Below are 57,671 nucleotides of genomic sequence, written 5' to 3'. Positions count from 1 at the left end.
ACAAAAAGACTCCTATATTCATAGGAGTCTTTTTGTACTTCTACGTTGCTTTTTAAATGGAAGCATTCTTCCCTGCTTCAATTTCTAATGACTCTTCATGCCACCAAAGTGTTTCTTCAGGGTCTTCTTTAGCGATTTGGTGTGCTTCTTTTTTCGTTTCTACTGTAGGATATGAACCTTTTAGCGCACGCCCTGAAGTTGTAACGAATAGTACACTAAATACAACTAATCCAATAATACTTACACCTGCTAAATAAAATGCCGGTGCGAGCGGGTTACCAGTTGCATGAACTAAGTATGAACATACAAGCGGTGTTGTTCCACCGAATATCGATACAGAAATATTAAATGAGATCGAAAGTGCTCGATAACGTACATCAGTGAAAAAGAGTGATGGTAATAATGAAGGTAATGTTCCTTCATATACACTTAAGAAGAAACCTAGTACGAAAATACCTGCAAATATAGCTGCAATATGTCCGTTACCTATTAGTAAAAATGCTGGAATTGCAAATACAGTTAAACCAAGTAAACCAATTTGCACAACGCGTTTATTACCAATTTTATCACTTAATTTACCGAAATATAGTGCTAGTGGAATCATAAGTGCCATCGTAATAGAAATAATTAATAAGCCTGTTGTTTCTTCGACTTTAAGTACTTGAGTTAGATAAGAAGGAATATACGAAAGAATCATATAATTTGTAATATTAAAGAAGGCGACAATTACTGTGCTTAATAAGAAGTCTTTTTTGTGATATTTAATAATATCCATGAATGAAAATTGTTCATTGTCTTCAGATTCCTCTTGTGCTTTTTCCATCTCTTCAAAGATTGGAGATTCATCTAGATGACGGCGTAAGTATAAACCGACCAAACCAATTGGTGCAGCTATTAAGAACGGAATACGCCATCCCCAGCTGAGCATTTGCTCATCTGTTAACAATAACGTCAAAATGGTAACAATTACCGATGCAGCAATGTAACCTGAGAGTGTTCCAATTTCAAGACCACTACCGAGTATACCACGCTTTTTATCTGGAGAAGATTCTGCGATATAAACCATTGCTCCTGAATATTCGCCGCCTGTAGAGAAGCCTTGAATCATTCGGGCAACTAAAAGTAGTATTGGTGCCCATACACCAATTTGTTCATAGGTTGGTAGTAATGCGATGAATAATGTAGAAAGTGCCATTAAAATAATAGTAGTACTTAACACGATTTTTCGGCCGTACTTATCTCCTATTCTACCAAAGAATACACCTCCGATTGGTCGAACGAGAAAGGCTGCTGCAAATGTACCGAATGTAAGTACAAGTTGCAATCCACTATTATCAACACCAGAGAAGAATAATTGACTTAAAATTACCGCTAAATACGCGTATAATCCGAAGTCAAACCACTCCATTGCGTTCCCTATACCAGTAGCAATTACTGCTTTCCTGGCTTGTTTAGGATTAACAATATTAACGTCTTGAGGTTCAAAATTTAAATCATTATTTTGTTGCATATAATAAAACAGCTCCTTATTTAATTTAACTTCTTTAAGCACACCTTCTCTTATTGAATAAAATTAATTCGAAGCACTTAAGGAAAAGCAACGTCTCCTTATCTGTTATTATTATTTCACATAATTAATTATTTGTCCAATTAAATGCTCTTTTTATATAAAATTAAACCCTGTTTAACTTGTTATAGAATGACGTTCAGCTTATATAACACATACCTTTACACTACAAATGAAATTTTAATTTATTTATATTTATAACGTTTCTGTAATTGCTTCCTTTAACCTAGAAATTAGTAACTTTTACTAAAGATTTGCATATATTTAAAAAGTGAACTCATTAGCTCGAATTTTGTCTTATTACATTCAACTATAGTATTATTATAGATTTAAAGGAGGCTATTTTATGTTGGAAATAATACTTTTACTTGCTACTGTTTCTTTTCTCTTCATTATTTCTGGATTTTTCATTACCTTAAAACAATATAAAGAAATAAAAAATATAAAGACTATATTAACTACAAAAAAAGAAAATGAGAAAACTACATCCAAAAACTCAATCCCTATGCAATTAGACCTGAGCGTTCTCAATAATTTACTCGCGTCTGGAATAAATAAAGGTTCCAATTCAAGTAATGAAAATTCTAAGTCTGATAAAACTAAATAGTCGTTACGTATATAATAAAATATATATCTCCTATTTTATCTAACCTTATTAATAACTACCTCTGATTCAAAAGGAGACTACTTATGTGTAAAAATCCGATTTCTATTATTATTCGTATACAGCATAACATAAAAGTTTTACCTGAAATTTTGAAAGCCTGTGAACAACTACAGCCTTTAGAAATTATCCTTACTATTAACGGATGTATCGATGATTCCATTGATATTGCACAATCTTACAATTGTAAAATTATCACACTAGAAGAACCGACAGAATCAAATAATTGTTATGTAATTGGTGCAAAAAAAGCAAAGGGTAAGTACCTCTTATTTTTAGATGCAAATTACATTATCCAATCTTCCTTACTTACACAATTTCTTCAACCATTACTAGACGAATCAGCTGACATAGTATTAAACAATTTAAATGACTTTTTTTATCAAAAGCAAAAGCCAACTATAGAAATGATTTGGCAGCAAGTTACGAATCATTTTTTTCATCGTCCAGATTTACATGTTAACTCACTATTATTTCCTCCCTATGCAATAACAAAAGAGATTCTTGATGCAATTACTCCAGAAAGTTTATTAAATCCGATATTGGCACAAATGAAAATTATTAAAAATAAATTTCGCATTAGCAATCATTTTAAAATTTCTATACCGCAAATTCCCTCCTTCCCCTCAAAACAACTCATTCGTTATCACCTAGAAGCAATTGAAAATTGGGTAAATATATTACAAAATTCAAGAGGAAACTATACTGATAATAATCGAAGGCGAGATATTATTTTAGAACTTCAAAACGGCGAACAAAGAGCTATACCCAAAATAATTACAGGTAAAAAGTTTTATTCAAATACTTATGGAAATAAACAATTATCCATCATTATCCCTGTTCAAAATGAAGAAAAAACGATAGAATCTATCATTTTTGAGGTGCAGAAATTAAAACCTTTAGAAATCATCATTATTGTTAATGGATCAACAGATAAAACAGAGGAATTGGCGAAGAATTGCGGTGCAACAGTTATTACTTACAAAGAAGCACTCGGCATTGATACCGGACGTGCCGTTGGTGCATATTTTGCAAAAGGTGATATATTATTATTTATTGATGGTGATTTCTTAATTCCTAGTTCTGATTTATTACCATTTGTACAATCTGTTCAAAATGGAACCGATTTAGCTTTAAATAAATTAGAGCACTACTACATGTATCGTGTTCCTTATACTATCGTAACTGCATGTAAGCATGTTGTTAATTTAGCATGTAATCGAAAAGATTTAGGTATGGGCTCCACAACTGCTGTCCCTCATGCTTTTAGTCGAAAATGCATTGATACAATTGGGTTTGATTCTCTTCTTTCACCAACCTTAAGTCAAGTTAAAACAATTTTAGCAGGATTGCATGTACAAAATGTTCATTCTATCGACGTTGACAAGATAAATCGAATTCGACCAGAAAAACACTTCTCGCAGGAAGGCTACCTTTCATTAGCAACGCAACAAATCATTGGTGATCATATAGAAGCAATTTCTTACCTCATTGAACAAAAAAGAAACACTGAATACTTTTAATTGTATATTCTTACCACCAAATAATATATGAATTCATTTTAAATATATAGCAAAATAAAAAAGATGGTTGTAACCATCTTTTTTATTTTTACATTAGATCAAAAGAAAAGTAGCAGGCAGGCTTTTCATTTCTGTATCTTTCTTAAGAAGTTTGAAAATAGAGGCTTGTTAATGAAGAGTCAACACTTAAATCATCTTTTAGTGCAATTGAGAAACATGCAACTAATGGTAAAGTAATAACAATTGATCCACTAGGACTAATTACAATAGTAGGACTTGTCCCACATGTGCCTCCACAATCGACTACTGCATCAATTCCACTACCAGGGGTAATTGTAATTTTAAGACACACATCTAAACAAACATTATTCGTAGTACATGCCATAACTCTCCCTCCTTTCTTTTAACAATATATGCAGTTAATTAAATTCGGACACAACTCTCTTACTAAGTCTTATAAATTAGATGTTATTTTATTATTAACTGCATAGAAAATTAACGTTTTATTAAACTATCTAAATCAACTAAAAAACTCAAATCATCCTTTACTGAAATAGAAACACATGCAATAAACGGTATTACATTAAAATTAGATAAACATTCATCATTGCACCTTACGAATATTTCTGCCCCACCATTTGGATTGACTTTAGTTTCTAAAGAAATATGAAAACAACTTTTATTGATGCAAGACAAGATATTCCCTCCTTTCTTATATCTAATATCAATTTATCCCAAAATAAAAATACCGTTACAACTTTATTTACTCTTTACCTTCCATACTTAAAATAAAAAAGATAAAAGCTTCTTCATATATATAAAGAAGCCTTTACCTTTTAGTTACTTGTTCATTTACTATCAGTCAGTGAAACATGCTCTTCACTTGTACCTGAGCTAAAAATAATAAAAATTTTTGATTTTAGTTTCATTGCAATACTAAATATCGTCAAGTTGCATAAATGAAATGTTTAAGTTACTCATTCAATAGACAAATTTACCTTTTAAAATAAATCTTTAAAATCCTTATTCTTCAATAAATATGAAAGTCCTTCTAAATGATCCCCAGTAATTCTCAATACAGCTGGTGGATGTCCTATCGTCGCAAAATGCTCTTGTGGCCGAATACGATTTGGTTTCATTACATCTACAAAATGGAGACATTCGACTTTATACCCTTCTAATATTGCCTTTACTTGTGCAACACACGCTGTGTGAAGAGTGTCCCAGCCAATTCCCTCTAAACATTTTCTACTAATAGCATGGGGAACAGCAATTGTAGATCCTACCCCTAAATCTTTACGGTTACAAGCAATATTCAACATATATTTATATAAACTTACAATATATAGAGGAAATCTAAGATTTAAATTTAAATCATTTAAAACCATATCAACACCATCCGCAACAGCTTGCGTTAACGGATGAAGATCTTTTGCTGGAATAGCAAAATCAGCATCAATAAAGAGAAGTATATCTCCTGTCGCTTCTTGTGCACCAATTGCCCGTCCTACATCATGCCCTAATCTTTCTTCATAAACAATTACTGTTGCCCCTGATTGCTTAGCAATTGCTTCTGTTTGATCTGTTGACCCATTAATGACAACAATTATTTCTTTTGGTTCAATTTTTCTTGCCTCAAGAATAACTTCTTTAATCGTTGATTCTTCATTTTGTGCTGGTATAATAATTGATAACTGTTTTCCATTATAAATAGAGGAATTCATTCCCCATCCTTTATGGAAACGTGAATAATTCTTTTGTTTTTTTAACTGCTCTATAATGTCTCTTTTTCTTCCTCCATCTGTATAATTACCTCTATCATCTTTTCGTTGTAACCAACTCTCCAAAGCTTTTATATTTTCTTTAATCTCATATACTTCTAATTTAGTTAATCCATTTTTATAGAAAGAGGTTTTGTTTGCAGGCATATTATTCAAGGAGGTGTTAGTGATGGCTGACGAGGATTGTAGTCGCCACCCTTTCTCAATAAGAGTTACTTGGGACAGAATAGGGTTCTGCAAGATATCATATCCAATGTCTTCAATTGCTTTTTTAGTAATAGCATATGGCATAGATATCATCGAATCATATTTTAAATCCATACGCCCCAATACATCGTTTACTATTTTTCTATACACCATAGCAATGCTTGGCCATTCTACTCTCATCTTTTCAAAACAAACCGAGTCTATATTATTTAAAATTACATCCTGTTCCTTTTTTAGTAGCGGTTCTATAAATCGTTCTAATTCTACCGAAAAAATAACATCTTCTCCATTTAAAAATAAGACTACATCACCATTGGCGACTTTTGCCCCATGAACTGGTGCTTTCCATTTACTTTTCTCCTCAATCACAACAACGTTACTTTCAACAAATGTTGGTATAGATTGTATCGCACTCATTCTATCATCAGCTACAATAATAATTTCTAGTGGTTTTATATGCTGCACTTTATTTAAAATTTGATTCAATTTTGATTTTTCTTCTCCTAAAACTATAACAACTGATAGGTCCACTTCTTTTTGTTCTTCTTTTACAGTCTGATTAGGTTTTACTTTTTTTATATATTCAATTGTTTCACTCTTCCCTACAGCTGCATGCCCTGCTTTTTTATCAAAATATAAGTCAATTATAATTTGATTTACTTCCGTGTCTTTATCAAGTTGCTCTAATTCGGAAATAAATGGTAGCAAATGATTTTGCACATCAAATTCACACGCGAAATTTTGCAAAAAATAAATATTCGGTACATATTTAATGTGATTAAAAAATTTCACAACATTAATTCTTTCACCAAATTTCTCTTCAACTTCTTCTCTTGATAAATTTGGATAAGACAAATCGAAAACTAGATTTATTGGTACAGGTATCCATTTTAATAAATTTGTTTGAGGATTATTAATGAAAGCTGTGGAGCCCTTAACGAATCCAGCTAAAATTAAAGACATAAATCCTCCCCCAGAACTGCCATAAAACAACACATTTTTCGAATCAACTTTTAACTTTACAAATACTATTTCTAAAATATTTGCTATATCTTGTAAATAAAATCTATTTAACTCTCCCTGTCCCCAACCTAAAGATAATTTTCCAAGATATAACGTAGGGTCATTATAATATATAACAGTATCTTCAAATTCATCCATCCAAGAATGTCGATGAAAAATAGGTGGACCAATTGGCTGTTCTTGAAACCCACCTGCTCCGGATCCAAAAACAATAGTGTTAGAAGCATCGGGCTTAATACGAATTAAAAATTCATACGTTACTTTATCCCAATCAACCTTGAGTATAAATGGTTCTGTAATTTGAAAATCCATTTGCCATAATTGTTCATATGAAATGTTAATTATTTTATACTGGTCTAACAGTTTAATCACCCTTTCCATCCATTTCAAGTTGTTCTATCAAGTAAGAGAGAGCTTCAACGTGATCACCAATGATTCTTAATACTGCCGGAGGATGCCCATTGTGACTTACATTCTCCATTAAACGAATTCTATTCGGTTTTACAACATCAACGTAATGTACACATTCTACTCTATACCCTTGTAATATTGCTTTTACTTGTGCAAGACTAGGGCATAGTAAGCTTTCCCAGCCTATTGCATCTAAACATGATCTACTCATAGCATGTGGAATTGCTACTAATGAGCCATTGCTTAATTCTGGACGATTATATGCTAAATTAAGCATATATTTTACGACGTCTACAACATAAAACGGAGGGTGTAACATCGGATTCAAATCATTTAATGCTATGTCTACACCAGCTGAAACTGCTTTTGTAAAATGATGCAAATTACTTCCTGAAACACTAAAATCACCATCAATAAATAAAAGAATATCTCCTGTAGCTTCAAGCGCTCCAATAGCACGTCCAACATTATGACCAAGTCGTTCGTTATATTCAATAATAGTAACACCAAGTCTTTTAGCAATATTAGCCGTTTGATCTGTCGAACCATTTACAACGACGATGATTTCTAGTGGTTCTATTTTTCTCGCCTCAAGTATTACTTGTTCTATAGTCTCTTCTTCATTTTGTACTGGTATAATGACAGAAAGTTGCTTCCCATCATAAATTGAAGAATGCATTCCCCACCCTTGATGATAGGAAGGGTATCGCTTACATTCACCTAGTTTTTGAACAATATCTCTTCTTTTTCCTGCATCAGTAAACCCTACTCTTCTTCCTTTTTTCTCTATCCATTTAGCTATACCGCGTAAATATCTTTCTACTTTCTCTTTTTCATTTTTGGATAACTCTTTTTTTATTAAATATCCTCCTTCCTCTATAGTCTCATCTTTAGATAACGTATTGATTGCATATTGATCGTTAATCCGCCACCCTTGATTCACAATCTTCATATGAGATAGAACGATATCTTCCATATAATTAAAGCCGATATTTTCCACTACTTCCTTCGTAAGCGCATATGGTAACGAAAGTATTGAATTGCTTTTTAAATCTGGTCGACTTAAAATTTCATTTAACATTTTTCTCCATACAATATCCATATTTGGACATTTACCTATTTCTATCAATTTATCTATTTTATTTAAAACTACATCGGCTTGATTTGTAACAATTGGCTCAATAAATCTCTGCATTTCATTTGTAGATAATAAAAAATTACTATCTACAAATAACAATACATCTCCTTTTGCTGCCTTTACAGAAGCTTCATCCCCATCATAATACGTACTATATTTATCCATCAAAACAATATGGCATTTATGTTTCTTTGCTATTTCATACAAATTACTTCTATCGTTAGGAACTAAAATTATAATTTCAAGAGGATTTAGCTTCCATATAGATTGAATTGACTCTTCTAATATTTGCTCTCTTTCACTGTACAAAATAATAACCGTTAACGATTTCATTACACGCCCCCTTTACACATCATGTGACATAAAATATTAAGTATTACCATTTCCTATGAATTTGCTACTTTATTAACATATTCAAAAGTGAATTATACTGTGTGAAAACAAACGTCTATTTTTAAAAATATAATTCTGCACTTACCTCCTTTCTCTTATCATTGTTTGTTACAACTCTCACCATAAAAAACAAAAAAAGTCCTAATTTCTTTAGGACTTTTTTAAATAAATTTATCAATATTATTAATTTTATATACTACCTTTTTCCATGTTATACCGCGATCTTTTGTAGTAAATATTTCTTTTTTATTACACGCCCAACCTTTACGCCGATTAAAAAAATGCAAACAAAATACATTTTTTAACAATGGATTACTTGATACTTTAATCCATTTTGCTCCTTTTTTTATTATTTGATACACACTTCCATTTTCACTATTTATAACCCAGCCATAATAGGAACTAAAAAACGAAACAGCCACTTTACTAGTATTTATTGTTTTATTTGAAATATGCCACGAATTCCCCTTATCAAATGAGTAATTCATTAAAAATACATCATCATTCTTTTTAGTTGGTATTACTAATAAGTTATTTTTATAGATTGCTTTATAAGCCATAGCAGTCCCATTATTAATTCCTTCAAGACTTGGAATATCTTTTATAGGATGCCAACTTTCCCCACCATTTATTGTTTTAAATACCGTTGATGTTTCATAATGTTTTTGTAATGAAATAAACCCAATTAGATCGTTTATAAATGTTATCCCTGAAATACTATCACTAATACTTATATTTTTTATTACTTTCCAAACTTTCCCTTTCGTTTTCAAATAGTATAAATTATGTTCAAATTTATTTGATGCGAGCTTTCTAGATAATACAATCCATATACTATCCATATTCGTAGCATGCAATTGTACTTGAACATCAGTCGATTTCTCCCAATCTTCTTCAACCGGTAAAATAAACTCACTCCACCTTTCTCCTCTATTAACTGTATAAAATATAGCTGGCAATAAATCGTCATTCTTTTTTGTTAAACCATATGCCCAAGAGCTTCGAGCGTTTATTGGATACCCAAATAATACAATTGAATTAAGAGGATTGACAACATCCCATTCTACTCCTCTATTTTGAGTATATAAGATAGCCTGCTTTTTATTTGTATATTGAATACTAGCCCAACCATATTTATCCGTTCTCATTTGTAAAGAAGTAAATTGAATATCATTATTTTCCAATATATCACCTCATTCTTATTATTTATATATTCGTATGCTATTATTTTCAAAACGTTCTATCATTAGTTATTTAAACCACCTGCTTTATCTACTATCTTTATACTTACTTTCCCTTTTCTTCACCACTCAAATATAACGAAATTCCTTCTATTTTTCCGTTATCATATACAAACGACTGTATTTTACAAAATTCAACTATAAAAAATGCACCCCAATTGTAAACTATCCCCAACAATTAGAGTGCACTTTATATAAAATATAGCTTTAATTTTTAAGCACTTACTACAGCAGCAACTTTATCTAAACAAATAATAAACTGATTCATAAATGCGTCAATTTCCTCTTTCGTAATAATATACGGCGGAAGTAATCGAATAATATTCCCTTGTGTTACATCGACTAACATTCCTTTATTCATTAGCTCAACCTGTAATTTCTTCACATTTTCATTCGTATCATTCAGACTAATTCCAAACATCATGCCAGCATGACGCACTTCCTGTATATAATAAGAATTTTCTTTCTGAATGTCTTGCAGTTTGTCATTCAAATATAGTGACGTTTCATAAGCTTCTTGCATTAACCCATCATCAAGTAATGTATTTAATACCGTTAAACCTAAAGCTGTTCCCATTGATGAATGAGCAAACGTTGTCCCGTGATCTCCTGGTGAAAATACATCACATAACTTTTTGCCTACAATAATTCCTCCTAGCGGTATCCCGCCTCCTGCTCCTTTACCAATTTGAATAATATCTGGTGTAATATTAAAATTTTGATAAGCAAATAGTTTTCCCGTTCTACCCATACCACTTTGAACTTCATCAACGACAAGAAGTACATTATATTTTTCACATAAATATTGAACACCATGTAAATATTCACTTGATAAAGGATAAATTCCTCCACTTCCTAAAACAGGCTCTAGCATAATCGCAATTGGTTTTTCTTTAATAATAGTCTCCTCTAATTGGTCTATATTTTCGCGCTCTACTTCATATACAGGAATCAATGTTTTAGGGAAATTTTGATATACACTTTCTTGTCTCGTAAAATGAAGTGCCCCTAACGTACGCCCATGGAAACTATTCTTCAGCACTACAATTCCTTCACGTTCTTCATTCGTATTAGCTCTATATTTATCAATTAATTTCAAAGTTGTTTCTGTCGCTTCCGTACCAGAGTTTGTAAAAAAGACCTTTCCGTTTTTTAATGAGCAATCCACTAATTTCTTTGCATATTCAATCGCAACTGGATTTAAAAAATGAAACGGCAGATGCAACGATTTTGTAACTTGCTCCATTGTCGTTTGTACAATTTTCGGATGATTATACCCTAATACGTTCACTCCGACTCCAGAAAATAAGTCTACATACTCTTTACCATCTACATCATAAAGCTTGCACCCTTCTCCTCTTTCTATCGCAACCTTCGTACGACAATACGTAGACATCATATATTCTTTATCTAATTGAAACCAATCCGACATGTTAAATTCCTCCTATTTATTTTCCCTGTTTATTTCTGTTCATTCTCTATAAACTCATGTATAAATTCATTTTTCAGATTAAAATTTTAATAGTAATTTTCTTCACGATATTCATTTTTCCATAATTTCTTCTATTTCAACAGGTCCACTACATATGTGTTTTTTTCATCTAGCGGTATGTTACTGCTTTGAACTTTGTATGTCATACATAATCGAGACTATAAAATCATATTTAGTAACAATCGACGAAAAAATTTGGAGGCTATATCGATGAATGAAAAATATGATAAACATAGGAAAGAATTATTAGAAGAAGACTTTAATAAACATCGAGAACTTACTGAACCAGCTAAATTTCACTCTCAAACAGTTGGTTCACGTGGACCCGTACTAGAGCAAGATAGTGTACTGCATGAGTCATTACAACAATTTATTCATGAAAAAATTTTAGAAAGACCTGTTCATGTAAAAGGATTTGGTGCGTTCGGTTATTTTCAAACGATATATTCGATGTCTGAACATACTAAATTAAGTTTTTTACAAAATTCTAATGAAAAAGTTCCTGTTATGGTGCGATTTTCGTTAGCTGTTAGTACGAAAGGAACACCGGATACTGCTAGAAATGTACGCGGTTTTTCTACAAAATTTTATACAAAAGAAGGCATTTTTGACCTTTTATGTAATCACATTCCTGTTTTTTCTGTTCGCGATCCGATGCGTTTCCCTGAAACGATTCAAGCATTATTGCCTTCACCTAAAAATAATTTAATAGACCCTAATAGATTTTGGAGTTTTGTCGCTAAAGCACCTGAATCTATTCATTTTGTTGTCCGTTTATACTCTAATAATGGTACGGCCAAAAGTCTTCGCCACATTCCAGGACATAGTGTTAATACATATGTATGGAGAAATGCGGAAGGTAATCGAAAGTATGTAAAGTATCATTGGTACCCGTTTGAAGGTGTACAGTACATTACTAGTAAAGAAGCAATTAAACTAGCTGCCGAAAATCCTGATTATAGCGGGAAAGATTTATATGATGCTATTGAAAATGGTAAACCAGTGGAGTATGGTTTATACGTCCAGCTCATGGATACGAAAGATGAAGCGCATCTTTCTTATGATCCTTTAGATGACACAAAAGTATGGGATGAACAGACGTATCCTCTCATACCAGTCGGGAAAATGGTATTAAATAAAAATCCTGAAAATTTTATGGAACAAGTAGAAAAAGTCGCCTTCTCTCCTTCTAATTTGCTAGAAGGCGCTGAGTTATCAGATGATAAAATGCTGCAAGGGCGCGCTAACATTTACAGTGATTCACAAAGAAGAAGAATTGGTCCCGAATTTCGCAAATTAACGATTAACCAGCAGCAAGATTGGACACCTGCTAATCAAATTACAACCGGTGAAGGAAGGTACGTTGAAGGTAAACTTGAAAGAACTTCTATAACGAAACAGGATGACTTTACGCAGGCTGGTGAATTTTATACGAAGTTACAGCCGATAGAAAAAGAACATCTCGCTGAAAACTTAGCTAGTGATTTGAAAGTTATATCCGATGATATTAGGAAGATCGTTTTGGGGTATTTCAATCGAGTATCCACTGATTTGAAAACAAAAATCGAGACAAAAATGAAAGAGCATTAAGAAGATTAAAACATGCTTTACGAATGAGAATTCAACTCTATATTAATTATTTTCTTGTCAAAATCCAATGAGGTTATTTAATTTGAAAATATAAAGCCAACATATCCCTGTTCTATAATTAGAACAGGGATATGTTGAATTAGTTTAATGTTTAACATTAAATACTTTATTTCGCTAAAAAATGCGATAAGTAGCCTTTCAAAACAAACTATAGTAAACTATTTTACTTGTACCGTATAATTCCCTGTTCCACCACCATACTTATATACACTTAAGTAATATTTCCCTGGCTTTGCATTATAATTTCCAAGCAATTTGTTTCCATCACGTTTTGTTGCATAAGCTACATAATTATTTAAATCTGATTCAGAATATAATACCCAGTTCAGTCCAAGATTTTGTTCGTTCGTAACAGAAATTTGTAAATCTTTTTGATCCTTTACATCAATAACAAATTTATCCCCCTGATCTTGATCGCTCAAGGTTCCTCTTAACAAAATATTCAAAGATAGTGGGTTTGCTGTTTCAAATGAATTATTTGGTTCTTTTTCTACAGCCGTACCTTCTTCCGTATTCACTCCGCTAAACACAACATCATATTCAAATTGCCCAGCATTATTTACACGGTAATTTACAAAATAAGCAGTCAATGTTTTATATCCTGTCCACTCTTTTCCTGAAAGACGTTTCAACATATCATTTGTTGCTTCATTCATCACTTTCCAGTCCTCAACTTCTCCTTTAGCCGCACTTCCTGTATATGTCCCCTGTAGTGTAAATGTATTAAAGAATTGTGATGTATTCTTTGTTACTTTCACATCTTTTAATTTCGCTTCATTCGTAATATCTGAAGTAACGTCCGAAAGCGATTTTGGATCATGCTGAGTTAAATACTCATCTGATACTTGTGGAATTGTATACTTATCGCGATTATCAATAAGCATTTGCATATAAGATTGATATTCTTCATTTAACTTATTATCTTTGCTTAATGTAGCACGGTATGCATCGTAACTTGAAACATCATTTGCGCGAATTAAATCATGTACTTTATCGAACATTTCTGGGCGCTTATTATACATATATGATTGCAGTGCAAACGAATAATTATAAAAATCCCACGTTCCATATTTCGCATTTAATGTTTGTGATGCTGTATAACGTTTTGCAGGATCATTAGATAACCCACCAATTATACTTTTTCGCGGTACTACACTATCTAATCGCGTTGCACCTGCAAAGAACTCTGCATTCCCTTCTTCAAACCATGTTAAACGTTCATTTTGATACATTTCCCCTTGGCCCCATAATCCCTGAACTTCGTACCTTCCCTGTAAGTAGTGCGTAAATTCATGGCGGAACAATTCTTCCAGACTATAAATACTTTGCTCTGGTGTACGTTCATATGTAAAGAAAGTCCCTGTCCCTTCAATATAAATCCCACCATTATTCGTTTCATATCCGTACAGTTGACGATTAAATTGATACTCATCTGGGCTATTATAAATAACCATCGTTAACACATCATCAGCATGTCCACTTTCAAGTGGTTTATCGCTACCAACTGTACGATAAAATTGAGAACGCACCTCTTTTGCCGCCCAGTATAGACGTTTAATTTTCTCTTCGCTAACTTTATCCCCAGCTTTAAAGACAATTGCTCCATCATCAAACGTATACGTTTTCGGTAAATATTTCTTTTTACCTTCTTCCCGAATTTGATCTAAATTTACAGTTTTTCCATTCGCATCTATTCCTCCATAATTTGTAGTAATTTGTTCTGCCGCAACAAAGTATTGCTCTCCTAAATATGGATAAATTCGCATTGCATCTGTAACAACTTGTTGTCCTTTTGTCGGCGTGCTATGAAGCTTGCCCAATCGGCCAGCATAATAAATTCCATTATTAATTAACCATCCATTTTTATTTGTTACTGTACCAAGTAGTGCAAAACGATTTACTTCATTAATAAAGTTATCGATATTCCGAAACCACATCGTATCTTTTGGCTCTTTTCCAGTCGTGTACATATCCGTCTGAATATCAAAGTCAATTCCCTTCATCAACTCATATATAGCGTCTCCTTTTGTTCGGTCTTCAATGAAAGTTGCAAGATTATCGTTATATTGTTTAAAAATTTCACCTGCATATAAAACCGTTTCAACATCTGCTGATGCATTTCCAATTAATTTTCCATATGATGCAATTACTTTATTTTGTTCTGATGTACCAAGTTTGAAATTTGGATTTTTTGCAATTGTTTTTAAAGCTGGTAAACATTTATCATGGTAGCTACGCTCATTTAGTTTGCTTAATTCATCATGGTAAAAACCTAAATAAAACGCTGCACGTAGAGCTTCTACTAATGTTTCAATCCCTTTTGAATCATCTTGCGTATAAGCTTGTCCTTGTTCTGCTAGTTTATTAATAATCGCTTGCATTCGGCTATCATCTTGATAGAATTTAAGACTATCACTATTAAACTGAAATAATTCCGGAATTTGATACCATTTAATTGTCACAAGAAGATCAGTTAATTGTTTATTATTTAATTGATTTAACTCAGCCATCGAATACTTTTTTTCTTCAGCTAACGGCTTAATATTATCGGTTGGTGCTAGTGGACGCTGCGATAAATCCGCTAATTTTAACCGTTTTGTAAAAGATTCATTTTCTTGTACTTTTGAAGGGTGCGCCAATTCATCAACAGATTTCTGTATTCCTACCGGCTCCATTTGTAATACGTTCTTCACATTTTTCTCTTTTGTCTCTGCTTGAATTTGCAAACCATTACACGTTATTGTCACTAGTCCAACACCAAGAATCCACTTAGAAATTTTCGAATATTTAACCATACCATTGCCCCCTAGTTATTTAAATGAAAATTCAGAATTTTAAAATCAAAAAAACCACTTATTTGTATGTATTTACAGTTCCCCTATAAATACAACTATGATTAATAATGCAATAGTAGCTTGTTTTATACTATTACGAGTACAGATTCCTTACATACAATCTCCCTTCCTTACATGTAATACAAGCAAAAACCGTGCCAATCATATTTCTTATGAATAGCCAACATTCTTTTATAAATACTGTAGAATAAAATATACATAGGTGTTTCGGCAATGTATAAATCATTTGACACAAAATCTAATGTTTATGAAGAACAAATTCATTGAATGTTATAAATTCATTAGGCAGTAAATAATCCCCAATTATTAAATCTCTCAAAAAAAGGTAAACAAACATATTCCATAAAGCTAATATGTTCGTTTACCTTTTTCTATTTCAAATCAACAGCAAAATATCGTTGAATAAAAACAGCATGAATAAGTATTTTGTTATTCATTTCTCTTTTTCATATAATCTTTTTCACATTGCAACGGCTTAAATTTCACTTTTTTCCCTTTCTTCTTTTTCGTTTTTATAACGAGCCATTCCCCTTTTTCAACGTCTAGTTTTAGGCGTTTCATTACATTGATATTATCTTTTTCTTTATAAAGTAAAAATGCTTCTTGTGCCCTCACAAATAAGCTGGGCTGTTCGCTAAATCCACCACTATCATAAATTTTAGTTAGCGAATTATAATAAGAATCATTTTCCTTTCCACCATACATCAAATGAGCAGCCTCCAGATCTCTTTTACTTACTTCCCAAAAACTATGTTCATCAATATTTAAATTAAATGTGGATTTAATGTCCTGTATTATATTCTTCACATGCTTTTCATCTCTAACTTTTCTTTCTTCGAGACAATCCGAAGATAATTCTGGTGCATCTGATTGGGAATGTACAACGTGTTGTATCGATACACACAGAATAAATACGCTTAAAATGTAAAATATTTTTTTCATATTTACATATCACCTCAAATGATTTAGATACTATATCATTTGAGGCTTACAATATTCTTATGCTAATAATAAGAAAGATCCTATAAAATAAAATTTTTATAGGATCTTTCCTTTTAATATTGCTTTATCAAATTCACGGGCGGGGCAACTACCTTACTACTTTTCACATCATATAATCCTATAGGTGTTACTCGTATAAAAGGCAAGTGCGTCGCAGAAAAGAATAAAATTGTAAATGCTGGATCATCATGCGCGTAGCCACGCTCTTGTAGTAATTTCACCATCTGTTTCTCTTCCTGTATTAATTCTCTCATTTTTAAATTAGACATAATCCCGAGCAATGGTAATGCTATTTCGTGTAATACTTCATTCTTTTCAGCTATTACCATTCCCCCGCCAAGCTCTTTTACTCTACGAAAAGCTGTAAGCATATCTTCTTTTCTTTTTCCGATAAGAATGATGTCACCTGTACCAGAATAAGAGCTAGCAAGCCCACCTAGTTCTTTCGCAAAACCTTTCACAGCTATATTCACTTGCCAACTGCCATCACGAGCAATCATCATAAAGAAACATTCATCATGATCTGTGGACAATTCATCACAGTCTATATTGATTTCACTAGTGTATGGTTTTGTAATAACGTTATTTAATAAGTGTATCCCCGTTTTATTAGAGAAAATCATATCCTCTTTTTCTATGGACCAATCTAATGATAATGGAGTTACTTTATGTTTACTCCAGTCTATATGTAATGCTTCATGTGTATTTACACCGTCACGCTTCACCCATTTCCCCTTTGCAAGGACACTGATTGGTACTGGGTTTTCTTTACTTTCTAAAATATTGATATTAGCAATTCTACCTGTCGCAATCGAACCATGTACATGTTCCATATTATAATAGCGAGCAATATTATAACTTGCCATATCGTATGCATCTATTACTGGTACTCCTTGTTTTATCGCGGTAGAAATCATAACGTTTGTCATTCCATTCTCATAAAACGAAGGATGTGAGCCGTCTGTTGTAAAAAAGAATCTATCAAACTGCTTTACGCCTAGTTCCAACAATTCTTTCAGTAAAACTTCTAAATCTGGGCGGATTGAAGAATTTCTTAAGGAAACAGTGTAACCTTGCATAAGACGAGTGAAAGCTTCCTGCCCTGTCATCGCTTCATGATCACAATCTGTACCTAACAGTTTTAACTTCGCTAAAGTCGTTTCAGATGCACCCGGAAAATGTCCTTCTACTTTCTTTTGCAATCGCTTCGTTTCCTGCACCCAAGTTAACATTTCATCATCGCCATGTAATAGTTTTGGCCATGCTGTTAGCTCGCCGCCTTGAAGAACCGCTTCATGCTGCAGCCACTCTATTATTTCTTCACTATTAAACAAAGATTCCCCGTTTTGCAATTCAGTCTGTCCGTCAAAACGGCACCACCAATACACACTTGCTGGAATCTTATTGAATTCATCTAATAAACGAAATGCTTCTTCACGCTTTAATGTGAAAAATAAAGTTAAATTATCATTAATAAAAGTTGTTGTCCCAAACTGCATCGCATGATTCGCTAGCGTCTCTGGGTTATACAACTGATACGGATGTGCATGTGGTTCTATGTAACCGGGTACGACATACTTTCCTTCGCAATCAACAACTTCACACTCCGTTAATTGCTCTGGCAGCTGCTCCCCTACGTATACAATTCGATCATTATATATCCAAATGTTCGCTGTCATCCACTCGCGCATATAAGAATTTAAATATGTTGCATTCTTTAATAATATGTGTGTGCTTCTCTTACCATCTAGTACTTCAACATGTTCTCGTAATTGTTTATTACTCCATTTATAATGATTTTTCCCCATTGTATTCAACTCCAAATCAACTCATAATTATTTTGATTAAAACGAGTAATATTTAACTAACTAAAGTATTTTCCATTCATAACTCCCCAATTGGTGCCCCTATATCCTTCATTATATGTAAAAATTTTAAAAATAACAATTTTCAGAACTATATGCATACCTCTTTTATCCAAAATAAAAAGAATGTCATGTAACTGACATCCTTTTTTATTTTGTCGTAAGCATTAAGATTGATTTTCACTTTGGAATACACTTGATGTCATATCATAAATGCAACTACTGTCCATAGTTACGAACTTAAAAAAGCACCTCTTTTAAATATAACTATAACAAAATTCCATTCACTTTCTTTTCATCTATTTATTAAATTCAATTTGCATCATTTTATTAAACTGCGGAACAATATCGACCCCACCTATAGAGTTGAGACTGATAGCCAATGTATGTTTGCCTCCAATTACTCCCCCAGCAAAAGTTGTAAATCCAGGAATTCCTCCTCCATGCCCCCAAACTGAAACACCGTTTGGAAGTTTAGTCTCATAGATTCCAAGACCGTATGCGTCACCAACCCCTTTGCCTTCTATAGGAACTGTAGTAAGCATTTCTTTTAGCTCGCGTTCCTTCAGTAACTTACCACCGAGTAAAGATGAAAAGAACTTATTTAAATCATCCGCATTAGAAATCATATCTCCAGCTGCATTAGCTAAACTCGGATTATAATACGTAATGTCTTTCAACTCGCCTGTTCCTTCCATTTTCACATATCCACGAGCATGATTCTTTCCTGGGATGACGGGTGAATTTCCTGGTAAAAACGTATTTGATAGGTCCAAAGGTTCAATAATTCGCTTTTCGATTTCTTCCGCATAACTATTTCCAGTTATTTTTTCAATAAGCATTCCTAGTATTACGTATCCTGTGTTTGAATACAACCAGTCTTTACCCGGCGAGAAATCTGGAGGCAGCGAAAGGCCTATTTTCACTATTTCTTCTGCTGTATACGTTTTTTTCGAATTCATTATGTCCGCGTCTTTTGACTTTAAGTATTCAGCGATACCACTCGTATGATTCAAAAGTTGTCGTATCGTAATTTGATTACCATCATACCCATTTCCTTGCACGAGACCCGGTAGCCACTTTTCAATTGGATCGTCAAGTTGTAAGCGATTTTCTCCTACTAATTGAAGAATAGTCGTGGCAGTAAACGTCTTCGTCACACTACCAATCCGAAAGCGATAATCCGAATTCACCGGTTTCTTTGTACTTAAGTCCGCCACGCCTGCAGTAAAACTATTAGTTTTTCCGTTATTAGACGCCTTAGCTAATATTCCTACAGCACCAAGCTGTACTGTTTCCTGCATTACTTGTTTCCAGCCATTACGATTCTTTTGATCATGTACTTGTGACGAACTAGAAATATTTTGGGTTGACTCTGCAGTCACAGTAAAACCAGGTGTGAATAGAGCAGTACCCGCTAATAAAACTGCAAAACTTGCTAACTTAATTGAATTACATTTTTTCATAAGGCTTTCTCTCCTCCATTAATATCGGATTGATTCAGGCTATACTTTCATCCTATATGATAAATCTCTCTTTTTTCTTATCCATTCCTTACGAAATACTTACGTTTAAATTTAAATAGGGTAAACTGAGGAAGAGTTATGCATGCAAATAAAAAGAGAACATGTTTTCATTTTTTATGTAAACATGTTCTCTTAAACATTTAAAATTCTATATCAACTTTTCATCCTATTCTTTACACAACTAATTTATATGCCTTTTTACCAGCCCGCACTAGCATTCATACCATTTCCAATAATAGAAAGTAATAGCGGCCATAATACTGGTCCCAATGTAAGAAATACATTTAGAAGTATGAGCATTCTATATCCAACGGTGAAATTGTGATTTTTACGATTAACAAATACTAAACTGATTAATGATATTATAGTTGTTAAAAATAATACTAACATTAGCAACCAATACCACACCATTAAACTAAGACTCCATGGTGTTAATAGCTCATGTATGATACAAAATGAGATTCCTAATACAGAAAAACTAAAACTAGTCACCGCTGTTTTTATAAGCCATTTATTTATTTTTTTATCGTATGTATTTTTACAATATAAATCTATTAAAGTATATAGAGATAAATATGCCATTAATACACCTATCCAAGACAATAACCAGTCTCCGTCCCCTTTGAATAATACGTACAGTAACCAACACATACCTACTGCAGAAAAAACAAAGGAAATAAGTATGCTTTTTAATACCGATTTCATTACATTTTCACACCCTTAAAAAACTTAAAAATTAATTATAGTTTATAAAAATTAAGTATAGGTTAACATGTAATGAAGTATAAGTAAATAATGTTAATTTTGTTTACCTATTTAAATACGGTTTCATATAAGAAAATAATTCATGTTAATCAAATTTCCGTATAAAAAAAGAAAAGGTGGATATTTATGTATCCACCTTCCCATCTCCCTCTACCCACTTCATTATTTCTTTCACATCTAAATCCGTATACGTCTTTTCCCCATAACGAACAGACTCATATAACGAGATAATATCCCTTGTTCTACAAATTCTTTTTAACCATTGTTGCATCGTTTCATAGGACCTTCTCTGTTCATGAAATGGTAATGTTCTTTCCCATTCAACTAACGTTTTTCTTATCGTATCTGTCGGTAACGGCTGTTCTAACTGATGAATGACTTTTTCATTCTTTATGCTTCTTACCGCAGTTTGCTTTGTGATCGATTCTTTCTCCTGTACTATTTCTGTTTTCGTCAATTTTTTCCTAATATACTTGTAGATGGCATATATAATTGATATTGCGATTATCACATAAAAAACTATAGTAATCCATACATTTGAAAGAACAGAAAGCACGTCATTCCATAGACTTTCTCTTTCGAAAGGTTGAAATTTTTTACCCGTTTTCGTTCTTATACCTGTATCTTCTACTTCTTCATATTCATCTTCATCTATTTTGGAATCATCAAAATTTTCACCTATACTAGTAAAGTCATAATTTCTTTCCGATATTGTCTTAGTCTTACTGAAAAAACGCTCTTTTACTATGTCTTGTACATACACAACACCTTGTGATAACGTTATCGCACTAATCGCAAAGAAAAGTATGATTAAAGTTCTTACACTCCATAACTTCACTTTCATATGCCGCTTTTTATTCACCATGACATAAGCCCCTTCTTATTCTTTCATTACAATCCATTTATTCGTTCTACTGTATTTCTTTGGTGAAGTACCAATAATTAAAGGAACCGCATCCAGTTCCTTTCGACGAAAGCCTGCTGTGTAAAAGTAAGAAGAAGATATAGGCGTATCTTGGTCTGATATCGAGGCAAGTACCTTTAATACATTTTGCAAATGTTTCCGATTATCCCCATTTTTTATATGTAGCAAACCGTTATCTTTTACACTATTGATCCATACTTCAAACGAACAGTTTTGCATAAGAAGTTGTTTGCATATACCTGCTGTTAATTCAATTAGTTCCTCTATATCATTTCGCAAAGAAACACCACTTTTATTTTGCAAGTTGAGATAAATCGCGTATTTATCACATTGTGTTCGCTCATACTTTTTCGCAATTATCGTCCCTGTTTTCGCTGTTGCACTCCAGTGGATGGAACGAAAATCTTCATTTTCATAAGACTTTACTCCCATTACTTTCGTTTCATCATATAAGGGTGAAGACATCGCTTTTCGAAATCCTCGTAACCATTCTTGTAATTCAGGAACTTGTATTTTCGGAACAGCTGGTAAGACTAAATAAGAGGGCGTATCAACTTGTTTATATGTTATATGGTTCGTTATAAATCCAAAGAGATCAGTAATAACAATTTCAACTTCTTCCCATTTCGCGATGCCTCTTTTTAACGCTACAGCTTGCAAATCAAATGAAACTGACTCCCTTCCTTTTAAATTAAAATTCATATAATAATTTGAACCTGTACTATGATTTTTGTTTATTTCATCATGATTCCAAGTTAGCTTATTTTCACATTTAAATCGAAATACGATATTAAGAATAGGAAATATCGACTTGTTTGAAATTTTCATTTTGCACATATTCGTTTCACCTATAAAAACATTCGAATTCCCTTGACTGTATTCCCATTCAACACGAGATACTTTACGTATATATACATGCGTAGCACCTATTAAAATTACATATAAAAATACGAGAGATAAAAACAGTAGATTACTTGAAAATACACTTAAAATAACGGCTACAACTGACATAACCCCCATTACGAAAGGCTCCGCTAAAGGTGTATACACAAGCTGTTGATTCATCGTACATTCTCCACTGGCACACTAATCGTATGAAGAATTTCTTTCATAATTTGTTCTTTCGTCGTTTTCATCTCTCCCTCAATTGTTAACGTTAAACGATGAGCACAAACGGATGCAGTGAGCGTCTTAATAACATCTGGCGTACAGTAATCTCTTTCATTTAATATTGCCCGTGCTTGAATCGCTCTCATAAATGCCAACGTTCCCCGAGGGCTTACACCAATTTCAATTAACTCATGGTTACGAGTTGCTTCAATAATTTCAAGGAGATAATCTTGCACATCATTCCCTACTAACACTTCTCTTGCACGCTTTTGCATCGTAATAATTTCTTCACTTGAAATAATAGAATGTAACGTTTCTAACGGATCATTCATTTGAAACCGATTCATCATTTCCTTTTCAGCTTCTCTCGTAGGATAACCTTGGCGTATTGTGAGTAAAAACCGGTCTAACTGAGCATCTGGTAACGGAAATGTGCCCGCTGATTCGAGTGGATTTTGCGTTGCTATAACTAAAAAAGGTTCTGGTAATGAATGGGTCTGTTTCGCAATTGTAACCGTACGCTCTTCCATAACCTCAAGTAACGAAGATTGTGTTCTCGGTACAGCTCGATTAATTTCATCCACTAATACGATATTTGCAAAAATAGGACCTAACCTCGTTTTAAAATCCGATTCCTTCACATCAAAATATTCAAGGCCAATAACATCTCCAGGCAAAGTATCCGCTGTAAATTGTATTCTTTGAAATTTAGCGTCCACACTTTTAGCCAAACTTTTCGCTAATGTTGTTTTTCCTGTCCCAGGTACATCTTCTAATAAAATGTGTCCTCTTGCTATTAGAGCAATGGCTGCTAGTTCTATCGATTCGTCTTTTCCTATAATAACCTTCGAAATATTATTAGTAATTTTCTTTAATGTACTCATATAGTATCTACCACCTTTTAATTATCTAAAAATTAAGAATATACTTTTTTTCCAAATTATAACATGTAATTCGAAGATGAAATAGAGTGAAAATGAATCTTTTATTTTTTCTTCATTGCACGCAAAAAAGCACCTATTGTCGTATATTGACAATGAGGTGCTTAACTCAATCCAACAGCCTTCTTTCCCTCTAATTTTTAGTAACAATACATCCTTTTTTCTGCCACGCATGCATTGTTTTCAATTAACTAGTAAAATGCATTCTAATATTACATATAATAAAAACCATTTCGATTTGTTCGTTATAGAACTTCCTCTACATCGACACTCTCTATCTTCACTTCATACATATTTGGGATGTTTGCTTCTTTTGGTACCCATGCATAATAATTTTGATCATTCTCTAACATAAATTGAATTAACTTTGTTTCTGATCCATTCCAGAAATTTTTAAGATTATCAATGTAGTCTTCTAAATCTTCTTTATAGTCCAGTTGTAATATATAATCTCTTACCGTCAGAGCAAACACAATTAAACTTCCTAATAGATTTTTTTGCTCATTTTCTTCTTCATACTCTTGTGGTAAGAACCACACTTGACCTATTCCTATCGTTTTTTTGTATTTTTCATAAAAACTACTATCATTCATATTCTCATAATCATGTATTAATTCATTGACCAATGAATGCCATCTTGGAGGAATAATATTTTCCAATGCAGGATTATGTTCAATTCCTTCTACTATATCCTCTATTTCTTCTGTCTCATCTTCATAGTGATATTCACTTAGGTCTATATGCTTGAATTTCATTTCATTTTTATAATGTGCCAAATCATATGGATAATGATTATTATCTTTTAAACTTGTATCATCAAGTCCGAGTATCTTTACTATTGCAGCTGTCTCAAAGCTCCAATACCCCACATATCCAGGTTCTTTATGTGCATTTTTCCATTCATAATCATAATGGCCTTTAAACCATTCTTTCTCCATGTACGTTTGCAATCTTTTAGACGCTTCTTTTTTATCTGTTTGTGCAAGTTCTATAATCTCTCTCGTTTTTGCATATGGATTTTCTTTATAATATCTATTCGTCATTTTTGTGTATCCGATATCACTAGCGCATAAGAGGAAATCGATTACTGCGTCGTTCATATTTTCCTTCTCAACTAGCTTGGCTAAACTTACAAGATTCTTTTTATCTGTTTCTAATAAAATCCCTAGAGATATCATCCAAATTAGATTTAAATATCCAACTTCATTTTCCCCTATATGCCTCAAATCAATAAGAGCTTTGTCAAAATCTCCTTCTATTGTATGGATAGCTTCTCCTAGGGAATATTTTGCGTTAATATCCTCTAACTCATAATTAAAATTTAATAGATACCTTCCTTCTATAAGACTTTTATTATCTTTAGCCTTTCTTTGAATACCATTCCTTTCATCTTCTTCAAAACTTTTAATCTCCTCTCTATTTTCCTCAATAAACTCTTTATTATATTCTATTCCTTCTCTACATTTTTCTTCTATACATAAAGGATCTCTCATACTATTCAATTCCTCCTAGTTCCTTAAATTATGGCCATTCTCCAATTATGTCTCCCTTTGCATCAATTCTAAATGTTTTCACATTTCCACTACTATCAACCTTTGATAACACTCTCTCAACTTCCTGATCTTGTAATGCTTTCGTAATCTTTGATGCTAATTTTGCATCTCCATCAACTGCCATCAATATTCTACTTTGTCGGGTCTTCGCACCATTCAACCAATCATTTGACATTTGTCGTCCATCTTTAGTTTTACTTAGTTTAGCACCACCACATAATCAATTTGAACAGACGAAAGGTGAGCCCACATTTCTCGCAAGCCCACCCTGTCTATTTCTGATGCTTCTTCATTCATTTTTGCGCAATTAATTTCTTTATCTCTAAAAATATACATCGAGTACAATCCTTGTTCTTCACAGTATACTTTAATTTCATCTTTTTAATATCTGAAGCTACATCCACCTTTAACTTGCCCTAGTGTTGAAACTGGTTTATCCCTAGAAATTTTTAACTTTCATCTTCCTATTACATAAATTGTAATTTTCGTAACGATTTTTAACAAATATTCGGACATTTACCCTATGGAGTACACTCATAAAAGTTTTCTAAAGAGGGTCACTCTTTTTAATGAGACTACATTTTCGAACTGTAATCACTTCTTAACAACTACTAATCTACCTCTATTATTTATATCCCTTCTTTGGTTTCTGCACAATCATTAATGTTTCTTTTTAATACTCATCTTCAAATAGACAATTATATATAGTAACACCTGTTTCCTTTAACTCTAACGAAACATCCTCCACTTCAATACTTAACGTTTCTTTATCAAGATTCTTTATTCCGTTACTATCTAATAATTTTAAAATACTACTTCCTATTTTCTTAGATTCATCATTGTATGGCGAGGACTCTTCAACTAGTTCGATTGTACCATTAGTATATCTATATCTTAAATATTTAACCACTGCATATGGCGCGATTGCCGAAATCATTAGCATTACACAATTAATTTCTGATTGCTTCCGAACGTACTCACTGAATTCTACACTACCAAAACGAAATTTCACATCTAGTGGTAGAAGAATGTAAGAAAAACATGTTGAATAACTAAAATCAGTAATATTATCAACGTTTATATTTGATATTTTATTAATTTCTCCATCCCAAAAATGTTTATCAACAAATTTCCCCAAAACATATTGGAAATCACCTTGTTTATATAATTTATTAACAACTTTTAGTATCTCATCACTCATAATTATTCTCCTTTATTGTACAGGATACCCATGTATATTTCCTTTACCATCCATATGAACCTTTACCCTCGTTTCTCCATTTGGACCTATTGACTTTCCAAAATCATGCACTCTAACACTTCCGTCTGGCTTTACTGGTGTTCCTTTCACCCATGCTTCTTGTGTCTCTACTACTCCATTTTTCCCTGCTCCCCACTGCGATTTGGTTGAGACATTATTCCCATGACCAGGAACATGTTTACCCTGTTTTCCTGCATCAACTTTTGGAGCACCTGAAACGCCAGCATCAACATGCCCTTGACTTGCTAGTTTATCATTTTTTCCAATGTTCCCTGCTACACTGGCTCCCTGACCATCAACACCTGTACTCTTAACACTCCTACTTGTCGTATACTGATAATCCTCTTTCGGAGAATGCTACCCTCCCTCTGTGACATTTCCTACTTCAGCTATGACGAAGCCGTTTCCCTCACCTAGAATCCATTTGTACTCCAGTAATGTTTTTATTGCGTGCCGGATTTTTTCATTCCCCTGCAAAAAGGTTGTTTTTACGGTTGTAGCACCTTTGTTCCATAGACTTCCGATTTTGTCGGCAAATCCTTTTGCTGTGGAGGCTACAAAGTTTACTCCCTCTTTTACTTTGTGACTGGCTGTTTTTATGCCATCGACAGCTGCTTTTTAGTAGATCTTTTTATTTTCTCAATCTAACAAAATATTAATTTTTTATTTATTATATCTTATTTCTATACTGAGATGAAAAAAGCACTTATTGCCTTCCATAGACAATCAAGTGCTTTAAGATCATATGTTGTAAAATGTCATCTTACCTAAACTCGTACTTTTTTTCTATTCTATCATTGGACACAGTACCCAATGATGGGCCAACCATCATGAAGTACGTAATTTCAAACACTTATTTCTTTCCCTAAAACACTAACCTTTATTCTGCTTTTTAATCATTTCCATCCCATTCATAAATCTCTTAATAGAATCCTCATTCTTCAATAATTCACTTAAGTATAACAATACATCAAACTCTTCAGGGTCTGCATCATAATAAATCATTCCTGGATCAATAAAAGGCTCATAAACTATATTACAGATATTTTGTCCTCCTATTGTTACACTAAAACATCTTTTCAATTTTGAAACATAACTATTTGTACAAATTAGATCTTCTATAGATGTTTCAAATGATTTTCCATTATAGAAAAAAAATAGTTTGTTATCTTTAACATAAATACCAACTACCTGTCCATCTTCACTAAATCCTCCGACGCCTTGTCTAACCAACTTTACTTTATTTTTTTCAACTACTGAATATCCGCTAGGTTCTAATATAATATACGTTCCTGTCTTAGAGTAATTATTCATTATTATCATAAGTTATCCTGTCCCTCCTAATGCTCTAATCCTAATAGTGTGTTTATTACATCATCTTTTTGCATTGATTTTTGAATTATAATTTTCCATACTTGTTCATCTGATTCATAAATTCCTTTATCAATGTACGAATCTCTTATCTTATTAAACATACTCTCAGCTGTCGGTCCTATTGGATTACCATATTTTTTTATATTTCTTTCCTCTAAACCGGCTCTCTCCTCAGCAGTCATATTTTCCCTCGCTGCATTTTTTTGCCGATTACGTGCTTCTACAACATGTTCAGCTATTTTTTCTTTAGAAAATCCTTCAGATATCATTTTTTCGATATCATTTTCTAATTGTTTAGATGCTTCAAGATAATCTTTTCTTACATTTTGCATTTCTTTTGTCCATTCAACATTTGTAAAGTCATATTCTGGTTTATTATATGCAGTACCCTCTTTTGGTAAATATCCATATGCTCCATTATCATCAGCATGTATCTGTTTAAGTACATCGGGCTTTACTTTTTCTAAAGGTATTCCCTCACCCGTTTTACCAACACCAGTTTTACCCGTACCCTTAGCAACCCCCGCACTCCCAGACGTTGCTTTCTTCACATCTCCAACCTTTTTTAAATCATGAAGTTTATCAACTATTTTTACACCTTTCCCATATGGAGTCATCATCCCAACTGCTAGGAGTTTTTCACCATAGGTAGCTTCTGGGTCAAAGAGTGTGAAAAGATCACCAAAGAGAAAATCGAATCCAAACTTCGCCACACCGATTAAAAAAGGATCGAGTACTGGCCTTCTACCACCGACTGGATGGCCAAAAATGTTATGCTCCATTTCATAATCATCGGTTTCAACTTGGAAATCCTCACCTATATTCCCTTTTATTGTACCATTTTTAATTCCTTCGAGGTATTTTTGTGTCGCTTGTATCTCTTCTTTTGTAAATCTATTATTGATAGATTGATTTTCGCTGCTTATTCCTTCAATGTCGTTATACACATTGTGCTCTAAATCTACACTTTTTCCAATACCATTGTCAGATTTCCGTATTTTCTCTTCTATAATTATTTGAATTTGCTTTGCCCATTCCATATTTAACTTTTCACTATGAAACGTACCACTCACAGGACTAAATCCTTTCCCGCTTTGCACTTCAGCGAGTCCGGCTGTGATGCTAGCTGCTAATTGGAGGGCGGTGCTGTAGTTGTTGCTGGATGAATGATTGAATTCATATAAATGCTCTAGTTTTTCTTCCAGTTTTTTCCTCATCGCACCTAATACCGTTACAATCGCACCTACTCCAGGCATTGGTGTAAGTACTTCTATTGCTTCTATACTTGTAATCGATTGATTAATTCCCCTTATTTGTTCTCTTATTTCTTGTTCAATCACATCTGTCGAAGCAACTTTCGCTTGGAACTCATTTGGAAATGCTTCATTTTGGCGAATTAATTCTTCACATAAGCATATGAGTCCTTGCGCTAACGGCCGAAATGTTTGGACAAGGTAGGCTTTTGCACTACTGTATGTTTGTCCTTGTAATACTGTATCTATCGCAAATGCATCAATAGATTGAATGGCTTATTCCATACTTTGAATCGTAGCATTACATATAGCGTTCATACTTTGAGTTTGACTTTGTACTTCTCCCAAATACATGTTTAAACTCATGTATTGGCCTCCCTTTGTAGTTGCTGCTGTTCATAGGAAAGGTCGTTTTCTTTCTCACTGAGATGCCGTTTTTCTTTAAGCAACGTCTCTTTTTCATTTTCTAATTCGAATGTAAGTTTTCTTTCATACTGTCCGATTTCTTGCCGCATATTCGTAAAAAGGTGAAACACTTCTTTGTCGCCGTGCCAAGTTTCTAGTATTCGGTTAAATAAACGATTACTTCTATTTTTCCATTCATGAAAACTAACCTCAGCTCGTTCTTGATTTTGCAGCGCGATTCGGTTTTCATTTTGTTCTTCAAATATATTTCGTAATTTTTGATTACATTGACTGATTCTCTTTTCAATTTCTTGACTCATCTTTTCTCCCTACCTTTTCCCCTTTACGTAGGTTGTTACATTATTGAAAAGTCTTTTGAAGTCCTGTATCCATTTTCTCAAATTCATTTGCTACGGAATGGATATTATCAATTGTTTGTTGAAAAGCAGTACAAAATTGTTTCGTGATCTGTAAATTTTGTTGATTTGCTTCTTGTGCCTTGAAGTTCACAGATAGTGTAGTACGCGTTGCCTTATTTATAGAGCGACTAGTAGCACTTTGCATTCGATCTGAAGCATTTCTCATTTTCGTTGCAAGTTGCGTTGCCCTATGCAAATTACTTTGAAATTCTCCCATCACTTACTCCCCTCTACCTTATATTTTCAAGAAAATTATAACATGGAAAAATATTCTAATAAACCGAATGTTCGAATTTAACACGTAATTCACTGCTATTACTGAATATGAAAGCAATACTTATCTTTCAACATAACTGTGTCGAAAGTAGGTTCTACTTATACAAAAAAAGATGACCTCAGCTATACGCTAAAGTCATCTTTTCTACCTTATTATTTCACTAACTCTCCATTATAAGCTTTTATATCTAATGGAGCAGTTAAATACTGTGCTGCTTTACTAACGAAAGATGTGAAGTGTTCACTCGTATTATGGCTCGTAACTGCTGCTTCATCTTTCCATACTTCTACCATCGTATAAACACTTTCTTTTTCTGTATCTTTATATAAGTCATAAGATACATTTCCACTTTCTTCTCTTGAACCATGAATGAGTGGCTGAATTTCTTCTAAAAATGCTTGTTGTTTTGCTGGGTCTACTTGAAATATTGCGTGAATAATAATCATGGTGTTTCCCCTTTCATATTCCATATATTTCTATGACCTAATTAGATTACTTCCACTCAGCAACTTTGTCAATTGGAAGACGTACTGATTGGTAACCACTGTCAGCAGCTTTCCCGATTGAAATTAGCATTACTGGTACGTAGCGTTCTTTATCTAGTCCAAACGCTTCTGCGATTTGGTCTTTTTCAAATCCACCAATTGGACAAGTGTCATAACCGTGCGCACGAGCTACTAGCATAAATTGCATCGCTACAAGACCACCGTCAATTAATACTGTATCTTTCATTACTTCTGGTGTAACCATAGAGAAGTAAGCTGAAAGTTTTTTCATTTGATCTTCTTTTACTTCTGCTGGCATAAGTCCACGCTCTACTGCTGTACCATAAATTTCTTCTGCGTTATCAAAGTTGTTTAAGTCACCAAATAAAGCGATCATTGCTGAAGATGTTTCTACTTGAGATTGATTGAATTTTGCAAGTGGCGCAAGTGTTGCTTTCGCTTCGTCACTTTCAATCACTACGAATCTCCATGGTTGCATGTTTACTGAAGATGGTGCAAGTGTTGCTTCTGTAAGAATTTCTGTCATTTCTTCTTTGCTAATTTTCACTGAAGGGTCGTACTTACGAATTGAACGACGTCCTGTTAAAATTTCGTTAAAATCATTTGTTTTTACTGAGTTAGTCATAGTTGTATTCTCCCTTTTTTATAATTCTTTTATATTTTCTTGAATGTGATTTAACATATTTAAAAGATTATCGCGTTCTTCCTCACTTAATCCTTTAAATGCAGATGCTGCAAAACGTTCTTTTTCCTCTTGAAATGCTTGAATTTTATTTCGTCCCTCTTCAGTAAGAGAAACTAACGTAATTCTGTTATCATCTGGATTTTTACGTCTTACAATCATTTCATTGGCCTCAAGCTGCTTTAAATGCCTTGTTATCGCAGCATTATCAATATTCACTTCTTGCTGAAGTGCTTTTTGACTAATTTCACCTACTTCAAATAATTGAAGTATAAGCTCTAATCGAGACTGGCTCATACCCGTACACCCTTCAAATTTCGAACTTACTTCTTTATTTAGAAAGTGTAATTTATATAAAATAATCGCTTCTTTTGAGCATGAACTTGTCAAATTAACCCTCCTTTACAATCAAAATAAAAACATTTGATGTATCAATAGTTGATATGTCAATTAATATAATCTATATCGATTTAGAATGCAAGCATTTTGTTTTCATTTTATTTTTTCCAAATTAAGGCGCTTTGTAGCGTTACAAATAATGTTAATTGCACTATAATAGTAATAATTTAAATGACTGGAGAGTGATTGATAATGCGGCAATACACAAATAGAAATGAGGAAATGAAAATGGAAAATGAAATGAGGATATTCACAAATGACAACAATAAATATAGGGATTGTCGCGCACGTAGACGCTGGCAAGACGAGTTTGACTGAGCGTATTCTTTATGAAACGAATGTGATTAAAGAAATTGGCCGAGTTGATAGTGGTAATACACAAACTGACTCAATGGAATTAGAAAGACAACGCGGAATTACGATTAAAGCATCTGTCGTTTCTTTCTTTATTGATGCTGTAAAAGTAAATGTCATTGATACACCTGGACACGCTGATTTTATCGCTGAAGTGGAGCGATCATTCCGCGTTCTAGACGGTGCGATTTTAGTTATCTCTGCCGTTGAAGGTGTGCAAGCACAAACAAAAATTTTAATGCGAACATTACAGAAACTAAACATACCGACTATTTTATTCGTTAATAAAATTGATCGTAGTGGCGCAAACAATGAAAAAGTTATGAAACAAATAAAAGAGGTTCTTTCAAATGAAGCATTCCCCTTCTATTCTGTTCTAAACGAAGGAACGAAAGAAGCCCGGATCATTGAATACAAATCATATGACGATTGTATGGAACTGTTAGCACCATTTAATGAATCATTACTTGAATCATATGTAAATAACGAAATAATACCGGACGCACTATTAAGAGAAAAACTAGAACAGCAAATACAGCAAGCGAATGTGTATCCAATCTTTTTCGGTTCAGCAATGACTGGTATGGGCGTAACAGAACTTCTTGAAAAACTTCCGGCTCTCATTCCAGCTCTTACATCGGCACAAGAGGAACCATTATCCGGTGTTGTTTTTAAAATTGAACGTGAACCTTCTGGAGAAAAGGTTGCTTATATAAGAGTTTTTTCAGGTAGCTTACATGTTAGAAAATATGTTAATATACAGCGCAGTAAGTCTCTATTCCATAAAGAAAAGATAAAAAAAATGTGCCTATTTCATAATGGAGATACCGTTCAAACTTCTACCGTTCCTAGCGGTGAGTTTTGTAAAGTGTGGGGGCTGAATGATATTAAAATTGGTGATATTATCGGTGAACGTACGGATTATATAAAAGATATTCACTTTGCCGAACCACAAATGGAAGCTGCCATTGATGCGGTACCTAAAGAGCAAATTCATAATTTATACGCTGTTCTTATGGAACTATGTGAAGAAGATCCGCTCATTAAAGTTTGGAAAGACGATGTTCATAATGAACTATATATTCGCCTTTTCGGTGAGGTACAAAAAGAGGTTATCGAAACAACACTTTATGATAAATATAACTTACAGGTTACTTTCTCAAATACGCGAGTTGTATGTATTGAAAAGCCAATTGGCATTGGGAATTCCGTTGAAGTCATGGGTGAAAAAGCGAATCCATTTTACGCAACAATTGGTTTTAAAATTGAACGTGGTGAACTTAACTCTGGCATAACGTATAAATTAGGTGTTGAGCTTGGTTCATTGCCTTTAGCATTTCATAAAGCGATTGAAGATACAGTATTTCAAACGTTAAAACAAGGATTATATGGATGGGAAGTTACAGATATTATCGTCACGTTAACACATACTGGTTATGCTAGTCCTGTTACAACAGCGAGTGACTTTAGAAATTTAACACCGATCGTATTAATGGATGCTTTAAAACAAGCTGCAACATATGTATATGAACCAGTTAATGCGTTTGAATTAACTGTACCGGAGCAAGCAATTAGTACCGCAATGTATAAGCTCGCTGCCGTTCCAGCAACTTTTGCAGAGCCTATATTCAATAACAATTCTTATCAGTTAACAGGATCATTACCTGTTGCGAAAACAGAGAGTTTCAAACGAATACTACATTCATTTACAGAAGGAGAAGGCATATTTACAACGAAGCCAGCTGGTTTCACAAAACTTATGGCTCCCTTCCCTACTCGAAAACGTGTTGATTATAATCCGCTGAATCGTAAGGATTATTTACTTCATGTTTTGAAGGCTTATTAAAGTAAAAGAGGTGCAATTCGCACCTCTTTTGCATGTATTAATAGGTTAGTTTGTCCTAACAACTTCTTTAAGTTTTCCTATTATTTTCGCTATAGCCTCAATTGAATTTTCCGTTTCATATCCCCCAACATTTACAGAATGATTTACATTTTTGACAACTTCAATCTGTAAATTCGTTTTATGTAACTGATCAATTTGATCTGCATTGTATTGGTGATCTTTATCCCCAATAACTAAAAACCCTTCGTGTCGACTATGTAAGATAGAATCAAAAATTGTATCAAACGTCAGTAAAGGTGTAAGTAATATCATTTTCGACTGTAAAAACTCTTCTCTCTTCATTAAATCATTCGCAATTGGAATTGTTCCGAGTGACTTCCCTAAAAATATAGTATCGTTGTATTGCTCAGCTTTTAATACTTCCTTCATTACTGGATTAATATCATCCATCATTATTTTTGTTACTTCTTCCATTGATTTATTCATTACTTGTTCGTCGTAAGAATAATGAATATGTACAACATCAATTTTATGTTCAAGCATAAGCATCGTCGCGTAATAAAATAACGGCTTATCATAATTGTATCCTGAACCTGAAAACATAAAGCAAACGGTACTAGAACCTTTTTCGATATGTGTGTAATAAATTACTTTGTCATTTATATGTATCTCTTTTTTAATCCCCTTCATCCTTTTCTCCTCCGAATACATTTAATCTTGTAAAATGATATGTTCTGTATGAACTGCTATATTCTTTACTTTCTCTTTTATAAATGCAGGCTGTAAGTTATATGTATGCAGTTCTTCTACTGGCACCCATCTAAACAAATACGTTCTACTCTCTTCTTCCAAAATATATTGATCCGCTCCACTCGCAGGTAACTCATGTAGCTCTACTTCATAGTAGAAACTAATTTCATGAAACTTCCGCTCAGAAAGCGTAAAGAAATTTTCTACTGACCATATTAATCTTTTCCCTTTAATAGGAACAGCTAGTTCTTCCGCAAGCTCTCGTTTTAATGCATCCTCACTATTCTCTAGCATTTTTACTCTACCACCGGGTACATACCAAAAATCTTCACCGTCACCTTGCAGAATGAGTATTTTATTATCATGTTTACAAATTGCTCCAACGCGGTAATTAAAACATGTTTCCTCAACTTTAAACGTAAGATCCATCCGTAACGCCTCCTTATATAAATATCGAATTATTACAAAACAATTATGTAATTACTGTACAAATAAGGTTACTAAATTTATCCACTCCATTCAATGGTTTTTGAATTTTCTAAACTATTATTCTTCATCATTACAAGTGTATATACATATGTTACAATCATATTGCACACTAGAAAACATTATGGGGGTACGGATGGAAACGTTATTAATCCAGCAAACTGAGAAATCAAATAAGTTTTGGAAAATCGTTGTGAAAGAAAAAGACTATGTTGTGTTTTACGGAAAAATTGGCACAGCTGGCAGTGTGAAAGCGAAAGAGTTTGAAACAGAAGAAGAATGTATGAAAGAAGCTAATAAACTAGTTGCTTCCAAACGTAAAAAAGGATATACAGACCCGTTGCCTGGGGAAGATTACATAAAAGAAAAAACGATAACCGAAGAAGAATTTTGGGAGCTACTTCATCATGCAAAAACGAAAGGTGAGGACCAAGAAGAACAAATAGAATGGCTTACTTCTCACCTTGCTAAACGTACAGTACATGAAATTGTAGCTTTTGATACGCATATGCATCGCCTTTTGAAAGACTCCTATACCTCCCGTTTATGGGCAGCAGCCTATATTATTATGGGTGGCTGTTCAGATGATACTTTCGATTACTTCCGCGGATGGTTATTATATCAAGGAAAAGAGACATACGAAGCTTGTATTGAAGATCCAGAACGATTAATTCCTGTATTAGAAAATTTGAGTGAGTATGACGTCCCAGAGATTGAAGAACTTACTCTATATTTCGGGCAAGAAGTTTACATGGAGAAGACTGGGGATGAAGATGATACATACTTTACACTATACCATGTCTTAACAAATGAAGAGTTTGAGGAAGTTGATATCGAGTTAGATTGGGATGAAGACGATGAAGAAGGTTTAAAAAAGATGTTTCCTAAGCTATGGGAGATGTACGGGGAAGAACCGATTGAGTGGTAGATTAATTATTCGTGAAAAAATGCCTTGTTTCTTTAGTAACAAGGCACTTTTTTTGATACTATATTTAAATTATCATCTTTCCACTCTCCCACCACTCCATAAAAGTCTTTAAAGAAGGAGCAACCCACGTTCTACTATCATTTTCATGGTTCCATACATATATGTCATCTCTTTGTACTTTTCCATTCAAAATGGAATAGCCAAACAAATCACCATTTCCCCCATCAGCAAAAAATAATAAACAGTCAAAAGGCATGTATAAATCCTTAAAATCAACTATATTTCTCATACTCATATTTTCAGTTTTAATTTTTGAAGCAGACCATATAAAGTCACCGTATTCACCTTCTATACCGTTTGTTTCCTGTAATAATTGATATAAATCATTCGGTAACTCCACATGTAAACATTTTTGTATATCAGTAAGTTCATCCTTCGTAGCTGGGTTTTTCAAGCTTAAATTTGATGAGATACTGTGAATGGTGTCTTTCCACATCACCTTTTCCTCCTTATGTGCAATCAAGCATATTCAAAGAACTCCGCTAAATTTATTGATACCATCTTTCTAACAATTCCTTCTCCCTCTCGCCTGAAATACCTGCTTTTAATTCCCATTCTTCCGTACTCTCCATCCACTCATACACATCTGTAACTGTCTCTTCTATTCTTCTAAAAGTAAGCCCTTCATTAACCGCACTTTCGATACAAATAGAAAACCCGCCTCTCCACGGCTTCGTCTCACCATCTAATGGGAAAGTTTCTGGAATCCACAAAGGCATTTCTGTCCAAGGCTGCACATTATGTTCACTCATAAACGCTTCGTCTACCCAAACAAATTCAGCATCGCTATTCGTAACCTTTTTACACGTATTTAATAGCTCTTCCATCGTCAATTCATCATTCGGACCTGTTATATTAAATGTTCCTGCTTTATGATGTTCTGCCATATTTAGCCCCCATCTCGCGACATCTTTTATATCAACTAATTGCACGGGACGAATTTTTCTTCCTGGTACTAATACTTTCCCACCCTTTGCTACACGCTGAATCCAGTATGGAAGTCGATCTGTATAATCAAACATTCCTGAAAGAAGACCTGCTCTTACATGTAACACACGCCCCGGCCAATACTTCTCTGCTTCTTTTTCGCATAATACTTTCAGTGCACCATAATACTCATAAGGTGAAACTTCACCATTCTCTACAGCCTTTATTTGATCATCCGTCGGTTCGGGCTGTAATATATAATCTTCTTTTATGTCATGCGGAATCCAATCTTTATATACGGAAAGGCTTGAGATGAATACATAGTGTTCAATATTATCTTTGAGCACTTCTCCAACATTCCTAATATGATGTGGAGAAAATCCACACGTGTCTATGACAACATCCCACTTTCGATTTTTTAAACTTGATACATCGTTATTTCTGTCACCGATTAACTGCTCCAATTCAGGAAAAACTTCTTTGTTTGTTCCGCGGTTAAATAACGTAACTTCATGCCCTCTCTGTAAAGCCTCATCTACAAATGCTCTTCCTAAAAATCGTGTACCGCCTAGAATTAATATCTTCATAGTTCTCCCCCATTCGTGATTAATAACCCTTCCTAATGTTTAACGATTTTTTATTGAGGAAAGTTACGGGGAGCGTTTAAATTTTTCTACAAGCTCACCATTACTCTGTTAAAAGTATATACTCTTTGATTAATCTCCATCTATCATTTGCTTCTGGCACAACTTCAGAAGCCATCACCACCACCAATTCCTTCTCTGGAATACAACAAATCATATTCCCCCCATCACCCATTGCACAGTATGAAAAGATTCCATCTTCTTCTCGTAACCACCATAAGTAACCATATTGATTTGGGTTCATTTCTGTTGATTCTTTTATCCATGATTTTGATAGTATTTGTTTTCCATTATGAATACCTTCATTCAAATACATCTGTGCAAACTTCGCCATATCTCTAACCGTTAACGTTAGTCCCCAGCCACCCGTCGAAATACCATTTGGATCGTGAACCCATCCTTTCACATCTTTTCCGAATAAGTCATCGAATCCAAATGCTTTCATATTGTAGTTTGGAATTTCTCTCATACCGAGTGGCCGAAATAAGTATTCATTCGCAAATTCACGCGCACCTTTTCCTGTTGCATTCGTAATCATTGCTGATAGTACATGCGCTCCTGCAGATGAGTATTTAAAAGATCCAATTTCTCCACCGTTCCCCATTCTATTAAGTGTATGCTGTACCCAATCCTCTTGTGTACATAGTTCTTCTAACGGTTCCTGCCAGTCTACAAAAGGATATGGCGCTGTCATTGTTAGAAGATGGCGTACGGTTACTTCAGATTCCTTACATTTATATTCCGGGAAAAATTCTATTACTTTTTGATCAACACTTTTTATATAGCCCTTATCTATACATATCCCAATTAACGCAGAGATTATCGTTTTTGTAACTGACGCTACATGAAACGCATTATCTGGACTGTAACCATTATAATAATTTTCAAAAACAACATTACCTTTCCGCACTACTAACATACCATTCATATTTTCATATTCTTCTTTTATAATCTGATCTAACTTTTCAGCAGTTTTCATTATTCTTTCCCCTTTAATCTATGATTAAAAAGGTTCGATAGGTACATATATATCAACTATATGTTTATGCTTTGGATGCTGCTTTGGATCATTTCTATATACTTCAAAAGGATACGAGTCTCTCGGTTTATATCCGCTATTTGGCAGCCATTCACCGTATAAGAAATCCCATGCTCCTTTATATTCATTTTGAAATATTTCAAAATGTCCTACTACATACTTGCCTGAAGGTATTACCATTATTCCAACGTCGTTCGTTTCTACTGTCGATTCATCTGAAATTGTTACACATAGACTTGTTCTTAAATGATAGTCCTCAGTAAATTCATGATGATCGTGGTAAATGGTTAATACTTTCATATCCTCAAATACATGATAGTTTTGCTTAGCTGCGTAATGAAATAATTTCTCTATCATTTTCGGAAAAGCTATAGTTAACTCTTCATATGTACCGATATGTCTTATGTATGCGACGTTTATATCGTCCGCTGTTACAATTTCAACATTACCTCGAACCTTCTTACATTCATTGTATTGAGAAGTTCTTCTTACGTCTTTGCAATTCTTGCTATTGTCGTTTCGATATTGAGACGGACTTACGCCGTAATAATTTTTAAATGTTCGGGAGAAAACTGCTGAATCTGTGAATCCGAAGTGATACGCAATATCTGTAATCGTCATATCTGTCCGATATGTAAGTAGATGTGTTGCCCTTTCTAACTTCAATCGGTTTACATACCGTGATAATGACTCGTTTACTATCCCCTTAAAAATCCGATGAAAATGAAACTTTGAAAATCCTGCTACATCCGCTAACTCTTCAATTGAAAGTGAATCATTTATGTTTGATTCTATATAATCTTGCACTTTATAAATGCGTCGTAAGTATTCATTTCTACTTTGTTTACTCTCCATATTTCTAGCTCCTCACAACAAAAAGGCTAACTTTTCGCTAGCCTACTTTTACACATGTTTCAAAAATAAAACTCTACTACCGCCGTTCCCATCATAATTTGTATGTACCGATACACCCTCTATCTCATCATCCCCAGCCTCAATTCGAAAACCGATTTCTTGATGAAACTGTATCGATTTTTTATTAACTGGTGACGTAATTGCTTTTACAACTTTACAATTATTTGCACGTGCGACATCAAAGAAATACGAATACAATGTCGATGCAATTCCTCTTCTTCTATACTTCGGATTTACCCCGATAAAATGAACGTACGCTTCCTCTTTATGCGTTTGCGAAAAGAATCCGCATAAGAAACCTAACGTTTCGCCATCTTCTTCAATGATAAAACTCGTTTCTTGAAAGTGAACGAAAAACAATTTTGGCAACATGGCAGCCATGTCTCTCCCGCCCCACCAATCATTTAAAACAGAATGAATCTTTACATAATCTTCCCCTTGGATGTTTCTTACTCGCATATGTTTCTCCCTCTCACTCACTTCATTTTTTCATAAATTTTAATGACTGTTTCTACTAAAAGGATTAATCCCCATATCCCGCAAAATACAAGAACAGACTGGAATAAAGAACCTAGCATAACAACACTTATTAAACCTAATTCTGGGCCTGAAATGGACATTTCATCAAATCCTATATTATGTATAAATGGACCGGTTGAAAAAGCCATTAAAATAGATGCTATTAAATAAATCACACTCATTATTTTTAATATTTTTATAGAAAGATACGAAGTTTGTTCTTGCTCCATTTGTGATAATTCGATTTCACCGCTCGCAATTCCTTTTTGTAAACAGTCCTCACATAGAAATTCTTCCTTAATTTTTTTACCACCGTGCAATGTACCTGTAATTTCTTTACAGCGCGAACACTTTCGATTTATCATTTTGTTATCACTCCAATCTCGTAAGATTATACTTATACAATTCTATTTTTACCTTATTATTCCTTTTGTGTATTTTATAGAGAGGTGACGTATTTTATGATATCTAAACTTATTTTTGGTTATAAAAAGCCTACTGAGCAATATGTATTACGACCTAGTTGTTATGCAATTATTTTTAACTCAACTTCTTCAAACATTGCTATTATCCAAAAAGGAGACCGTTATTTTTTACCTGGTGGCGGTATGGAAGGTACCGAAACAAAAGATGAATGCTTACATCGTGAACTACTAGAGGAATTAGGATGGGCAATTGAAATTAATCAATATATCGGTAATGCAATGCGATATTTTTATGCGGAAAAAGAAGATACATATTATTTAAACGATGGATTTTTTTATATTGCGAACATGGTGCAGACACAAACTGAAAACTGTGAGGAAGATCATGTTTTGCGGTGGATGTCTCCATTACATGCTATAGAATATTTACTTCATGATCATCAAAAATGGGCTGTTGAACAAGCGCTTTTATTACGAAACAAAAAATGATCTCCTTCTATATGAAAGAGATCATTTTTACTGTTAGCTTACCTTTTTCAAATTGAGAGCTGGCTTTTTGATTCCACCTTTTTTTACAACATATAGACCCACAAAGATAATAAGTCCGCCAACCAGTTGCATCATATTGATTTGCTCTCCAATAGTTACTGCCGCAAAGATAACTGCGAACAATGGTACAAGATACATATAAACCATTACTTTCGTTGAGCCTATTTTACTAATACCGACATACCACATTGCAAGTCCGAAGATTGTCGCGAAGACAATTGAATATGCTAGAGACCCCCAGCTTGGCATGTCTACTGGCCACGTTAATGTGTTTACGTTGAATAAACAATATACAACGAGAGGTACAATTCCAATTAAAGTTGACCAAGATGTGACTCTCATTGCGGAATATTTTGTTATAAGAGGTTGCGCTAATATTGGGTACCATCCCCACGCAATCGCTGCGACTAATCCAATTATGTTTCCGAGCCACGCATATTCGTAAGTAGCTCCTCCTGTATGCCCTGTTAATAAAACGAATGCTGCACCAACAAAGGCCACTATTGAACCAATTTGTACTTTCATCGAAAAACGTTCTTGTTTGTGCAATACTGCTAATATCCCTGTAAAAATAGGTGACATTGCAATTAATAATGAGGCGTTCGTTGCTGAAGTATATTTCACAGATAGCATAAACATCGTTTGATACATTGTCGTACCAACGATACCGACTGCTACTAATCGTAGCCAATCTTTTCTTTCAATACGTAATGAGCGTTCCATCATAAAAGTGATAAGTAATAATACCGGTGATGCTACTAAAAATCGTAAACTATTAAATTGAATGGATGACATAAATGCCACTCCATACTTTCCTATTGTATAATTTGCTCCCCATACTAATGCAACTGATACTAGGAGCCATTCCATTTGCCATCGTTTCATCCGAATCTCCCCTTCCCTATTTAGCATAGTAAAATTGGCTGGATATAACACCGTCCAATTGGCTGTTTTTTTACCCAGCCAATTTGCTATACTTGATGTATATAAGAGATACGGAGGCGTTTTTTATGGAATGGAAACTAGATAGTGACAGTAAAATCCCTATTTATCAGCAAGTTGTTGACTTTATTGAAAAACGCATTACATACGGAGAACTTCCTCCAGGAAGCTTCCTACCTTCAGAACGGAAATTAGCTACGCAATTAAATGTAAACCGAAGTACAGTAACGACTGCTTATAATGAACTTCGTGCGATGGGAATTGTAGAAAGTACCACTGGTAAAGGTACACGTGTAAGTACACATATGTGGGGCGTTTCTCCAACATTAACACCCAACTGGAGAAATTTCGTAGAAGGTGGTACGTTTTTACCAAACTTACCGTTACTTCGCCATATTCGGGCAGAAGTACAACAAAATGAAAACATTATTGATTTTGCAAACGGAGAGCTCGGTTGTAATCTTTATCCCCACGATCAACTACAAGCGATTTTACGTGAACAACCGTTAACGCATTCATTAAGTTACGATCATCCGCAAGGCTATCTCCCGCTAAGACAAGCGGTCGTAAAATATATGAAGGAATATTTAAAAGTTGAGGCGACTGAACAATCCATTATGATTACATCTGGCGCACAGCAAGCACTTCACCTTATCGTGCAATGTTTATTAAATCCAGGTGATGCTGTTGCTTTCGAAAGTCCTTCACACTGTTATTCCTTGCCGTTATTCCAATCAGCAGGTATTCGTATTTTCCCATTACCTGTCGATGAACACGGCATTAATCCAGACGATGTACAGGAGTTATATAGAAAACACCGTATTAAAATGATCTTTTTAAATCCAAATTTCCAAAACCCTACGGGAACGATGCTTCATCCAAACCGTAGAAAAAAACTATTATCACTTTGTGCAGACTTACGAATTGCGATTGTGGAAGATGATCCGTCTAGTTTACTTACGCTAGAAAAGAAACAACCTTGCCCTACTTTGAAATCAATTGATGAAAATGGAACTGTCATTTATGTACATTCTTTATCAAAAATGATTGCACCAGGCTTACGAGTTGGTTGGCTCGTTGCCCCGCAGTCTGTAGTAGAAAGATTATCCGACGCAAGGCACCAAATGGAATTAGGTATGAGCATATTCCCGCAGTGGCTTATGCAACAATTTTTTGAAACTGTACCATTTCAGTCGCATATCGTACCGTTACGAAAACAACTAGTAGAAAAAAGAGACGTTATCGTTCGCGCCTTAAACGAGCAACTTCATGATAAAATCTCTTTTTCAAATCCGACCGGTGGAATATACATATGGGGAAAATTAAAAGAACCGATAAACGAAAAACAACTTATTATGCAAAGTTTAAAACAAGAAATTGCTTTTATGCCAGGTAGTATTTTCGGCGCAAAAGATGGTTATATACGCTTATCTTATGGAAAAGTGAATATTAATCAAATTGAGGAAGGTATTTCTCGTTTGCGGGAGGCTATTTTGGTTTGTGAAAATAACTTTAAATAAAGCTTTCTCGTTTGACAAAACCTAAATCTACCATTATTATCAACACGAACCTATTTATAGGAGTGATAAAAATGAAAATTTACGTTGATGCAGATGCTTGTCCTGTAAAAGATGTAATTATTTTTGAAGCTACGAATGCGGAAATTCCTGTTACACTCGTTACTAGTTTTTCTCATTATTCTAATGCAGAGCAGCCGAAAGGTGTGGAAACAATATATGTTGATTCCGGAGCAGATGCTGCTGATTACCGAATTATGCAGTTAGCAAAAAAAGAAGATTTAATCGTAACACAAGATTACGGTCTTGCTTCGCTCGCTTTAGCAAAAGGCTGTATCGTACTACACCATAAAGGCTATAAGTATACGAATGATAACATTGAACAATTGTTACAAACACGATATTTAAGTGCAATGGTTCGAAAAAGTGGTAAGCGTACAAAAGGACCGAAACCATTTACAGCAGAAGATAAAGAGAAATTTAGAGCGCTCTTTAAAAGTATGATTGCACTGTAGAAATGAACCGTCTATTTGTAGAGAAAGAAAAGAAGAGAAGAGAATATCCAAATGAACATTCTCTTCTTGAGGTTTACCCGTTTAAAATGAAGGTAAATTATCTAAGTTATTTTCTTTTATTCCATCCGGTTCACTACGTATAATATCTCTGCCATACTTATGAAATACGTCCACATGAGCTAACTTCCCTGATTTCGCTTCATTAAGAGCAGTCATATAATCTAACTCTCTCCCGCTACTTGTTTTAAAAGCAATCAAATCACCTTCATCATTTTTACGAACAGCAACAATTTGTTCTGCTCCTGAAGTAACTTCCTGAGCTATTTCAAATTGAGCTTGCTCTTCCCCTTGATGTAAATAATCATTATACACTTTTTCAAAATCTTTTTTGTCCATTAAACTCACCTCCAACACATTTTATTAGTATGGTTGGGAGGTATTGGTTTTATGTAATTTTCTCTAAACTTTAGTATTTTCAAATGAAAACATTGTCCCCTCACTATTTGATTGTAAAGTGTATTTTATATCAAACATCTTTGATATATCTTCAATATTTTTCAAACCAAGTCCTGTTCCTTTACTATTTATATCGAACCCAATCCCATTATCTCTAAAATAAACAATATCTTCATCTATAATGATTTTAAGTTTTTTAGCTTTTGAATGTTTAAGGATATTTTGAAAAATATTATCAAATAGCCTTTGAATCCATAACTCATTACTATTCCATATCAACTCTCTATCTTGTGGATTATATACTAATTCAATTTTATGAATGTTATACAAATAGCTCCATTTTTTAATCATATTTTCTATTAAATTATGTATATTCACTTCATCATGCACAATATAAGTATTCTCTAAGGTTTCGGTAGATTGCATATTAAATTCGTTAGTTAAATCACTTATATATTGTATCTGCTCATACAGTGATTCAAGTACTGGTGCTTGTTCCTTGTACTCACCTTCTAAATAATATAATTGTAATCTGACCGCTGTTAAGGGTGTATTAATATCATGCCGTAATTTATTTAATAGTTCCTTTTTTATTTGTTCCTGTTGTTGTAGTTCCAATTCTCGATAAGTTGTTCTTTCTATAAGCAAGTTTACTGATTTAATCAGTTCTCCCATTTCATCATCGCTTTTAACATCTATTATATTAGGGATTTTTTTATCACTCGCCAAATCTCGAATTGTTTGATTTAATATATTAATTTTATTTAATACGGTGTTAATCGACCTTGAAAATACAAAAGCTAATACTAATAGTGATAACAAAAATATGATTAACATAGTAGGATATGCATAGGATTCGTGAAAAGGGATGTTCTTATTTTTAGTTTTAAAGACAGCATTATAAATAACTGATACAAAGATACTAATCAACAACAATAACAGTGGTACGCTAATAATAGCGGAGAATAATAGTAACTGATATTTTTTCTTTAAGTTCATTTCTTCATATAGGTATTTAATCTATACCCTTCTCCATATATGTTCTGAATAATATCACCTGTTTTATCATCAATTTTGGTTCTGATTTTCTTTATATGTACGTTCATGATATTTTGATTTCTATCTTCGAGTTGCCATAGGTAATCATAGAAGTGCTCTTTCGATAAAATTCTATCTCTATTTTCATATAAATAGAAGAATATTTTACGTTCAATTGCTGTAAAAGCAACTTCATTACGCAAATCATTAATAAAAACTCTTTTATATTCTGCATCTATAAATACATGGTTAATTTGCGTGAACATACCATATTGATTACCTAACATTTTCTGAATCCTTAACAACAACTCTCTAGGGTCAAAAGGTTTTATCATGTATTCTTCTCCAATAGTTAAACCTTTTAGTTTACTATCCATATCATTCCTTGCTGATAGAAATATAATTGGAATATTTAATCCTAGATTTTTTATTTTCTTTGTAATTTGATAACCATCTTCGCCTGGTAACATAACATCCATTACGACTAAATCTATTTCATGAATTATATCAAGAACTTTCCTTCCCTCTTTCTCCCAATACACATTATACTTCTCACACTGTAAAATTTTTTGTAATAAATCTCCTATAATTAAATCGTCTTCAACAATTAATATGTTATATACTTTCATTATGTAGACCTTTCATCACTAAAATAACAATTGCTTAGTTCTTCACTACTTTATTCTTAATAAAATCCATAGCAATTTTGTATATTTCATCAGGAGCATATAAATAAATACTATGTGTACCTTCAATTATTTTCACATCAGCTATTAATAACTTGCTAGCAAACTCCTTATAATCTTTGTTTTTTTGCTTTGTATACTTCGAATCTTTATATTGCCTAGCAATCGCATCTATAAATAACATAGGTGTTTCTTTTGGGATCGATAAAGAATTTGATTTTTTACCGTTATTGTAGCTTTGTAAAAGTTCTTGCTTCATATCATCATTAAAAGCCCGCTTATACGTAAGCGCTTTATAAACATCTTTTTCCTGTTCGTTTAAAAAGGATTGACGAATGACTTCGGGATTATAAGTAATAGAGGGAGCTAATCTCTGAAAACCAATTTTCGTTAAAATATTCATCCCTTTTATTTTTAATGAATCAATCATACCTATTTTATTAGTCACGTACTGTTTAGGTAAACCAATATCTAACGCAATAATCCCTTTTACTTCACTTGGATATTTTTGTGCCCAATAAATGGCCTCAATACCCGATAGAGAGTGTGGTACTAAGATGTATGGTGGTTTATTCCCACTTCGAATAAGCGCTTCTCTTGTTTGTTCTAGTATCGTATCAATATCTCTATCATCTTGAAAAACATCACTGTATCCATAACCAGCTCTCTCAATTACAGAAATCTTGTTTTCTTTCGAAAATTTACTGTATAAGCCTTTCAACTCATAAACAGGAGCGGCAATTCCAGATCCGGCCATAAATACAAACGTATCTTCCCCGCTCCCCTCATTATAAACATTCACTTTTTTATTATCGAAATTAACAAGTTCACCTTTATTGTTCATTAATTTCGATTCCATTTTTAATTGCCAGTTATGATATATAAATACAGCTCCTGTTCCAAAGAAAATCATACTAATACATATTAAAAATATTATTTTCACTGACTTTAATAATTTTTTCATTTGACACCCCTTTCAGCCTATACTAAAAGGGTACAATGTAAAAATAAATTTCTAATAAATTTTTCAAAATGAACATGTATTCTTTGTTTCTAATTATGGATTATTTTAATATCTACGCAAACCCTTCAAAGTCTCCAATATATCATCTGTAAAGGCTGTACTACCCTCTGTCTCTAAAACTCTGAAATATAAACTTCTTAAGAACGATCTAATATTTTGTACTAAAATAGCATGCTGCGGATGTCGGATGTCCTCAACAGTTGCTATACTATGTAGCCAATTGCTCCACTCTTCTTCAGTTAAAAGCTTTTGGTTATGTAACGACATAATTGGCTTTACTAATCTCTCATCCTCAAAGTGTACATATACGTAATCACTCAATCGAACCTTCTGACGAACAGCCGCAAGAATCGCATATGAAAACTCACGATTTTGAATTGTACGTGCTAACGCATCGAGCGCATCTGCTGCATGTGCAGTAGAGTGTGCCCAGCCTTTTCCTTCTACGTAGCCCCTTACATCTTCTTCTAAATATACATATTCCAACACTTGTTCTGCCACACTGTACAATTGTTCTTCCGATAACAACGGTTCTCTTTCATGAACAGATAAAATAAGTGGTGGAATTAATACGGAGAATGCACGTTTAAATACAGAGTCTGTTCCCTTTTCACCAATTTTATAAAATAAATAATCAGGACTAATTGCTTGTAACATTAATCCTCTTAACTCTTTTTGTCTAAATACATCATTTGTAATCCATGTGTGAAGCGTACTATAAATTAAATCATCACGTAATTCAGCATCAGGTGATCCGATATAATCTAGCATCCATTGCGCATATGGATATGCATCTACGTCTTCTGGTACAGCATAATTGTTATTTTTAATTTGTAGTAGTTCTTCTTTTAGTTCGAGTACTTCATTCATTATATTTCTTGTCCCCTTTTTGCGTTTTTTATTGTCTTATCCCCTTTTATTTGCTTCATAAAATTAATTTAATTATAACAATAAACAAAAGGCTATACATATATTTCTGATTATGTATTACGCTCTTTCATGAAATATAACTTCTGGATTTCCTAAATCACTATTCTTAAATATAACATTCGCACACTCTTTTGGATTATGCTCATCTATATACAACTTACAGGCCGCATGATATCTGTTCAAAAACATCTTCTCTGCTTCTTCATAACTTCCAAAAGCTTCAGTTTCCCGCTTCGTACCACGTTTTCTCGCAATCTCAAAATTTGTATCTACAAAGATTTTGTAATCAAATAAATACGCAACGTCTTTTTTCAATAGAAACGTTCCATCTACTATTAATATCATATTTTGCGTGGCCAATAGCGGCTCATTATGTACAGACATATCCGTTATTAAGTTATGAGAAATCATTTCATATTGTAAATTCCCGTTAGGTCCTAAAGGCATTAATAATCTTTCTTTGAAAGCTGTATAATCGTGTGCATCTTCATAATACCCTCTTGCAGATTCTTTTCCTTTTGCATAGCGAATCACTCTTGGATTATGAAAATCATCAATGCTGGCGCGTGTTACTGGTAATCCTCGTTTTTTTATTTCTTCCGCTAGTTCGTTTGCAAATGTTGTTTTTCCTGATGCTGTAATACCACTTACTCCAACTCTTGTTGGATAGGTTAAGTTTAGCTTTACAATATGATCTGCAATTTCTTTGATTCGTTGTTTTCGGTTCATGATATCTCCCTTTATAATTAGTTTACATAATGCAATTATAAGTAACAATCCATGTCACTATTTGTCGGTAAATCGATATCCTTTGTCGAATCGTTGATATATTTTAAGTTATGATAGATATATTTGAAAAATCGTTGATATATTATTAGCTTACTTCCCCTTAAACCCTCGATATAAAGCAGTCCGTAATTCTTGTTTGTATTCTTCAATTTCTGGCATTTCGAGTTCTTCTGCTAGTCTGATAGCTAATTCAATATCATACGGTACTCGTACAAGTTGAATAGAAAAGCTCGCTGCTTCTTTTTCATTGTAAGTTCCTTCAAATATTAAATAGGAAGCTTGCGTTATTTCAAGTGGGTTTCCTACGCTGCCGGCATTACATAACGTTTTCCCTCTGAAATTTTGAACGAACGCTTGGTGAACGTCACCGTAACAAACGACATCTGGTTTTCTTTCTCCTTCTATATTTTCTGTCAGATCACTATTTTCGAACATACTAATACGCTCTTCTCTTGAAGCGTGTGGTTGAATTCTTTCATATAAACTTCTCGGTGAGGCGTGGAACATACGAATGAGTTTTCCACTCATATAAAACTCGATTGAAAATGGTAAGCTTCTTAAATAGTCGTTTTGTTCTTCCGATAATTGTTTTTGATGCCATTTTAATGCTTCAAATTCAGTCGGCTTTGTAATAAAATCATCCCAGTTTCCCATTACGACTACTTCACATTCTTTACGAATGATTTCAATTGCTTCACTGGAATGAGGTCCTTTTCCTACTAAATCTCCAAGACAAATAATGCGCTCGATTCCTCTTAATTTAATATCATTCAACACGGATTCTAATGCTTGAATATTACCGTGAATATCTGAAATTACTGCTATTTTATCCATATAAATTACTCCTTTATTTATTACATTCGCTTGATTGATACCATTTTGGAATATAAGATGAAAAATGATTATGCTCTTCTAATATTCCATTTAATCTTTCCTTCATATCATCTACTAAATGCGGCGTACTTCGATTCGTCCAAACGATATCCGCTGGGAATGTCATCGCGGCGTACAATGTATAGAGTTTCCAAAAATGAAGCGATGGTTCGCCTCCGCAATAACCGTGAACTTGTCCAACCGCAAATGGTTTGCTTATATTCGTTGTAAATAGTGCTACTTTATAAAAATCATGAATAGGATCACCAATATCGAATCTAGCAAAATCTATGACAGCCCGAAACTCATTTTGGTCAATCATTATATTAGCCGGATGAAAATCGTCATGTAAAAATACGATGGGACGATTTTTTAATAAATCTTTATGATTTCCTACAAAATCTATCACTGTATTTAAACGAAAAAAGTCTACTTCATATTCTTTCAACGCTTCTAAGTATCTCTCATATTTACTCCATATAGACATTTCCCATGAATTACTTTTATCTTCTTTTTCAACTAAATGAATCTTTTTTAGTACTTCTCCAGCCTTTTTTCCAGCCCTATACTGCTCTTCTGTAGACAACGTTCTTAATATATCTTCACCATCTAATCCATCAATCCATTCAAAAACTTGTACACATTTATTGAATTTAGTAAGACTAATAAAATGAATTAATTTTGGCATAGGAATATGTAAAGAATCTAGCTGCTGCATATATTCATATTCTTCCTGCTTCCGTTCAAAATATGATGAATCGCATACTTTAATAAAATACGAGGCCCCACTCTCTAATTCAATTTTATATTTCTCATCGAATGAAAAGCCTTTTGAAATAACAGTCGCTTTTAACATACGAGGCCATTCTAGTATTCTCTCTATCTCCCTAAGCATTTCTTCCACAACGTTCACCTCTATTAATATATGTACAAACTACCTAGCACTTCATGCTCTCGTTTATTTCCACCTTTAAACTCTACTGCAAATGGATATTCGCCATTCTTATTCAAATGTTCTAGTACTAGCCCTTCTCCAATCGGTTCACAAAACTGCACATGAATATTTCCAAACACTACACTTTGACTCTCAGCATTCCATTTTTCATTTTTCACAACTGAACTTGTAGATAGTCCCATTACTTTTTTCCATTTCCGTACTGTTTCTCGAACGTTTTTTACTGCGTAATGAATCGTTTCAATTTGTTGCACTTTGTTTTTATGTTCAGTGATCGTCCTACTGTTACGTAAATCGTTTCTTCTTTCTTCGTCCGTTTCATTCCACTGTATAAAGAAAGGTAATTTCGGTCCGTTCTCTTCTTGCCTAACAAATAACATTTTCCATTCTAAAAGCCGGCCATCTTTTCTCATGCGTTTCCCTTCAAATGGCCCTATCGTATGTAAGCCGTACTTATTAAAGTTAACTGCTAGCTCCTCAATTGCATCTGTTCGGATCGCGATTTGTAGCATTCCTTCTCCATTTTGTAGTTTCACCACTGTTTCTTGTACTAATGGATTTTCTGCTTCTTTCGCTTTTTCTTCATGTTGAACTGCTAAAAATTCTATATATGATAAATCAAAATAACTTAAACTATTCCAAGTACCCCAATTCGTATGCTCTCCGCCTAATACAGTATGAAATCCAAGTTCCTGCATTTGTTTTGCCGCTTCCTCCGGTGTACCATGAACTGCGTGAACAAGATGATCAAATCGTAACATGTCTTTCTCCCCTTTCTCTCCATCCTTTTATTGTATATTTTATTTTTATTTCATTCAATTCAAAAACTTTAAAACCTAGTTGATTTATACGATTAATATGTATTATAATGAAACAAATTTAATTATTGCTGATTGGAAAAACCAAAGGCACTTTTCTCATACGGGAAAAGTGTCTTTTTCATTTATTATTACAGGGGGATTATTTATGCAGAAATTAATTGTCTTTGCTATTATTGGATTTTTCGCTCAACTGATCGATGGAGCACTCGGAATGGCGTATGGGGTAACGTCTACTTCACTATTATTAATGTTTGGTATTGCACCGGCTGTAGCTTCCGCATCGGTTCATTTAGCTGAAGTCGTTACAACTGCAGCTTCTGGCGCATCTCATATCAAATTTGGAAACGTTGATAAATATACAGTTTCCAGGCTTACATTACCTGGGGCAATCGGCGCATTTGTTGGGGCATGTTTTTTAAGTAATTTGCCTGGAGATGTAATCAAACCGTACATTTCCGTATTTTTATTTACTTTAGGGGTTTATATTTTATTACGATTCATCATTCAAAAACAAATTGTCACTTCAAATAAGCGTATGTCTGCAAAACAACTTGTGCCGCTTGGTTTATTCGCTGGATTCGTTGATTCAACTGGTGGCGGTGGTTGGGGGCCGATTACGACACCTGTTCTTCTAGCAAGAGGAAATGAAGCTAGAAAAGTTATTGGATCTGTAGATACGAGTGAATTTCCTGTTTCACTCGCTGCAACAATCGGCTTCTTCATCTCACTTGGCTGGGAACAAGTAAGCTGGGTTTGGGTATTTTCTCTCATGCTCGGTGGTATCGTAGCGGCACCAATCGCGGCATGGCTAGTTCGCATCGTTCCTTCTCATTTACTTGGCGTATTAGTTGGTGGTCTTATTATCTTTACAAACATTCGTACACTGCTTACTACATTTAAAGTGGATCCAACTATTATTTCACTTTCTTACGTTGCAGTTGGTCTTGTCGTTATTATTTCTATTTTCATTGCTGTTCGTAATCATTCCAATCGTCCTAATACGTCAACGGCTGAGTATCCGAATGATCAGAAGCAAATGCTACCATAACTATAAAAAATACCGCTCAATTTAGAGCGGTATTTTTTATTTTTCTATTTTCCAATTAATCATCATTTCTGTAGCATTTACTCTCTTCATATGTAACTTTTCTAAAACACGCATCGAACTATAATTATCTAGAAGTGTCTCTGCAATTATTGTTTCTACCTCACCTGTTTTGAAAGCCCAATCGATTAGTTCTTTTACAGCTTCTGTTGCATAGCCCTGATTCCAATATTTCTCAATGAATCCATAGCCAATTTCTACTGTTTGATCCTCGTTTGGTTTCCCTTTAAACCCAATATCACCTAAAACGCTATCATCTTCTTTTCGAAGAACATACCACGCCCCCCATGGTAATAAAGTTGCATCTTGTTTTACATTCTTTACATGCCCTACAATATGCGGGCCGCTATTGTATCCTTGCTCGTTAGCGACTTGAATCCTCTCTTCTGTACACGGCACTATATAGAGCCTTTCTGTTTCTAATTTCATTTTGATTTCCCCTTTTTGCTTAAACGTTACTCTAATTATAACAAATAATATGACTTTATTATGAATGTCGAATTATATTTTTCTGAATTTTCTTTTAATTTAGAGGGTTTTTCAATATTTTTTGCGAAACATTTGTATAACAATTTTTTCTTTGCTTATTGCTACATAATAGTAGGTTCGGGTGGAGTTTTGCAAGCGTTTCCTATACAATAACCGATATTTTTTGACTTTTCCTAACAAAATATCTTGCAATATATTCAGAAAGTCATTACAATTGCCATATATTAAAAATCTTAGCAATATATCAAATCCTCATCAATCCGATGAGGTAGAGGTTGCGACTTTTAAGAGTACGACGGACGAGACACAGAGAATGTCACCGACTCCGTTTGAAAGGAAAAGTTGCCGAAGTTTATATTTCTTCTCTGGAAATATGAGCTGGGGCTGTCTCCGAAAGGAACAGAACTGTCACGTTTACAAAATTACCGTGTAAACGTGGGGTGCTATCTTAACGGAAGGGTATGATGGGGTGGTTATTTGTGAAACGTTCCGCCAAATTCCTTTGGCGGTTTTTTGTATTTTTCTCCCCCGCTCCTTCCTAACCTACAAGAAAAGGAGTGTTGAACATGAATAGCGCAACAAATCAATCTACCTCTAAAACGCAAACTACACAAGGACAAGGTGAATTAAAACGCGGATTAAAATCTCGTCACCTTACGATGATTTCTCTCGGCGGTACAATTGGTACCGGACTATTTCTTGCCAGCGGTGGTGTCATCCATTCAGCTGGACCTGGTGGTGCATTAATTGCATACGCCGCAATTGGAATTATGGTTTACTTTTTAATGACAAGCTTAGCTGAACTCGCAGCTTACATGCCTGTTACTGGATCTTTTAGTACGTACGCAACAAAATTTGTTGATCCATCACTTGGCTTTGCACTTGGATGGAACTATTGGTATAACTGGGCAATTACGATTGCTGCTGAACTAGCTGCTGTAACATTAATTATGAAATTTTGGTTCCCAGATACCCCTTCTCTTATTTGGAGCGGATTATGTTTAGCTATTATTTTCCTTTTAAACTACTTATCTGTTAAAGGGTTTGGTGAATCTGAATATTGGTTCGCACTTATTAAAGTAGTTACGATTATTATCTTTTTAATTGTTGGTTTCATGATGATTTTTGGAATTATGGGCGGCGAAACGGTTGGCTTCAAAAACTTCACTGTTGCAGATGCACCATTTAACGGCGGTATCATGGCAATTATCGGTGTGTTTATGGCAGCTGGTTTCTCATTCCAAGGTACTGAACTATTAGGAGTAGCTGCTGGTGAAACATCTGATCCAGAACGTAATATCCCAAAAGCAATTCGTTCAATCTTTTGGCGTATTCTTTTATTCTATATCCTTGCGATTCTCGTTATCGGTTTATTAATTCCTTATACAACTGAAAGTCTTGCTGCAAGTGATGTAACAGTAAGTCCATTTACACTTATTTTCGAAAAAGCGGGCGTTGCCTTTGCTGCTTCTGTTATGAACGCTGTTATTTTAACGGCAGTACTATCTGCTGGTAACTCTGGTATGTATGCATCAACTCGTATGCTTTGGGATTTAGCTCGCCAAGGGAAGGCACCAAAGTTTCTTGGTAAATTAGATAGCCGCGGTGTACCTGTTAACGCATTAATCGTAACATCGATTGTCGGTAGTATTGCTTTCATTGCTTCTTTATTCGGTGACGGTGTTGTATACATTTGGTTATTAAATGCATCAGGAATGTCTGGCTTTATCGCTTGGGTCGGCATTGCAATTAGTCATTACCGTTTCCGTAAAGCGTATATCGCACAAGGAAAAGATTTAAATGACTTACCATATAGAGCAAAATGGTTCCCCTTCGGTCCAATCTTTGCATTTACACTTTGTATCATCGTAATTTTAGGACAAAACTACGGGGCATTTATGGGTGAGTCAATCGACTGGAACGGTGTACTCGTTTCTTACATCGGTTTACCACTCTTCTTAGTACTATGGTTAGGTTATAAATTTACGAAAAAAACAAAAGTGATTCCACTTGATAAATGTGAACTAAAATAAAGTGAAACGAGCAAACAAATTTGTTTGCTCGTTTTTTGTTGCAAACCTCTTTACTTCCCTATTGCTCCTGTTTTTGCAATAATAAAGGAAATATAAATAAAGGTTGGGATACAATGAACATTCGCATTACTGATGAAGCAAAAGCAGCTATACATAGATTAGAACTTGAAGATAAAAAGATCGTTCGCATTAGAGGAACAATGACGAACTCTTGTAGTATTTTCGTTGATGTCGATTTAATTTGGGATACATATAACGCAGATGATGTTGTATATGAAGATGCAGAGCTTATCGTACAAATGGATTCATTCACGAAAGACTACACTGGTGATACGGTGAAACTTGATTATAAGACGACAGGTTTTAGTATTACGACTCCGAGTGAGACTTTGGTTTATGGATTGTCGATTAAAAAATAAAAATTGTTTTCATTTGACCACCGAGGTGAAAAAATGGGTAAATATGTTCCGTTAAAATTTTTATTTAATGAAGAATTAGCAGAAAAAATAGCTGATTCTATTTGTAAACACGATCCTTATTTCTCTAAAAACATCTTTGTAGATTCTGTAGCTTGTAAAGTTGAAAATTTAGAGTTAAAACAGCGTATTGAAGTAATTGCAGATGAATTACACAATGCTTTACAAAAAGATTTTAATGCCGCAATACATATATTACTGAAGACATTAGGACCAGAAAATACAACAGAAGTAGGCACATTTACAAATGGATATATGTATATGCCTCTTGCAAAATACGTTGAAAAATATGGGCTTAACGATTTTAAAATCTCGTTCAATGCAATGTATGAAATAACGAAAAGGAATACTGCTGAATATGCCATTCGGCCTTTTCTTGAAACATATCATGAAGATACACTAGACATATTGCAACAGTGGATTCATGACGAAAACAGCCACATTAGAAGATTAGTTTCTGAAGGTACAAGACCAAGGCTTCCTTGGGCTAAAAAAATAGGAGCTCTAAAAGGTGATTTTAAGTACAATTTACAACTTCTTGAACCATTAATGAATGACCCTTCTAAATATGTTCAAAAATCTGTAGCCAATCATATTAACGATATTACGAAAAAAGATAAAGAACTCGTTTTTCAGTGGTTACAGCAATTACGTGATAAACAGCATCCTATTAATCCTTGGATTATAAAACATGGGTTAAGAACAGTTATTAAAAATGGTACTTTACCAAAAGATTTTTGTTTTTGAGTATATTAAACAAAAACGCTATCTTTTCCTATGATTCTAGAAAAAGAATAGCGTTTTTTTACTCGTCCAGTATTTAGTAGGTATAACTTTTTATATTTCAAAAGACTTTTCTCTCTAAAAATATTTTTCATACAAATTTTCACATTCTAAAAAATCTATAAATTTCTTATAATGTGTCACTGTTCTTTCTAAAGCAATCATTAAAACAAAAATAAAATAAATTGCTTGGATTCCATTCATATAATTAAAGAGTGATTCAAATATATATACAATACTTGCAATCATAGAACAAAACCATAAATAAAACTTCATTTTCAGCTTTTTAATTTTTTGCTTAGTTGTCTTACAATACTGGCCATGAACTCTTATAAACAAATAAATTGCTGTATGTAAAATAATAATTGAAAATTGAAAACTTCGATTATCCTCCGAACTAAATTCAGAAAAATCTATTTCTAATGAATGTAATACTATCCAAATAGAAAATAAAGATAGCAGAAATACATATAAAAAACCAATTAATAATTCAAAAATAAAGAGCCAAGGTTTATTTATGATTGAGTAAAATGGATTTAGATATTTTATGGTTAATAAAAATTTTCTCACTAAATCAGTAATAATAATT

Annotated in this window: 56 protein-coding genes, 3 pseudogenes and 1 riboswitch; of the genes and pseudogenes, 12 read left to right on the top strand and 47 right to left on the bottom strand. The window is 33.7% G+C overall.

Annotated elements, in window-relative coordinates:
* Nucleotides 1-52: 52 nt before the first annotated feature.
* On the bottom strand, nucleotides 53-1,510 hold the full coding sequence (locus GBN91_RS16855) for an MFS transporter (protein WP_001186926.1): 1,458 nt from the start codon (nucleotides 1,508-1,510) through the stop codon (nucleotides 53-55).
* Nucleotides 1,511-1,913: 403 nt separating this feature from the next.
* Here GBN91_RS16855 and GBN91_RS16850 point away from each other — a divergent pair, with 403 nt between their 5' ends.
* The gene (locus GBN91_RS16850) at nucleotides 1,914-2,174 is read left to right on the top strand and encodes a hypothetical protein (RefSeq protein WP_000889743.1); all 261 of its coding nucleotides are present in this window, start codon (nucleotides 1,914-1,916) and stop codon (nucleotides 2,172-2,174) included.
* Nucleotides 2,175-2,257: 83 nt separating this feature from the next.
* Nucleotides 2,258-3,754, top strand: a complete 1,497-nt coding sequence (locus GBN91_RS16845; RefSeq protein ID WP_000335245.1) for a glycosyltransferase family 2 protein — start codon at nucleotides 2,258-2,260, stop codon at nucleotides 3,752-3,754.
* Between the two features lie 142 nt (nucleotides 3,755-3,896).
* Here the strand turns inward: GBN91_RS16845 and GBN91_RS16840 are convergent, their stop codons facing one another.
* The 6 genes from GBN91_RS16840 to GBN91_RS16815 form a co-directional block, all read right to left on the bottom strand.
* Nucleotides 3,897-4,139, bottom strand: a complete 243-nt coding sequence (locus GBN91_RS16840) for a hypothetical protein (protein ID WP_000752474.1) — start codon at nucleotides 4,137-4,139, stop codon at nucleotides 3,897-3,899.
* A gap of 110 nt (nucleotides 4,140-4,249) precedes the next feature.
* The gene (locus GBN91_RS16835) at nucleotides 4,250-4,450 is read right to left on the bottom strand and encodes a hypothetical protein (protein ID WP_001277646.1); all 201 of its coding nucleotides are present in this window, start codon (nucleotides 4,448-4,450) and stop codon (nucleotides 4,250-4,252) included.
* Between the two features lie 305 nt (nucleotides 4,451-4,755).
* Nucleotides 4,756-7,077 (bottom strand): glycosyltransferase, encoded by a 2,322-nt coding sequence (locus tag GBN91_RS16830; protein ID WP_152121961.1) that lies wholly within the window; start codon nucleotides 7,075-7,077, stop codon nucleotides 4,756-4,758.
* A gap of 52 nt (nucleotides 7,078-7,129) precedes the next feature.
* Nucleotides 7,130-8,647, bottom strand: a complete 1,518-nt coding sequence (locus tag GBN91_RS16825; RefSeq protein ID WP_152121826.1) for a glycosyltransferase — start codon at nucleotides 8,645-8,647, stop codon at nucleotides 7,130-7,132.
* A gap of 221 nt (nucleotides 8,648-8,868) precedes the next feature.
* Nucleotides 8,869-9,891, bottom strand: a complete 1,023-nt coding sequence (locus tag GBN91_RS16820; protein WP_000429609.1) for a hypothetical protein — start codon at nucleotides 9,889-9,891, stop codon at nucleotides 8,869-8,871.
* A 271-nt stretch (nucleotides 9,892-10,162) separates the two neighbouring features.
* On the bottom strand, nucleotides 10,163-11,380 hold the full coding sequence (locus tag GBN91_RS16815) for an aspartate aminotransferase family protein (protein WP_152121824.1): 1,218 nt from the start codon (nucleotides 11,378-11,380) through the stop codon (nucleotides 10,163-10,165).
* Nucleotides 11,381-11,650: 270 nt separating this feature from the next.
* Here GBN91_RS16815 and GBN91_RS16810 point away from each other — a divergent pair, with 270 nt between their 5' ends.
* On the top strand, nucleotides 11,651-13,030 hold the full coding sequence (locus GBN91_RS16810; RefSeq protein WP_152121822.1) for a catalase: 1,380 nt from the start codon (nucleotides 11,651-11,653) through the stop codon (nucleotides 13,028-13,030).
* Nucleotides 13,031-13,248: 218 nt separating this feature from the next.
* Here GBN91_RS16810 and colA read toward each other — a convergent pair whose 3' ends face one another.
* From colA to GBN91_RS16715, 20 genes and pseudogenes are all read right to left on the bottom strand, one after another.
* Nucleotides 13,249-15,885: a collagenase ColA gene (gene colA / locus GBN91_RS16805; protein ID WP_149149735.1), complete on the bottom strand. Its 2,637-nt coding sequence runs from the start codon at nucleotides 15,883-15,885 to the stop codon at nucleotides 13,249-13,251.
* A gap of 489 nt (nucleotides 15,886-16,374) precedes the next feature.
* Nucleotides 16,375-16,887, bottom strand: coding sequence for a hypothetical protein (locus GBN91_RS16800; protein ID WP_000719373.1), 513 nt, complete (start codon nucleotides 16,885-16,887; stop codon nucleotides 16,375-16,377).
* A 113-nt stretch (nucleotides 16,888-17,000) separates the two neighbouring features.
* A complete protein-coding gene (locus tag GBN91_RS16795) occupies nucleotides 17,001-18,755 on the bottom strand; it encodes an adenine deaminase (RefSeq protein WP_144596302.1) in 1,755 nt (584 codons plus the stop codon).
* 356 nt (nucleotides 18,756-19,111) lie between these two features.
* Nucleotides 19,112-20,278, bottom strand: coding sequence for a serine hydrolase domain-containing protein (locus GBN91_RS16790; RefSeq protein ID WP_000710628.1), 1,167 nt, complete (start codon nucleotides 20,276-20,278; stop codon nucleotides 19,112-19,114).
* A gap of 258 nt (nucleotides 20,279-20,536) precedes the next feature.
* A complete protein-coding gene (locus GBN91_RS16785; RefSeq protein ID WP_000843833.1) occupies nucleotides 20,537-21,043 on the bottom strand; it encodes a DUF3902 family protein in 507 nt (168 codons plus the stop codon).
* Nucleotides 21,044-21,227: 184 nt separating this feature from the next.
* Nucleotides 21,228-21,968: a signal peptidase II gene (locus GBN91_RS16780; protein WP_149215653.1), complete on the bottom strand. Its 741-nt coding sequence runs from the start codon at nucleotides 21,966-21,968 to the stop codon at nucleotides 21,228-21,230.
* Between the two features lie 15 nt (nucleotides 21,969-21,983).
* Nucleotides 21,984-23,093, bottom strand: coding sequence for a DUF58 domain-containing protein (locus GBN91_RS16775; protein WP_152121820.1), 1,110 nt, complete (start codon nucleotides 23,091-23,093; stop codon nucleotides 21,984-21,986).
* Complete coding sequence (locus GBN91_RS16770; RefSeq protein WP_152121818.1) at nucleotides 23,090-24,022, bottom strand: AAA family ATPase; 933 nt, start codon at nucleotides 24,020-24,022, stop codon at nucleotides 23,090-23,092. The genes GBN91_RS16775 and GBN91_RS16770 overlap by 4 nt, the downstream gene beginning before the upstream one ends.
* A gap of 302 nt (nucleotides 24,023-24,324) precedes the next feature.
* On the bottom strand, nucleotides 24,325-25,572 hold the full coding sequence (locus tag GBN91_RS16765; protein WP_152121815.1) for a PoNi-like cognate immunity protein: 1,248 nt from the start codon (nucleotides 25,570-25,572) through the stop codon (nucleotides 24,325-24,327).
* Nucleotides 25,573-25,600: 28 nt separating this feature from the next.
* Nucleotides 25,601-25,807, bottom strand: a complete 207-nt coding sequence (locus GBN91_RS16760; protein WP_152121813.1) for a hypothetical protein — start codon at nucleotides 25,805-25,807, stop codon at nucleotides 25,601-25,603.
* 498 nt (nucleotides 25,808-26,305) lie between these two features.
* Nucleotides 26,306-26,833, bottom strand: a complete 528-nt coding sequence (locus GBN91_RS16755) for a hypothetical protein (RefSeq protein ID WP_001278748.1) — start codon at nucleotides 26,831-26,833, stop codon at nucleotides 26,306-26,308.
* A 12-nt stretch (nucleotides 26,834-26,845) separates the two neighbouring features.
* The gene (locus tag GBN91_RS28905) at nucleotides 26,846-26,983 is read right to left on the bottom strand and encodes a hypothetical protein (RefSeq protein WP_000679168.1); all 138 of its coding nucleotides are present in this window, start codon (nucleotides 26,981-26,983) and stop codon (nucleotides 26,846-26,848) included.
* A gap of 150 nt (nucleotides 26,984-27,133) precedes the next feature.
* Nucleotides 27,134-27,511 (bottom strand): annotated as a pseudogene (locus GBN91_RS29585) (WXG100 family type VII secretion target); the annotation flags it as partial.
* 255 nt (nucleotides 27,512-27,766) lie between these two features.
* The gene (locus GBN91_RS16745; protein WP_000585090.1) at nucleotides 27,767-28,216 is read right to left on the bottom strand and encodes a hypothetical protein; all 450 of its coding nucleotides are present in this window, start codon (nucleotides 28,214-28,216) and stop codon (nucleotides 27,767-27,769) included.
* A 17-nt stretch (nucleotides 28,217-28,233) separates the two neighbouring features.
* Nucleotides 28,234-29,886 (bottom strand): annotated as a pseudogene (locus GBN91_RS16740) (LXG domain-containing protein).
* Complete coding sequence (locus GBN91_RS16735; RefSeq protein ID WP_016122743.1) at nucleotides 29,883-30,245, bottom strand: DUF3958 family protein; 363 nt, start codon at nucleotides 30,243-30,245, stop codon at nucleotides 29,883-29,885. Before GBN91_RS16735 ends, GBN91_RS16740 begins: the two are co-directional and overlap by 4 nt.
* A 40-nt stretch (nucleotides 30,246-30,285) precedes the next feature.
* On the bottom strand, nucleotides 30,286-30,561 hold the full coding sequence (locus tag GBN91_RS16730) for a TIGR04197 family type VII secretion effector (protein ID WP_080497009.1): 276 nt from the start codon (nucleotides 30,559-30,561) through the stop codon (nucleotides 30,286-30,288).
* 212 nt (nucleotides 30,562-30,773) lie between these two features.
* Nucleotides 30,774-31,067, bottom strand: coding sequence for a putative quinol monooxygenase (locus tag GBN91_RS16725; RefSeq protein ID WP_152121811.1), 294 nt, complete (start codon nucleotides 31,065-31,067; stop codon nucleotides 30,774-30,776).
* 46 nt (nucleotides 31,068-31,113) lie between these two features.
* On the bottom strand, nucleotides 31,114-31,752 hold the full coding sequence (locus GBN91_RS16720) for a nitroreductase family protein (RefSeq protein ID WP_152121808.1): 639 nt from the start codon (nucleotides 31,750-31,752) through the stop codon (nucleotides 31,114-31,116).
* Nucleotides 31,753-31,770: 18 nt separating this feature from the next.
* A complete protein-coding gene (locus GBN91_RS16715; protein ID WP_000204162.1) occupies nucleotides 31,771-32,199 on the bottom strand; it encodes a MarR family winged helix-turn-helix transcriptional regulator in 429 nt (142 codons plus the stop codon).
* Nucleotides 32,200-32,464: 265 nt separating this feature from the next.
* Here GBN91_RS16715 and GBN91_RS16705 point away from each other — a divergent pair, with 265 nt between their 5' ends.
* Nucleotides 32,465-34,408, top strand: coding sequence for an elongation factor G (locus GBN91_RS16705; protein ID WP_152121806.1), 1,944 nt, complete (start codon nucleotides 32,465-32,467; stop codon nucleotides 34,406-34,408).
* Between the two features lie 45 nt (nucleotides 34,409-34,453).
* On the opposite strand, the gene GBN91_RS16700 is transcribed toward GBN91_RS16705, so the two are convergent.
* Together GBN91_RS16700 and GBN91_RS16695 are read right to left on the bottom strand one after the other, a co-directional pair.
* A complete protein-coding gene (locus tag GBN91_RS16700) occupies nucleotides 34,454-35,098 on the bottom strand; it encodes a hypothetical protein (protein WP_006927593.1) in 645 nt (214 codons plus the stop codon).
* Between the two features lie 21 nt (nucleotides 35,099-35,119).
* Entirely contained in the window at nucleotides 35,120-35,587 is a 468-nt protein-coding gene (locus GBN91_RS16695; RefSeq protein WP_152121804.1) for an NUDIX hydrolase, read from the bottom strand.
* A gap of 193 nt (nucleotides 35,588-35,780) precedes the next feature.
* Here GBN91_RS16695 and GBN91_RS16690 point away from each other — a divergent pair, with 193 nt between their 5' ends.
* Nucleotides 35,781-36,572, top strand: coding sequence for a DUF4240 domain-containing protein (locus GBN91_RS16690; protein WP_152121800.1), 792 nt, complete (start codon nucleotides 35,781-35,783; stop codon nucleotides 36,570-36,572).
* Between the two features lie 64 nt (nucleotides 36,573-36,636).
* Here GBN91_RS16690 and GBN91_RS16685 read toward each other — a convergent pair whose 3' ends face one another.
* From GBN91_RS16685 to GBN91_RS16660, 6 genes are all read right to left on the bottom strand, one after another.
* Nucleotides 36,637-37,068 (bottom strand): SMI1/KNR4 family protein, encoded by a 432-nt coding sequence (locus GBN91_RS16685; protein ID WP_000265342.1) that lies wholly within the window; start codon nucleotides 37,066-37,068, stop codon nucleotides 36,637-36,639.
* A 52-nt stretch (nucleotides 37,069-37,120) separates the two neighbouring features.
* The gene (locus tag GBN91_RS16680; RefSeq protein ID WP_016122748.1) at nucleotides 37,121-38,146 is read right to left on the bottom strand and encodes an SDR family oxidoreductase; all 1,026 of its coding nucleotides are present in this window, start codon (nucleotides 38,144-38,146) and stop codon (nucleotides 37,121-37,123) included.
* Between the two features lie 100 nt (nucleotides 38,147-38,246).
* A complete protein-coding gene (locus GBN91_RS16675) occupies nucleotides 38,247-39,182 on the bottom strand; it encodes a serine hydrolase domain-containing protein (RefSeq protein ID WP_152121798.1) in 936 nt (311 codons plus the stop codon).
* Nucleotides 39,183-39,206: 24 nt separating this feature from the next.
* On the bottom strand, nucleotides 39,207-40,097 hold the full coding sequence (locus GBN91_RS16670) for an AraC family transcriptional regulator (protein ID WP_152121796.1): 891 nt from the start codon (nucleotides 40,095-40,097) through the stop codon (nucleotides 39,207-39,209).
* 48 nt (nucleotides 40,098-40,145) lie between these two features.
* Complete coding sequence (locus tag GBN91_RS16665) at nucleotides 40,146-40,616, bottom strand: GNAT family N-acetyltransferase (protein WP_016122751.1); 471 nt, start codon at nucleotides 40,614-40,616, stop codon at nucleotides 40,146-40,148.
* A 17-nt stretch (nucleotides 40,617-40,633) separates the two neighbouring features.
* Nucleotides 40,634-41,041, bottom strand: coding sequence for a DUF3980 domain-containing protein (locus tag GBN91_RS16660; RefSeq protein WP_152121794.1), 408 nt, complete (start codon nucleotides 41,039-41,041; stop codon nucleotides 40,634-40,636).
* A gap of 96 nt (nucleotides 41,042-41,137) precedes the next feature.
* Between GBN91_RS16660 and GBN91_RS16655 the strand changes: the two genes are divergently transcribed.
* Nucleotides 41,138-41,590 carry an NUDIX hydrolase gene (locus GBN91_RS16655; protein WP_074047552.1) on the top strand — a complete coding sequence of 151 codons (453 nt, stop codon included), beginning with the start codon at nucleotides 41,138-41,140 and terminating at the stop codon, nucleotides 41,588-41,590.
* A gap of 33 nt (nucleotides 41,591-41,623) precedes the next feature.
* On the opposite strand, the gene GBN91_RS16650 is transcribed toward GBN91_RS16655, so the two are convergent.
* Nucleotides 41,624-42,535, bottom strand: coding sequence for a DMT family transporter (locus GBN91_RS16650; RefSeq protein ID WP_149215635.1), 912 nt, complete (start codon nucleotides 42,533-42,535; stop codon nucleotides 41,624-41,626).
* A gap of 125 nt (nucleotides 42,536-42,660) precedes the next feature.
* On the opposite strand from GBN91_RS16650, the gene pdxR reads away from it, so the two are divergent.
* Together pdxR and GBN91_RS16640 are read left to right on the top strand one after the other, a co-directional pair.
* Entirely contained in the window at nucleotides 42,661-44,112 is a 1,452-nt protein-coding gene (gene pdxR / locus GBN91_RS16645) for a MocR-like pyridoxine biosynthesis transcription factor PdxR (protein WP_006927573.1), read from the top strand.
* A 71-nt stretch (nucleotides 44,113-44,183) separates the two neighbouring features.
* On the top strand, nucleotides 44,184-44,624 hold the full coding sequence (locus GBN91_RS16640) for a YaiI/YqxD family protein (protein WP_000708761.1): 441 nt from the start codon (nucleotides 44,184-44,186) through the stop codon (nucleotides 44,622-44,624).
* Nucleotides 44,625-44,705: 81 nt separating this feature from the next.
* Here GBN91_RS16640 and GBN91_RS16635 read toward each other — a convergent pair whose 3' ends face one another.
* The 9 genes from GBN91_RS16635 to GBN91_RS16595 all read right to left on the bottom strand — a co-directional run bounded on the left by GBN91_RS16635 (nucleotide 44,706) and on the right by GBN91_RS16595 (nucleotide 52,136).
* A complete protein-coding gene (locus GBN91_RS16635; protein ID WP_000358161.1) occupies nucleotides 44,706-45,020 on the bottom strand; it encodes a DUF3892 domain-containing protein in 315 nt (104 codons plus the stop codon).
* 63 nt (nucleotides 45,021-45,083) lie between these two features.
* The gene (locus GBN91_RS16630; RefSeq protein WP_152121792.1) at nucleotides 45,084-46,079 is read right to left on the bottom strand and encodes a sensor histidine kinase; all 996 of its coding nucleotides are present in this window, start codon (nucleotides 46,077-46,079) and stop codon (nucleotides 45,084-45,086) included.
* Nucleotides 46,076-46,747, bottom strand: a complete 672-nt coding sequence (locus GBN91_RS16625; protein WP_139849551.1) for a response regulator transcription factor — start codon at nucleotides 46,745-46,747, stop codon at nucleotides 46,076-46,078. The genes GBN91_RS16630 and GBN91_RS16625 overlap by 4 nt, the downstream gene beginning before the upstream one ends.
* A 34-nt stretch (nucleotides 46,748-46,781) precedes the next feature.
* Nucleotides 46,782-47,768, bottom strand: coding sequence for an alpha/beta fold hydrolase (locus GBN91_RS16620; RefSeq protein ID WP_152121791.1), 987 nt, complete (start codon nucleotides 47,766-47,768; stop codon nucleotides 46,782-46,784).
* A gap of 105 nt (nucleotides 47,769-47,873) precedes the next feature.
* The gene (locus GBN91_RS16615; RefSeq protein WP_001006686.1) at nucleotides 47,874-48,698 is read right to left on the bottom strand and encodes a DUF2785 domain-containing protein; all 825 of its coding nucleotides are present in this window, start codon (nucleotides 48,696-48,698) and stop codon (nucleotides 47,874-47,876) included.
* 117 nt (nucleotides 48,699-48,815) lie between these two features.
* Complete coding sequence (locus GBN91_RS16610; protein WP_152121790.1) at nucleotides 48,816-49,487, bottom strand: nucleoside/nucleotide kinase family protein; 672 nt, start codon at nucleotides 49,485-49,487, stop codon at nucleotides 48,816-48,818.
* A 150-nt stretch (nucleotides 49,488-49,637) separates the two neighbouring features.
* Nucleotides 49,638-50,381 carry a metallophosphoesterase family protein gene (locus tag GBN91_RS16605; protein WP_000357659.1) on the bottom strand — a complete coding sequence of 248 codons (744 nt, stop codon included), beginning with the start codon at nucleotides 50,379-50,381 and terminating at the stop codon, nucleotides 49,638-49,640.
* Between the two features lie 13 nt (nucleotides 50,382-50,394).
* On the bottom strand, nucleotides 50,395-51,324 hold the full coding sequence (locus GBN91_RS16600; protein ID WP_152121789.1) for an aminoglycoside phosphotransferase family protein: 930 nt from the start codon (nucleotides 51,322-51,324) through the stop codon (nucleotides 50,395-50,397).
* A gap of 14 nt (nucleotides 51,325-51,338) precedes the next feature.
* The gene (locus GBN91_RS16595; RefSeq protein WP_006926038.1) at nucleotides 51,339-52,136 is read right to left on the bottom strand and encodes a VOC family protein; all 798 of its coding nucleotides are present in this window, start codon (nucleotides 52,134-52,136) and stop codon (nucleotides 51,339-51,341) included.
* A gap of 97 nt (nucleotides 52,137-52,233) precedes the next feature.
* On the opposite strand from GBN91_RS16595, the gene GBN91_RS16590 reads away from it, so the two are divergent.
* Entirely contained in the window at nucleotides 52,234-53,244 is a 1,011-nt protein-coding gene (locus GBN91_RS16590) for a sulfite exporter TauE/SafE family protein (protein ID WP_002024365.1), read from the top strand.
* A 36-nt stretch (nucleotides 53,245-53,280) separates the two neighbouring features.
* Here the strand turns inward: GBN91_RS16590 and GBN91_RS16585 are convergent, their stop codons facing one another.
* Complete coding sequence (locus GBN91_RS16585) at nucleotides 53,281-53,730, bottom strand: GNAT family N-acetyltransferase (RefSeq protein ID WP_000764607.1); 450 nt, start codon at nucleotides 53,728-53,730, stop codon at nucleotides 53,281-53,283.
* A 321-nt stretch (nucleotides 53,731-54,051) separates the two neighbouring features.
* Nucleotides 54,052-54,244: riboswitch (Lysine riboswitch) on the top strand.
* A 112-nt stretch (nucleotides 54,245-54,356) separates the two neighbouring features.
* Between GBN91_RS16585 and GBN91_RS16580 the strand changes: the two genes are divergently transcribed.
* From GBN91_RS16580 to GBN91_RS16570, 3 genes are all read left to right on the top strand, one after another.
* Entirely contained in the window at nucleotides 54,357-55,823 is a 1,467-nt protein-coding gene (locus tag GBN91_RS16580; protein WP_001083386.1) for an amino acid permease, read from the top strand.
* A 113-nt stretch (nucleotides 55,824-55,936) separates the two neighbouring features.
* Complete coding sequence (locus tag GBN91_RS16575) at nucleotides 55,937-56,242, top strand: iron-sulfur cluster biosynthesis family protein (protein WP_001026167.1); 306 nt, start codon at nucleotides 55,937-55,939, stop codon at nucleotides 56,240-56,242.
* Nucleotides 56,243-56,275: 33 nt separating this feature from the next.
* Entirely contained in the window at nucleotides 56,276-57,046 is a 771-nt protein-coding gene (locus tag GBN91_RS16570) for a DNA alkylation repair protein (RefSeq protein WP_149215633.1), read from the top strand.
* A 114-nt stretch (nucleotides 57,047-57,160) separates the two neighbouring features.
* Here GBN91_RS16570 and GBN91_RS29265 read toward each other — a convergent pair.
* Nucleotides 57,161-57,671, bottom strand: a pseudogene (locus GBN91_RS29265) (hypothetical protein); the annotation flags it as partial.

Origin of the sequence: Bacillus sp. B1-WWTP-T-0.5-Post-4 (genome assembly GCF_009183795.1) — a bacterium.
GTDB classification, from domain to species: domain Bacteria; phylum Bacillota; class Bacilli; order Bacillales; family Bacillaceae_G; genus Bacillus_A; species Bacillus_A cereus.
This window is presented reverse-complemented; position numbering and strand designations above follow the sequence as displayed.

Bases quoted from the DNA above. Each gene is read 5' to 3' on its own strand.
- GBN91_RS16640 (WP_000708761.1), top strand. From the start codon at position 44,184: ATGAAAATTTACGTTGATGCAGATGCTTGTCCTGTAAAAGATGTAATT.
- GBN91_RS16695 (WP_152121804.1), bottom strand. From the start codon at position 35,587: ATGGATCTTACGTTTAAAGTTGAGGAAACATGTTTTAATTACCGCGTT.
- GBN91_RS16635 (WP_000358161.1), bottom strand. From the start codon at position 45,020: ATGGACAAAAAAGATTTTGAAAAAGTGTATAATGATTATTTACATCAA.
- colA (WP_149149735.1), bottom strand. From the start codon at position 15,885: ATGGTTAAATATTCGAAAATTTCTAAGTGGATTCTTGGTGTTGGACTA.
- GBN91_RS16730 (WP_080497009.1), bottom strand. From the start codon at position 30,561: ATGGGAGAATTTCAAAGTAATTTGCATAGGGCAACGCAACTTGCAACG.
- GBN91_RS16760 (WP_152121813.1), bottom strand. From the start codon at position 25,807: ATGTCAAATGATTGGTTGAATGGTGCGAAGACCCGACAAAGTAGAATA.
- GBN91_RS16735 (WP_016122743.1), bottom strand. From the start codon at position 30,245: ATGAGTCAAGAAATTGAAAAGAGAATCAGTCAATGTAATCAAAAATTA.
- GBN91_RS16650 (WP_149215635.1), bottom strand. From the start codon at position 42,535: ATGAAACGATGGCAAATGGAATGGCTCCTAGTATCAGTTGCATTAGTA.
- GBN91_RS16660 (WP_152121794.1), bottom strand. From the start codon at position 41,041: ATGATAAATCGAAAGTGTTCGCGCTGTAAAGAAATTACAGGTACATTG.
- GBN91_RS16855 (WP_001186926.1), bottom strand. From the start codon at position 1,510: ATGCAACAAAATAATGATTTAAATTTTGAACCTCAAGACGTTAATATT.
- GBN91_RS16825 (WP_152121826.1), bottom strand. From the start codon at position 8,647: ATGAAATCGTTAACGGTTATTATTTTGTACAGTGAAAGAGAGCAAATA.
- GBN91_RS16685 (WP_000265342.1), bottom strand. From the start codon at position 37,068: ATGTGGAAAGACACCATTCACAGTATCTCATCAAATTTAAGCTTGAAA.
- GBN91_RS16625 (WP_139849551.1), bottom strand. From the start codon at position 46,747: ATGAAAGTATATAACATATTAATTGTTGAAGACGATTTAATTATAGGA.
- GBN91_RS16655 (WP_074047552.1), top strand. From the start codon at position 41,138: ATGATATCTAAACTTATTTTTGGTTATAAAAAGCCTACTGAGCAATAT.
- GBN91_RS16830 (WP_152121961.1), bottom strand. From the start codon at position 7,077: ATGGATTTTCAAATTACAGAACCATTTATACTCAAGGTTGATTGGGAT.
- GBN91_RS16630 (WP_152121792.1), bottom strand. From the start codon at position 46,079: ATGAACTTAAAGAAAAAATATCAGTTACTATTATTCTCCGCTATTATT.
- GBN91_RS16840 (WP_000752474.1), bottom strand. From the start codon at position 4,139: ATGGCATGTACTACGAATAATGTTTGTTTAGATGTGTGTCTTAAAATT.
- GBN91_RS16775 (WP_152121820.1), bottom strand. From the start codon at position 23,093: ATGAATCAACAGCTTGTGTATACACCTTTAGCGGAGCCTTTCGTAATG.
- GBN91_RS16590 (WP_002024365.1), top strand. From the start codon at position 52,234: ATGTATTATAATGAAACAAATTTAATTATTGCTGATTGGAAAAACCAA.
- GBN91_RS16575 (WP_001026167.1), top strand. From the start codon at position 55,937: ATGAACATTCGCATTACTGATGAAGCAAAAGCAGCTATACATAGATTA.
- GBN91_RS16580 (WP_001083386.1), top strand. From the start codon at position 54,357: ATGAATAGCGCAACAAATCAATCTACCTCTAAAACGCAAACTACACAA.
- GBN91_RS16720 (WP_152121808.1), bottom strand. From the start codon at position 31,752: ATGACTAACTCAGTAAAAACAAATGATTTTAACGAAATTTTAACAGGA.
- GBN91_RS16725 (WP_152121811.1), bottom strand. From the start codon at position 31,067: ATGATTATTATTCACGCAATATTTCAAGTAGACCCAGCAAAACAACAA.
- GBN91_RS16780 (WP_149215653.1), bottom strand. From the start codon at position 21,968: ATGGTGAATAAAAAGCGGCATATGAAAGTGAAGTTATGGAGTGTAAGA.
- GBN91_RS16705 (WP_152121806.1), top strand. From the start codon at position 32,465: ATGACAACAATAAATATAGGGATTGTCGCGCACGTAGACGCTGGCAAG.
- GBN91_RS16670 (WP_152121796.1), bottom strand. From the start codon at position 40,097: ATGGAGAGTAAACAAAGTAGAAATGAATACTTACGACGCATTTATAAA.
- GBN91_RS16675 (WP_152121798.1), bottom strand. From the start codon at position 39,182: ATGAAAACTGCTGAAAAGTTAGATCAGATTATAAAAGAAGAATATGAA.
- GBN91_RS16665 (WP_016122751.1), bottom strand. From the start codon at position 40,616: ATGCGAGTAAGAAACATCCAAGGGGAAGATTATGTAAAGATTCATTCT.
- GBN91_RS16680 (WP_016122748.1), bottom strand. From the start codon at position 38,146: ATGAAGATATTAATTCTAGGCGGTACACGATTTTTAGGAAGAGCATTT.
- GBN91_RS16615 (WP_001006686.1), bottom strand. From the start codon at position 48,698: ATGAATGAAGTACTCGAACTAAAAGAAGAACTACTACAAATTAAAAAT.
- GBN91_RS16745 (WP_000585090.1), bottom strand. From the start codon at position 28,216: ATGATAATAATGAATAATTACTCTAAGACAGGAACGTATATTATATTA.
- GBN91_RS16595 (WP_006926038.1), bottom strand. From the start codon at position 52,136: ATGTTACGATTTGATCATCTTGTTCACGCAGTTCATGGTACACCGGAG.
- GBN91_RS16610 (WP_152121790.1), bottom strand. From the start codon at position 49,487: ATGAACCGAAAACAACGAATCAAAGAAATTGCAGATCATATTGTAAAG.
- GBN91_RS16570 (WP_149215633.1), top strand. From the start codon at position 56,276: ATGGGTAAATATGTTCCGTTAAAATTTTTATTTAATGAAGAATTAGCA.
- GBN91_RS16845 (WP_000335245.1), top strand. From the start codon at position 2,258: ATGTGTAAAAATCCGATTTCTATTATTATTCGTATACAGCATAACATA.
- GBN91_RS16815 (WP_152121824.1), bottom strand. From the start codon at position 11,380: ATGTCGGATTGGTTTCAATTAGATAAAGAATATATGATGTCTACGTAT.
- GBN91_RS16800 (WP_000719373.1), bottom strand. From the start codon at position 16,887: ATGAAAAAAATATTTTACATTTTAAGCGTATTTATTCTGTGTGTATCG.
- GBN91_RS16620 (WP_152121791.1), bottom strand. From the start codon at position 47,768: ATGAAAAAATTATTAAAGTCAGTGAAAATAATATTTTTAATATGTATT.
- GBN91_RS16770 (WP_152121818.1), bottom strand. From the start codon at position 24,022: ATGAGTACATTAAAGAAAATTACTAATAATATTTCGAAGGTTATTATA.
- GBN91_RS16765 (WP_152121815.1), bottom strand. From the start codon at position 25,572: ATGAGAGATCCTTTATGTATAGAAGAAAAATGTAGAGAAGGAATAGAA.
- GBN91_RS16690 (WP_152121800.1), top strand. From the start codon at position 35,781: ATGGAAACGTTATTAATCCAGCAAACTGAGAAATCAAATAAGTTTTGG.
- GBN91_RS16850 (WP_000889743.1), top strand. From the start codon at position 1,914: ATGTTGGAAATAATACTTTTACTTGCTACTGTTTCTTTTCTCTTCATT.
- GBN91_RS16700 (WP_006927593.1), bottom strand. From the start codon at position 35,098: ATGAAGGGGATTAAAAAAGAGATACATATAAATGACAAAGTAATTTAT.
- GBN91_RS16605 (WP_000357659.1), bottom strand. From the start codon at position 50,381: ATGGATAAAATAGCAGTAATTTCAGATATTCACGGTAATATTCAAGCA.
- GBN91_RS16810 (WP_152121822.1), top strand. From the start codon at position 11,651: ATGAATGAAAAATATGATAAACATAGGAAAGAATTATTAGAAGAAGAC.
- GBN91_RS16785 (WP_000843833.1), bottom strand. From the start codon at position 21,043: ATGAAATCGGTATTAAAAAGCATACTTATTTCCTTTGTTTTTTCTGCA.
- GBN91_RS16585 (WP_000764607.1), bottom strand. From the start codon at position 53,730: ATGAAATTAGAAACAGAAAGGCTCTATATAGTGCCGTGTACAGAAGAG.
- pdxR (WP_006927573.1), top strand. From the start codon at position 42,661: ATGGAATGGAAACTAGATAGTGACAGTAAAATCCCTATTTATCAGCAA.
- GBN91_RS16790 (WP_000710628.1), bottom strand. From the start codon at position 20,278: ATGAAAAAATGTAATTCAATTAAGTTAGCAAGTTTTGCAGTTTTATTA.
- GBN91_RS16795 (WP_144596302.1), bottom strand. From the start codon at position 18,755: ATGGGGAAAAATCATTATAAATGGAGTAATAAACAATTACGAGAACAT.
- GBN91_RS16755 (WP_001278748.1), bottom strand. From the start codon at position 26,833: ATGAGTGATGAGATACTAAAAGTTGTTAATAAATTATATAAACAAGGT.